The organism is Allobosea sp., assembly GCF_051860145.1.
Taxonomy (GTDB): Bacteria; Pseudomonadota; Alphaproteobacteria; order Rhizobiales; family Beijerinckiaceae; genus Allobosea.
This window is the reverse complement of the sequence record NZ_JBHYEM010000005.1, coordinates 1-55,883: the sequence shown is the minus strand read 5'-3', so window position 1 is coordinate 55,883 and position 55,883 is coordinate 1. Positions and strand designations below refer to the sequence as shown.

General features: G+C 66.9%; 53 protein-coding genes (1 of these 53 running past the window's edge). 30 read left to right on the top strand and 23 right to left on the bottom strand.

Annotated elements, in window-relative coordinates:
* Positions 1–326: the 5' portion of a superoxide dismutase gene (locus ACTIF2_RS10340; RefSeq protein WP_439496980.1), read on the bottom strand. The gene continues 274 nt to the left of window position 1, outside the view; only the first 326 of its 600 coding nucleotides appear in the window; its start codon is at positions 324–326; its stop codon lies beyond the left edge, outside the window.
* 330 nt (positions 327–656) lie between these two features.
* Between ACTIF2_RS10340 and ACTIF2_RS10335 the strand changes: the two genes are divergently transcribed.
* Positions 657–1,409 carry a prolipoprotein diacylglyceryl transferase gene (locus ACTIF2_RS10335; RefSeq protein WP_439496979.1) on the top strand — a complete coding sequence of 251 codons (753 nt, stop codon included), beginning with the start codon at positions 657–659 and terminating at the stop codon, positions 1,407–1,409.
* A gap of 366 nt (positions 1,410–1,775) precedes the next feature.
* Entirely contained in the window at positions 1,776–2,123 is a 348-nt protein-coding gene (locus tag ACTIF2_RS10330; protein ID WP_439496978.1) for a hypothetical protein, read from the top strand.
* On the opposite strand, the gene ACTIF2_RS10325 is transcribed toward ACTIF2_RS10330, so the two are convergent.
* Positions 2,124–4,265, bottom strand: a complete 2,142-nt coding sequence (locus ACTIF2_RS10325) for a S9 family peptidase (protein ID WP_439496977.1) — start codon at positions 4,263–4,265, stop codon at positions 2,124–2,126.
* 455 nt (positions 4,266–4,720) lie between these two features.
* Here ACTIF2_RS10325 and ACTIF2_RS10320 point away from each other — a divergent pair, with 455 nt between their 5' ends.
* From ACTIF2_RS10320 to ACTIF2_RS10310, 3 genes are all read left to right on the top strand, one after another.
* On the top strand, positions 4,721–5,137 hold the full coding sequence (locus ACTIF2_RS10320; protein ID WP_439496976.1) for a Ros/MucR family transcriptional regulator: 417 nt from the start codon (positions 4,721–4,723) through the stop codon (positions 5,135–5,137).
* A 203-nt stretch (positions 5,138–5,340) separates the two neighbouring features.
* Positions 5,341–5,700, top strand: coding sequence for a helix-turn-helix domain-containing protein (locus ACTIF2_RS10315; RefSeq protein WP_439496975.1), 360 nt, complete (start codon positions 5,341–5,343; stop codon positions 5,698–5,700).
* Positions 5,697–6,503 (top strand): DUF6456 domain-containing protein, encoded by an 807-nt coding sequence (locus tag ACTIF2_RS10310; protein ID WP_439496974.1) that lies wholly within the window; start codon positions 5,697–5,699, stop codon positions 6,501–6,503. Before ACTIF2_RS10315 ends, ACTIF2_RS10310 begins: the two co-directional genes overlap by 4 nt.
* 6 nt (positions 6,504–6,509) lie before the next feature.
* Here the strand turns inward: ACTIF2_RS10310 and ACTIF2_RS10305 are convergent, their stop codons facing one another.
* On the bottom strand, positions 6,510–6,935 hold the full coding sequence (locus tag ACTIF2_RS10305; RefSeq protein WP_439496973.1) for a SufE family protein: 426 nt from the start codon (positions 6,933–6,935) through the stop codon (positions 6,510–6,512).
* A 106-nt stretch (positions 6,936–7,041) separates the two neighbouring features.
* Entirely contained in the window at positions 7,042–7,320 is a 279-nt protein-coding gene (locus ACTIF2_RS10300) for a hypothetical protein (RefSeq protein WP_439496972.1), read from the bottom strand.
* Between the two features lie 328 nt (positions 7,321–7,648).
* Here ACTIF2_RS10300 and ACTIF2_RS10295 point away from each other — a divergent pair, with 328 nt between their 5' ends.
* Genes ACTIF2_RS10295 through ACTIF2_RS10285 form a run of 3 tightly spaced genes read left to right on the top strand, consistent with a single transcriptional unit; the run spans position 7,649 to position 10,413 of the window.
* Positions 7,649–9,466: a PAS domain-containing sensor histidine kinase gene (locus ACTIF2_RS10295; RefSeq protein WP_439496971.1), complete on the top strand. Its 1,818-nt coding sequence runs from the start codon at positions 7,649–7,651 to the stop codon at positions 9,464–9,466.
* Between the two features lie 13 nt (positions 9,467–9,479).
* Positions 9,480–10,055 (top strand): hypothetical protein, encoded by a 576-nt coding sequence (locus ACTIF2_RS10290; protein WP_439496970.1) that lies wholly within the window; start codon positions 9,480–9,482, stop codon positions 10,053–10,055.
* Positions 10,056–10,077: 22 nt separating this feature from the next.
* Positions 10,078–10,413, top strand: a complete 336-nt coding sequence (locus ACTIF2_RS10285; RefSeq protein ID WP_439496969.1) for a DUF1491 family protein — start codon at positions 10,078–10,080, stop codon at positions 10,411–10,413.
* Between the two features lie 7 nt (positions 10,414–10,420).
* On the opposite strand, the gene ACTIF2_RS10280 is transcribed toward ACTIF2_RS10285, so the two are convergent.
* The gene (locus tag ACTIF2_RS10280; protein WP_439496968.1) at positions 10,421–11,557 is read right to left on the bottom strand and encodes a DUF2336 domain-containing protein; all 1,137 of its coding nucleotides are present in this window, start codon (positions 11,555–11,557) and stop codon (positions 10,421–10,423) included.
* A gap of 183 nt (positions 11,558–11,740) precedes the next feature.
* Between ACTIF2_RS10280 and ACTIF2_RS10275 the strand changes: the two genes are divergently transcribed.
* Both ACTIF2_RS10275 and ACTIF2_RS10270 read left to right on the top strand, forming a co-directional pair.
* Positions 11,741–11,950 carry a hypothetical protein gene (locus ACTIF2_RS10275; RefSeq protein ID WP_439496967.1) on the top strand — a complete coding sequence of 70 codons (210 nt, stop codon included), beginning with the start codon at positions 11,741–11,743 and terminating at the stop codon, positions 11,948–11,950.
* Positions 11,947–12,753, top strand: coding sequence for a hypothetical protein (locus ACTIF2_RS10270; protein WP_439496966.1), 807 nt, complete (start codon positions 11,947–11,949; stop codon positions 12,751–12,753). The genes ACTIF2_RS10275 and ACTIF2_RS10270 overlap by 4 nt, the downstream gene beginning before the upstream one ends.
* Positions 12,754–12,769: 16 nt before the next feature.
* Here the strand turns inward: ACTIF2_RS10270 and ACTIF2_RS10265 are convergent, their stop codons facing one another.
* Positions 12,770–13,408: a DUF1254 domain-containing protein gene (locus tag ACTIF2_RS10265; protein ID WP_439496965.1), complete on the bottom strand. Its 639-nt coding sequence runs from the start codon at positions 13,406–13,408 to the stop codon at positions 12,770–12,772.
* Entirely contained in the window at positions 13,405–13,980 is a 576-nt protein-coding gene (locus ACTIF2_RS10260; protein WP_439496964.1) for a DUF1214 domain-containing protein, read from the bottom strand. The genes ACTIF2_RS10265 and ACTIF2_RS10260 overlap by 4 nt, the downstream gene beginning before the upstream one ends.
* 217 nt (positions 13,981–14,197) lie before the next feature.
* On the opposite strand from ACTIF2_RS10260, the gene ACTIF2_RS10255 reads away from it, so the two are divergent.
* Positions 14,198–15,277, top strand: a complete 1,080-nt coding sequence (locus ACTIF2_RS10255) for a TonB family protein (RefSeq protein WP_439496963.1) — start codon at positions 14,198–14,200, stop codon at positions 15,275–15,277.
* 19 nt (positions 15,278–15,296) lie between these two features.
* Here the strand turns inward: ACTIF2_RS10255 and ACTIF2_RS10250 are convergent, their stop codons facing one another.
* The 5 genes from ACTIF2_RS10250 to ACTIF2_RS10230 form a co-directional block, all read right to left on the bottom strand.
* Positions 15,297–17,525: a transglycosylase domain-containing protein gene (locus ACTIF2_RS10250; RefSeq protein WP_439496962.1), complete on the bottom strand. Its 2,229-nt coding sequence runs from the start codon at positions 17,523–17,525 to the stop codon at positions 15,297–15,299.
* A gap of 225 nt (positions 17,526–17,750) precedes the next feature.
* The gene (locus ACTIF2_RS10245) at positions 17,751–18,566 is read right to left on the bottom strand and encodes a class I SAM-dependent methyltransferase (RefSeq protein WP_439496961.1); all 816 of its coding nucleotides are present in this window, start codon (positions 18,564–18,566) and stop codon (positions 17,751–17,753) included.
* Positions 18,567–18,571: 5 nt separating this feature from the next.
* Positions 18,572–19,357, bottom strand: coding sequence for an ABC transporter ATP-binding protein (locus tag ACTIF2_RS10240; RefSeq protein ID WP_439497278.1), 786 nt, complete (start codon positions 19,355–19,357; stop codon positions 18,572–18,574).
* Positions 19,354–20,427, bottom strand: coding sequence for a FecCD family ABC transporter permease (locus tag ACTIF2_RS10235; RefSeq protein WP_439497277.1), 1,074 nt, complete (start codon positions 20,425–20,427; stop codon positions 19,354–19,356). Before ACTIF2_RS10235 ends, ACTIF2_RS10240 begins: the two co-directional genes overlap by 4 nt.
* Before the next feature lie 26 nt (positions 20,428–20,453).
* Positions 20,454–21,596, bottom strand: coding sequence for an ABC transporter substrate-binding protein (locus ACTIF2_RS10230; RefSeq protein WP_439496960.1), 1,143 nt, complete (start codon positions 21,594–21,596; stop codon positions 20,454–20,456).
* A gap of 190 nt (positions 21,597–21,786) precedes the next feature.
* On the opposite strand from ACTIF2_RS10230, the gene ACTIF2_RS10225 reads away from it, so the two are divergent.
* Together ACTIF2_RS10225 and ppdK are read left to right on the top strand one after the other, a co-directional pair.
* The gene (locus tag ACTIF2_RS10225; RefSeq protein WP_439496959.1) at positions 21,787–22,284 is read left to right on the top strand and encodes a YcgN family cysteine cluster protein; all 498 of its coding nucleotides are present in this window, start codon (positions 21,787–21,789) and stop codon (positions 22,282–22,284) included.
* Between the two features lie 176 nt (positions 22,285–22,460).
* Complete coding sequence (ppdK, locus tag ACTIF2_RS10220; RefSeq protein ID WP_439496958.1) at positions 22,461–25,145, top strand: pyruvate, phosphate dikinase; 2,685 nt, start codon at positions 22,461–22,463, stop codon at positions 25,143–25,145.
* A gap of 110 nt (positions 25,146–25,255) precedes the next feature.
* Here ppdK and ACTIF2_RS10215 read toward each other — a convergent pair whose 3' ends face one another.
* Positions 25,256–25,615, bottom strand: coding sequence for a GFA family protein (locus tag ACTIF2_RS10215; protein WP_439496957.1), 360 nt, complete (start codon positions 25,613–25,615; stop codon positions 25,256–25,258).
* 339 nt (positions 25,616–25,954) lie between these two features.
* Here ACTIF2_RS10215 and ACTIF2_RS10210 point away from each other — a divergent pair, with 339 nt between their 5' ends.
* The 7 genes from ACTIF2_RS10210 to nadC all read left to right on the top strand — a co-directional run bounded on the left by ACTIF2_RS10210 (position 25,955) and on the right by nadC (position 32,469).
* Positions 25,955–26,164, top strand: a complete 210-nt coding sequence (locus ACTIF2_RS10210) for a cold-shock protein (RefSeq protein WP_439496956.1) — start codon at positions 25,955–25,957, stop codon at positions 26,162–26,164.
* A 174-nt stretch (positions 26,165–26,338) separates the two neighbouring features.
* Complete coding sequence (locus ACTIF2_RS10205) at positions 26,339–27,805, top strand: DEAD/DEAH box helicase (RefSeq protein WP_439496955.1); 1,467 nt, start codon at positions 26,339–26,341, stop codon at positions 27,803–27,805.
* A gap of 199 nt (positions 27,806–28,004) precedes the next feature.
* Positions 28,005–28,274, top strand: a complete 270-nt coding sequence (gene infA, locus ACTIF2_RS10200) for a translation initiation factor IF-1 (RefSeq protein WP_439496954.1) — start codon at positions 28,005–28,007, stop codon at positions 28,272–28,274.
* 9 nt (positions 28,275–28,283) lie between these two features.
* Entirely contained in the window at positions 28,284–28,553 is a 270-nt protein-coding gene (locus ACTIF2_RS10195) for a hypothetical protein (protein ID WP_439496953.1), read from the top strand.
* 327 nt (positions 28,554–28,880) lie between these two features.
* Positions 28,881–29,987: a quinolinate synthase NadA gene (gene nadA, locus ACTIF2_RS10190; protein WP_439496952.1), complete on the top strand. Its 1,107-nt coding sequence runs from the start codon at positions 28,881–28,883 to the stop codon at positions 29,985–29,987.
* A gap of 57 nt (positions 29,988–30,044) precedes the next feature.
* Entirely contained in the window at positions 30,045–31,601 is a 1,557-nt protein-coding gene (locus ACTIF2_RS10185; RefSeq protein ID WP_439496951.1) for an L-aspartate oxidase, read from the top strand.
* 13 nt (positions 31,602–31,614) lie between these two features.
* Positions 31,615–32,469 (top strand): carboxylating nicotinate-nucleotide diphosphorylase, encoded by an 855-nt coding sequence (nadC, locus tag ACTIF2_RS10180; RefSeq protein WP_439496950.1) that lies wholly within the window; start codon positions 31,615–31,617, stop codon positions 32,467–32,469.
* Positions 32,470–32,732: 263 nt separating this feature from the next.
* Here the strand turns inward: nadC and ACTIF2_RS10175 are convergent, their stop codons facing one another.
* Both ACTIF2_RS10175 and ACTIF2_RS10170 read right to left on the bottom strand, forming a co-directional pair.
* On the bottom strand, positions 32,733–33,365 hold the full coding sequence (locus ACTIF2_RS10175) for a hypothetical protein (protein WP_439496949.1): 633 nt from the start codon (positions 33,363–33,365) through the stop codon (positions 32,733–32,735).
* A 281-nt stretch (positions 33,366–33,646) separates the two neighbouring features.
* A complete protein-coding gene (locus ACTIF2_RS10170; protein ID WP_439496948.1) occupies positions 33,647–34,168 on the bottom strand; it encodes a hypothetical protein in 522 nt (173 codons plus the stop codon).
* A 374-nt stretch (positions 34,169–34,542) separates the two neighbouring features.
* Between ACTIF2_RS10170 and ACTIF2_RS10165 the strand changes: the two genes are divergently transcribed.
* Positions 34,543–35,874 carry a DUF1214 domain-containing protein gene (locus tag ACTIF2_RS10165; protein WP_439496947.1) on the top strand — a complete coding sequence of 444 codons (1,332 nt, stop codon included), beginning with the start codon at positions 34,543–34,545 and terminating at the stop codon, positions 35,872–35,874.
* A 194-nt stretch (positions 35,875–36,068) separates the two neighbouring features.
* Here ACTIF2_RS10165 and ACTIF2_RS10160 read toward each other — a convergent pair whose 3' ends face one another.
* Positions 36,069–37,358, bottom strand: coding sequence for a cell wall hydrolase (locus tag ACTIF2_RS10160; protein ID WP_439496946.1), 1,290 nt, complete (start codon positions 37,356–37,358; stop codon positions 36,069–36,071).
* 257 nt (positions 37,359–37,615) lie between these two features.
* On the opposite strand from ACTIF2_RS10160, the gene ACTIF2_RS10155 reads away from it, so the two are divergent.
* The gene (locus ACTIF2_RS10155; RefSeq protein WP_439496945.1) at positions 37,616–38,851 is read left to right on the top strand and encodes an MFS transporter; all 1,236 of its coding nucleotides are present in this window, start codon (positions 37,616–37,618) and stop codon (positions 38,849–38,851) included.
* A gap of 97 nt (positions 38,852–38,948) precedes the next feature.
* Positions 38,949–39,935, top strand: a complete 987-nt coding sequence (acuI, locus tag ACTIF2_RS10150; RefSeq protein WP_439496944.1) for an acrylyl-CoA reductase (NADPH) — start codon at positions 38,949–38,951, stop codon at positions 39,933–39,935.
* A 102-nt stretch (positions 39,936–40,037) separates the two neighbouring features.
* Here the strand turns inward: acuI and ACTIF2_RS10145 are convergent, their stop codons facing one another.
* The gene (locus ACTIF2_RS10145) at positions 40,038–40,943 is read right to left on the bottom strand and encodes a LysR family transcriptional regulator (RefSeq protein ID WP_439496943.1); all 906 of its coding nucleotides are present in this window, start codon (positions 40,941–40,943) and stop codon (positions 40,038–40,040) included.
* 67 nt (positions 40,944–41,010) lie between these two features.
* Complete coding sequence (locus ACTIF2_RS10140; protein ID WP_439496942.1) at positions 41,011–42,009, bottom strand: L-threonylcarbamoyladenylate synthase; 999 nt, start codon at positions 42,007–42,009, stop codon at positions 41,011–41,013.
* A gap of 159 nt (positions 42,010–42,168) precedes the next feature.
* On the opposite strand from ACTIF2_RS10140, the gene ACTIF2_RS10135 reads away from it, so the two are divergent.
* On the top strand, positions 42,169–43,944 hold the full coding sequence (locus tag ACTIF2_RS10135) for an acyl-CoA dehydrogenase family protein (protein WP_439496941.1): 1,776 nt from the start codon (positions 42,169–42,171) through the stop codon (positions 43,942–43,944).
* Between the two features lie 17 nt (positions 43,945–43,961).
* Here the strand turns inward: ACTIF2_RS10135 and ACTIF2_RS10130 are convergent, their stop codons facing one another.
* The gene (locus ACTIF2_RS10130; RefSeq protein ID WP_439496940.1) at positions 43,962–44,750 is read right to left on the bottom strand and encodes a class I SAM-dependent methyltransferase; all 789 of its coding nucleotides are present in this window, start codon (positions 44,748–44,750) and stop codon (positions 43,962–43,964) included.
* 74 nt (positions 44,751–44,824) lie between these two features.
* Between ACTIF2_RS10130 and ACTIF2_RS10125 the strand changes: the two genes are divergently transcribed.
* From ACTIF2_RS10125 to ACTIF2_RS10115, 3 genes are all read left to right on the top strand, one after another.
* Positions 44,825–45,685 (top strand): SDR family NAD(P)-dependent oxidoreductase, encoded by an 861-nt coding sequence (locus tag ACTIF2_RS10125; protein WP_439496939.1) that lies wholly within the window; start codon positions 44,825–44,827, stop codon positions 45,683–45,685.
* A 12-nt stretch (positions 45,686–45,697) separates the two neighbouring features.
* Entirely contained in the window at positions 45,698–46,558 is an 861-nt protein-coding gene (locus ACTIF2_RS10120; protein ID WP_439496938.1) for an SDR family oxidoreductase, read from the top strand.
* A 192-nt stretch (positions 46,559–46,750) separates the two neighbouring features.
* A complete protein-coding gene (locus ACTIF2_RS10115; RefSeq protein ID WP_439496937.1) occupies positions 46,751–47,743 on the top strand; it encodes a magnesium transporter CorA family protein in 993 nt (330 codons plus the stop codon).
* A gap of 658 nt (positions 47,744–48,401) precedes the next feature.
* Here the strand turns inward: ACTIF2_RS10115 and ACTIF2_RS10110 are convergent.
* The 3 genes from ACTIF2_RS10110 to ACTIF2_RS10100 form a co-directional block, all read right to left on the bottom strand.
* Positions 48,402–49,082: a hypothetical protein gene (locus tag ACTIF2_RS10110; RefSeq protein WP_439496936.1), complete on the bottom strand. Its 681-nt coding sequence runs from the start codon at positions 49,080–49,082 to the stop codon at positions 48,402–48,404.
* Entirely contained in the window at positions 49,082–50,311 is a 1,230-nt protein-coding gene (locus ACTIF2_RS10105; RefSeq protein ID WP_439496935.1) for an AAA family ATPase, read from the bottom strand. The genes ACTIF2_RS10110 and ACTIF2_RS10105 overlap by 1 nt, the downstream gene beginning before the upstream one ends.
* Positions 50,312–50,575: 264 nt before the next feature.
* Positions 50,576–51,622, bottom strand: a complete 1,047-nt coding sequence (locus ACTIF2_RS10100) for a cysteine synthase A (protein ID WP_439496934.1) — start codon at positions 51,620–51,622, stop codon at positions 50,576–50,578.
* Positions 51,623–51,721: 99 nt separating this feature from the next.
* Between ACTIF2_RS10100 and ACTIF2_RS10095 the strand changes: the two genes are divergently transcribed.
* Positions 51,722–52,960 carry a class I SAM-dependent RNA methyltransferase gene (locus ACTIF2_RS10095; protein WP_439496933.1) on the top strand — a complete coding sequence of 413 codons (1,239 nt, stop codon included), beginning with the start codon at positions 51,722–51,724 and terminating at the stop codon, positions 52,958–52,960.
* Between the two features lie 29 nt (positions 52,961–52,989).
* On the top strand, positions 52,990–54,396 hold the full coding sequence (locus ACTIF2_RS10090; protein WP_439496932.1) for an FAD-binding oxidoreductase: 1,407 nt from the start codon (positions 52,990–52,992) through the stop codon (positions 54,394–54,396).
* 206 nt (positions 54,397–54,602) lie between these two features.
* Here the strand turns inward: ACTIF2_RS10090 and ACTIF2_RS10085 are convergent, their stop codons facing one another.
* The gene (locus ACTIF2_RS10085) at positions 54,603–55,346 is read right to left on the bottom strand and encodes an SOS response-associated peptidase (protein WP_439496931.1); all 744 of its coding nucleotides are present in this window, start codon (positions 55,344–55,346) and stop codon (positions 54,603–54,605) included.
* An 87-nt stretch (positions 55,347–55,433) separates the two neighbouring features.
* Here ACTIF2_RS10085 and ACTIF2_RS10080 point away from each other — a divergent pair.
* Positions 55,434–55,883 (top strand): hypothetical protein (locus ACTIF2_RS10080; protein WP_439496930.1); only part of this gene is annotated, 450 nt, incomplete at its 3' end.

The following is a 55,883-nucleotide window of genomic DNA, read 5'->3' as shown; positions in this document are numbered from 1 at the left end:
TTGTCGACCGAGCCGAACGAATCGACGATCGCCTTCTCCAGCTTGCCCGGCAGCTTGCCGCCGCCATTGGGCTTCATCCACTTCCAGAAATGCAGATGGTTGTAGTGCTGGCCGGCATTGTTGAAGACGGCCGGATTCTTGCCATGCGAACCCTTGACGATCTCCTCGAGCGATTTGCCCTCGAATTCCGTGCCCTTGATCGCGTTGTTGCCGTTGGTCACGTAAGCCTGATGGTGCTTGTCGTGGTGGAATTCGAGCGTCTCTTTCGACATGAACGGCTGGAGCGCGTCATGAGCATAGGGCAGATCGGGAAGGGTAAAGGACATTTGGCCTCTCCTTGGGCTGTCAAATCGCATTGCTGAGAATGGCTTCGTCATGAACGGCTTGAGCCTTGCCGGCCCGGCGGAACGTGCCGCCATTCCACCCGTTAGTTAAGCCTCCGGCGGCTGGTCGGCAACCGCTGCCGGAGCCTCATCAGCATGCTGTTGCAGCGGAGAGATCCACCCGGGGCAGACGAGGTTCGGAGCTTGTGAACCGTCTTTTTGCGCGACGGTTTCGTCGCGAATTGTGAAACTGTCCCTTATTCAATAAGTTAGAGGATGATCGGACAGGGCGGAGATACTGCCCGCGTTCCGGTGAATGCTGAGGATGCTGCGTTGATCACGATCTTCATTCTATTGGGGCTGGCCCTTTTTGGTGGCGGTATCGCGGCCATTGTCGATGGTTGGCCCTATCTCGTGCTGGAGCGTGGCTTCACGCAGGTCATCATTGGCACGGTCGCGGCGACCGGTGGCATCATCCTGCTGGCGCTTTCGCGCGTGCTGGTGGAGCTGCGGCGGGTGAAAGCCTCGCTCGCGGATTTCGCGGTGGTGCGTCCGGCAGCGCCTCCGGCGGATGAGGCCGTGGCTCTCGCCGGGAAGCCCGACAGCGAGGATGTGCCGGCTCACGTCGAGGCTCAGGCGACCCTTCCGGGCTTCGCCCCGGTCGTGGCGGGGGCTGGCCTGGTCGCGGCCGGAGGAGCGCTTGCGGCCTTGCACGAGGGCGCTGCCGATTCGAAGGACGGCGAGAAGACGCCGGCTTCGGAGGAGGATGATGCGCCGGAGCCGGTGGTCAGCGATCTCTTCGAGGATATCGAGGTCGAGTCCGAAGCGGAAGGCGAGAAGCGCAGCGGATCGGCCGATGCAGGTACGGAGCCTTCCTCGGAGCAGGCAGGCGAGCCTGCGGTGACCGAAGCCGCTGATCCGACGGTCGCCGACGTTCCCTCCGATGCCATCACCTCCGCGATCACTGCGGCCTTCGAGCCGAAGGTTCCGCCGACCGAGGCCATCTCGGCCGAAGAGGACGCGGGTCCGCAAGATGCCGAAAGCCAGGGTGCTGAAAGCCAGGACGCTGAACCCCACGAGACTTAACCCCAAGAGACCTAAATTAGGGCCGGCGACGAGGGCAAGCCGCGCGAGCCGTCGATCTGGTGGCCCCAGATCGACACGCCGCGCCGGCCCGAGACGGAAACCGGGCGGGCACCGCCGGATTCCGATGATTTCGGCTCGCTGCGGCAGCATCTGAGCCTTGGCCCGCAACTGCCGGGGAAGGACAGCGAGACCGAGGCCGAGCCGGCGAATCCATCTCCCGAGACGCGTGACGCCGAGCTCGATGACGCTGCGGCATGGATGCCTCCCGTATTCGGGCGGCGCGATCCGCCATTGGGAGAGCCTGTCCAGGATCCGGACGAGCCGTCGGCGCCGCGCTGGCCGCCGCTGACCGCCGAAAGGGCCCGCTTGGAGCCCGAAGCCGAGGAGCGGGCGCCGACAAAGGCTGACGAGCTCACTGGGGAGGAGACGTCGCCGGGCGAGCCCGCGCCGGAGGCGGCACAACCGGCCTCCGCGAAGGACATGCCGGAGGACGAGGCTGCGCCAGATCAGGAACCGGAGGAGCCGGCCAAGCAGTCCGGACCCGCCTCGTCCGAGGAGGGCGTCGTCGGCGCCTATCAGGTCGGCGACACCCATTTCACCATGTATGCCGACGGCTCGATCCAGGCCCGCACCCCGGATGGCGAATACAGCTTCGCCTCGATGGATGAGCTCAAGGTCTATCTCGCCAGCGAGAAGAGCAGGCTCGGCGTCTGATCAGGCGGAGGCGATACGCGCCTCCGGCCAGCCTTCGCCGACCGCATGGATGGCGAAGGCATAGGCCAGCGCCACCTCTTTCAGCGAATCGAAGCGGCCGGCCGCGCCGCCATGACCCGCTTCCATATTGGTGTGCAGCATGATCGGGCCGCCGGCGGTCATCGTGGCGCGCAGCCGGGCGACCCATTTCGCCGGCTCCCAATAGGTGACCCGCGGATCGGTCAGGCCGCCCATGGCCAGGATCGGCGGGTAGGCCTGCGCCTTCACGTTGTCATAGGGCGAATAGCCCCTGATCGTGTGGAACGCCGCCTCGTCGCGGATCGGGTCGCCCCATTCGGGCCATTCGGGCGGGGTCAGCGGCAGGCTGTCGTCGAGGATCGTGTTCAGCACGTCGACGAAGGGGACCTCCGCGATGATGCCGGCGAACAGCTCCGGCGCCATGTTGGCGATCGCGCCCATCAGCATGCCGCCCGCGCTGCCGCCCTGCGCGACGATCCGCCCGCGCGCCGTGAAACCGGCATCGGCGAGCATCTCGGCCGCCGCGATGAAATCGGTGAAGGTGTTGGTCTTCTTGCCGCGCTTGCCGTCCAGATACCAGCGCCAGCCCTTGTCGGTGCCGCCACGGACATGGGCGATGGCATAGACGAAGCCGCGATCGACCAGGCCGAGCGGATTGGTCCGGAACGATGCCGACATGGCCGAGCCGTAGGAGCCATAGCCATAGAGCAGGCAGGGCGCCGAGCCGTCGAGAGCCGTATCGGCGCGATGCAGCAGGGAGATCGGCACCTTGGCCCCGTCCTTCGCCGTGGCGAAGACGCGCCGCACGCGATAATCGGCCGGCTCGTGGCCCGAGGGCACCTCCTGCCGCTTCAGCAGGGTCCGCTCGCCCGTCGCCATGTCGTAGTCGAAGGTCTCGGCCGGCCGCGCCATCGAGGCGTAGAGGAAGCGCAGGCAGTCGGTCTCGAATTCGTAGCCAGGGTCGAGGCCCAGTCCGTAAGCCTCCTCCTCGAAGGCGATGCTGCTTTCGGCGCCTGTGGCCAAGTCCCGGATCACGATGCGCGGCAGGCCCTCCTCGCGTTCGAGCCGGATCAGCCGGTCCTTCAGGCACAGATGGCTGAGGATCAGCCGGCCCGGCTTGTGCGGGACCAGATCGCGCCAGTTCTCGGGGGCGGGCTGCGCCACGGGGGCGCTGACGATCTTGAAGTCCTCGGCGCCGTCCGCATTGGTCAGGATCAGGAAATCGGCGCCGTGATGCTCGACGCTGTATTGGCGCCCGATCATGCGTGGCGCGATGACCGTCGGCTCCGTCTCCGGCTCGGCGAGATCGAGCACGCGCACTTCGGACGTCTCGTGGTCGCTGATCGAGATCAGCAGGAACCGCCCCGACTGGGTCTCGTCGATATCGACGAACATTCCCGGGTCCTGCTCTTCATGGAGCAATTCGTCGCTGCTGGCCGCCGTTCCGAGCCGGTGCCGGTAGACCCGTGACGGGCGATGGTCCTCATCCAGGCGAACATAGGCGAAGGAGCGCGCGTCGCGCGCCCAGATGATCTCGCCCGTGGTGTCGGCGATCCGGTCGTCGAGATCGGCGCCGGTCGCCAGGTCCCGGACCCTGATGCCGTGCAGTTCGGAGCCGGCCTCGTCGGCGCTCCAGGCGAGCAGGCGATGGTCAGGGCTGTGGGCCGCATCGCCGAGATCGAAGAAATCCTTGCCCTTCGCCAGGGCGTCGGCGTCGAGCATGATCTCCTCGCGTCCGGCCTTGCCTTTCGCGACCTCGCGCGGCTTGCGGCAGATCAGCGGATGTTCGCCGCCGCGCCGGTAGCGCGAATAGTAGAGGAAAGGGCCGTCGGGCTGCGGGACGCTCTCGTCATCCTCCTTGATCCGGCCACGCAATTCCTTGACCAGATCCTTCTGCAGGCTGCGCGTCGGCGCCAGGAGCGCCGCGCAATAGGCGTTCTCCGCCTCGAGATAGTCCCGGATATCCTGGGGCAGCGCGTCGGGATCGCGAAGCACGTCCTTCCAGTTCGGCGCCCGCAGCCAGGCGTATTCGTCGCTCAGCGTGACGCCATGGACGGAACGTGTTTCAGCGCGCGCCTCGGCACGCGGCGGCTGGGGAGGGCGCTTGCCCGCGATCCTGTTCATGCTGCTTCCGCACTGCCGGCCAAAGGAATGGCGATCTGGTATCGTTGCTTAGTCAACATTCTCGTGTGCGGCGCATCAACGCCATTGCCGTTCAGTTTCCGGCTTTCGCAAGACATGCCTTCCCTCCGGACCGGCAACAGACAGGTAGAGTCCGGCGCTCAAACTGGCAAGACAACCTGGCGGCGCATGATCGTGACTGGGTGCATAATTTGGTTACCATGTACACCATTGGTCGCTGCAATATTTTACGAGAACAAGCGTATTCAGCCAGCGCATTATTGGCTTGCGGGAGTGTTTTCTTTGTATTACACGATTACCCGACCGTCTCGCTTTTTGTGATTCTGTGTCCGGCTGTCCTTGACCTGCAGTCGGCCTTGAAGAGCGGGGGCCTAGGCATCGAGGGGGCAGGCGGTCTGACGAAATTTGTCCAAGAACACATAAGGAGTAATCTCACCATGGCCGACAATGACGGTTCGGATTTCATCGAGCTGACTGCTGACATCGTATCAGCTTATGTTTCCAACAATTCCGTTCCTGCATCCGAATTGCCCGCGCTGATCAGCGATGTGCACGCTGCCCTGAGTCGCGTTGTCGGTGGTGCTGCGCCGGTTGCGCCTGCCGAGGCACCGAAGCCCGCGATTCCTGTCAAGAAGTCGATCACGGCCGACTACCTGATCTGCCTGGAGGACGGCAAGAAGTTCAAGTCGCTGAAGCGTCATCTGCGCACGCAGTACAACATGTCGCCTGAGCAATATCGTGAAAAATGGGGCTTGCCCCCGGATTATCCGATGGTCGCTCCGAACTATGCCGAGGCGCGCTCGCAGCTGGCGAAGAAGATGGGCCTGGGACAGCAGCGTCGCAAGCGGCGCTGAATGCGCGACGATGGGCGGGGTAGGCCGCCCAGTGTCGCAACCGAAAGAGAAAAGGCCGCCGGGCTTACCGGCGGCCTTTTCTTTGTCCCAAGGTCGGGCGGGGATAAGCGGCAATGGCACTTGTCAAAAAGGGAATAAGAATATAATCCTATAACCCTGCCTTACGCCCAGGCGCATCAGCGGGGAGAGGATTAGAACAAATCATGAACACATGTCAGATTGAGTCACGAGACCCGCTGCGTCAGGCGGCGCTCGCGCGCCTCGTGGAGGCCGCGGCCGCAACAGCCACAGGTGTTCCCGCTCCGGCACTGCGGGATCGCTTTCGCGGCAACCGCGCCAACGCCCTGGCCCGGCAGACGGCGATGTATCTCACCCATGTCGCCTTCGGCATGCCCTTCACCCATGTCGGCATCTGCTTCGGCCGGGATCGCACGACGGTCAGGCATGCCTGCGCCCTGATCGAGGACCGGCGCGACGATCCGGGGATCGATCTGGCGCTGGAGGCCCTGGAGACCGGCCTGACGGCGATGAGCCGCAGCCTCGTGCCGGAGATGCGGTCATGACCGGCGCCGAACGGACGGATAATCATGGTCGCCTCCAACGCTTTCTGGCGGAGCCCGGCGCCTTCGGAGCCGTGTCGCCTTTCGGTTGCGGTCGCATCGCGCTCTATCGAAATGCCGACGGCGCCACGCTCGGCGCCGGTTATGCCTCCGCGGCCGAGGTGGATGCGCTGGTCGCCAATGGCACCGCCTGCTGGAGCGGCTCCGGCAGGGGGCGTCGGCTCTCGCTCGCAGCCGCCAACATGCCGGAACGGGCCTTGTCGATCCGCAAGGTCGTCGTCGATGGCGCGGAGCAGCCGGTCCTGACCGATGATCGCGAGAGCCCGCTGCTCTGGCTGCATCGGCGATCCGGGAAGGATGGCAAGCCGCAGATAAGCGCAGTCGAATTCGCGGCAGGCGAGCGTTTCCGCGCCGACCTGACGCTGGCCCGGATGCTGCCGCGCCTGACGATGAACTGGGATGCGGCTCTTGCCCCGGACGATCATCGCTCCGCGCGCGATCCTGCGAGTGCGTCCGATAGCGCGCTGGCGGCGCGCCAGCGCGTCAGACGAGCCTGCGACCGGCTCGGCCCGGAGCTGTCAGGCATCGCGATCGATGTCTGCGGCTTCCTGAAGGGGCTCGACCTGGTCGAGCGCGAGCGCCGCTGGCCGGCCCGTTCCGCCAAGGTCGTGCTGCGCCTCGCGCTCGCGGCGCTGGCATCGTATTACGGCGTCGATGCGCCAGCCCGCGATCCAGGCCGTTCCCGATCGGTTTGGCGCGCCGATGGTGCGCGGCCGGAGATCGCGCCGGCCGACATCCGCTCCTGAAGCGCCCTATGCGGCGGCCTGGCGGGCGTCGCTCTTGATCCGCTCGATCATCGCCCGCACGCCGTTCGAGCGCTGGGGTGTCAGATGCGCGGCGAGGCCGAGGGACTCGTAGATCGCGAAGGCGTCGGTCGCGAGGATTTCCTGCGCCGTGCGCCCGGAATAGATCGCGAGCGCCAGCGCCACGAGGCCGCGCACGATATGGGCGTCGCTGTCACCGGCGAAATGCAGGTGGGTGCCCGGCCCCGGCCCGCCCTCGCGCCGCGCTTCGAGCCAGACCTGGCTGGCGCAGCCGCGTACCTTGTTCGCGTCGGTATGGGCGTCCTCCGGCAGCGGAGAGAGGCTCCGGCCGAGTTCGATCAGGTAGCGGTAGCGATCGTCCCAATCCTCGAGCAGCTCGAAATTGGCGACGATCTCGTCGAGACTTGAATTCATGACCTGTCCGCTCGGAGCTTCCGCCCATTATGCGGAACCGCAAAGGCGAGCGTCTTCCGCGTCGCAGCGCCCCGCGTCAAGCATTGCCTTGTCGAAGATATGGGGTTCAGTTCGGCGAGCGGGTAGAGGGCTCGGCCTTTGCGGCGCCCAGCGCCAGCGCCAGGACGCGGGACCGTGTCTGCGGATCGAGGCCGGCCATGATCTGGGCCGCCTCGCGCGCGGCGGTCAAGCCGCTCGCAGCGGTCTTCGCGTCGATCTGGCTCGCGACCTTGGCAACGGTGCGCAATGTCTCGCCGGCGCCGTTATCTTCGGATTTCGTGCCATGGACGGGTGAATTGAGGGCGATCGCCCCGATCACCGCCAGGCTGCGAAGAAGATAAGCCATGGTCGATCCCCAATTTCAGCCGGGCCATCCCGGCCCGTCCCAGACCCGAGGCCATCCTAGACGGCAGCTCGAAAGATCACGTCATTCGAAATGATCGCTTTTGAATCAAAGGCGCGCTTTCATCTTCAGCTTCCGTTCACCCTGCTTCCAACATCGCCAAACATCGGAAAGCCCAGCCGATATCGTCCTAAGAGGCTGTGATGGTTGGATTATTGTCGATCGTCGATAAAAGTCTGCCTTGTCGCCGGACGATCGCCTTAAACCCCGCTTAAACCGCCGGCCGCAAGGATCGGGTCGATACAGGCGAGTCGGCCTGCCGAGGTGAGCGTTGCGTTTTCCCATCACGATGACGGCGATCAGGACACAGGTGGCGGCGATGGTGCATCCATCGGTGCTGCCGAATTCGCTTGAGCGCATGCGCCATGAGCGGTTCATGCTGACCCGGTTGGCGCTCGGCGCCGCCGCTCTCAGCCTTGCGCCTGCCTATCTGGCCTGGCGCGGAACGCTCGGCGCGCTGGAGACGCTGGTGCTGGTCGCGGTGACGCTGCCGCTCGTGGCGGTCTTCGTCCTGTCGCGCAGCGGCCGTCTCGATCTTGCCCATTGCATCTCGGCGGCGGCGCTGGCGCTGCTTGTCGTTGCCGTCTCGGGGATGACCGGCGGCGTTGCCTCGCCGCTCCTGCTCTGGCTTGCCGCCGTTCCGGCCGAAGCGATGTTCTTCGGCTCCAGACCCTATGTTGCGCGCGCCAGCGCCATCGCCGCGATCGCGCTCGGCTGCGTCGTGATCATGCATCAGATGGGCTTCAACGCCGCGCCCGCGCCCTGGATTGCCAGTGCCATGCCGGTCCTGGTGACGGCCGCCATCCTTCACGCCATGCTGATCGCCGTCGGCTTCCTCAGGCGGCGCGACGACGAGCTGCGCGAGCACCGCGCCTCCGACGCGCGCGCCCAGCTCCTGCTCGATCATGTCGGCGACCTGGTCACCTGGCACGACGCCACCGGCTCGGTGGTCTTCGCCAATGACGCCGCGCGCGCTCTGGCCGGCGCCGAACCGCGTGACTTGTTCGGCCGCGGCCTGCTCGACCGCGTCCATGTCGCCGACCGCCCGCTCTTCCTGAGGGCGCTCAGCGACGCAGCCCATGGCGCGGGCCAGGCCACCGCCTGCTTCCGCACGCTGTTCGTGCCGCGCGACGGGGCGAATGCCGGCGTGCCGGTCGCCCTCTGGCTCGAGATGCAGGCGCATCGCATCGCCAATGCCGGCCCGAAGGACGGCGCCGCGGTGGTTTGCGTGATGCGCGACGTGACGGCGCGCCGCGCCCTCGAGGAGGAGCGCGCCCGCGGCCATGCCGAGGCGGTCAAGGCAAGCGACGAGAAGGGCCAGTTCCTCGCCACGGTGAGCCACGAGCTGCGCACGCCGCTGAATGCCATCATCGGCTTCTCGGAGATGCTGGGAACGGATGCGCATGGCCTGCTCGACGCTGCCAAGCGGCTCGAATACGCCAATATCATCCACGCCTCGGGCCACCACCTGCTCGACGTGGTCAACACGCTGCTCGATGTCTCGAAGATCGAGAGCGGTTCCATGGCGATCGAGCAGGAGCCGCTCGATCTGGCGGAGCTGACGCTGGATTGCTGCAGGCTGATCGCGTTGCGCGCCGAGGCCGGGCAGGTCGCGCTCGAGCGCATTGTCGGTCCCGAGCTGCCGATGGCGCTCGGCGACAGGCGGGCGCTCAAGCAGATCCTGCTCAACCTGCTGTCGAACGCCGTGAAATTCACCCATGCCGGCGGTCGCGTCACGCTCGCGGTTGTGCGCGACGGCGACATGATCGATCTCTCCGTGTCCGACACCGGTATCGGCATCGCCGCGGCCGACCTGCCGCGCCTCGGCGACCCGTTCTTCCAGGCCAAGGGCTCCTATGACCGGGCCTATGAAGGCACGGGCCTTGGCCTGTCGGTAGTGCGCGGGCTGGTCGGCCTTCATGGTGGTCGCCTCACCGTCGAAAGCGCGCCGGGCCTCGGCACGCGGGTTTCCGTGAGGCTGCCGGTCGGAGGCGTCGAAGCCGCGTCGCACCCGACAAAGATCGTGACCTTCGCGCGTGCGCCGCGGCGCAGCCTCGAAACCAAAGAACCTTTTCGCCTGACCGCCTGACGAGAGCCTGAGCATGTCCGCTACCATTGCAGCCCGCGCCCATTCGCACGCGACGATATCCGGCCCCGCCCGGCGCGGTCAGTCAGCGCGCCGCAAGGCGTCCTGGTTCGCCCGTTTCTGGCGCCTGGTCTGGCGCCGTCCTGGCCGCAGCCTGATCCTGTTCATCTTCTCGGCCGTGGCCGCCGCCATCCTCCTGAATGCCCTGATGTTCCAGAAGGCGCGCCACCCCGCGCCGATCGTCGCCGCGCCGGCAGCCTCCGCACCTGCGCCGGTGCGCAATGTCGAGCGCCGTGTCGAGCAGGCGCCTGCCGCCGTCGTTCCCGAGTCGTCGCCGCCCGCGCTGCTCCCGCCTTCTCGCCCCGGTGACCTCTCGCAAGCCGCGCGCGGCACGCCGCCGCGCCCGCAGGCGAACGTCCCGGCGCCGTCTCGCCCGGCGCCGGCCGCCTCGGTCCAGCCCGCCGCGCAGCGCAATCCGGCCCCGCGTGATCCGATCGCCGACCTGATCAATGGCGTCGACATGCGTCCGCCGGGTGAGATTCGTGGCGGCGCGGCCCGTCCGGCGACACCGCGCCGCACAACGGACAACTGAGCCGCGGCTGGCGCGCAGGGGCATGGCGCGTCTCACCAGCGATTTCTGGGTTTCGGCCTATTTGCGCCAGGCGGCGCTTGACGGGCTCGTCGCGGTCCTGCGCCGCCGCGGCGCGCGCGAAGCGGGAGCGATCTTCGTCAAGCTCGACCGGCTCGACGGGACGGCCGCGCTCTATGGTCCGGCGCCGCAGGCGCTGGCCGATGATGACGGCGCCCGGCGTTTCCAGCTCATCCTCGATTCCGATCCTGCCAGCGTCGAGGAGCGGGTCGAGCGCGAGCGCCGGTTCGATTCCGACCTCTGGCTGGTCGAGATCGAGAACCGCCTGGGCGATCCGCGGCTCGAGCTCGTGGAAGGCTGAGCGCCGCTCAGGCCTGGTCGCGTCCGCGCGCGAGCGTGCGCCGGATTTCGTCGAGCAGCGAGTGGTGGCGGTCGGGCTTGGCCGCACCGGTGCGCGCCGGCGTGCCGCTTGGATCGAGCATCGGCTGATGCTGGCCCCTGCGGCCTGCGGGCTGGCTGGTTTCACCCGAGATCTGCATGACGAGCCGGTGGGCGATGGCAGGGCTGACGGCACGCATCAGCGCCACGAGAGCGAAGATCCGCGCCACTGAATGCGCCGTCTCGTCTCCGAGCCGGATCAGCATCCGGGTCGCGTCCTCGACGCTGACGCCGCCGGCGATCAGCGAAAGCGCCGTCAGGTCGCGCGAGCGGTCGCGCGCCATCGCCTCGGTGAGCTTCGATGTGGCGCCGAGTTGGCTCGCGATCGCGCCGAAGAGCCCCTCGCGATCCTGATCGGCAGTGGCGAGCCAGCCCGTGAAGGTCTCGGCAGCCAGGGCGGGCCGGCGTTCGGACGGGTCGACCGCCTCGAGCGCCGCGAGGGCCTCCAACATCGCAAAGCGCCGCTCGGGGGGCGCCGGGAGAAAGAGCGGGATTAGCTCGACATCGGCGAGATCGCTGCGCGCGAGCAGGCCGGGCGCATAGGCGTCGTCGTCACGCGAGCGTACGAGCAGCAGGTCGAGCGCGGCGCGGGGCAGGATCGCCGCCGGATTGGCGATGAGGGCGAGGTCGAGCTGCCGTTCACCGCGTCCGGCCAGGAGGAGGCTCGCCGTCGCCGGGATGTCGGCCCGCTCGGCGATGGCGGCTGCGGCCGCGACATCGCCATGGGCGGCGATCGCTTCCAGCTCCGGCGCCGGCATCGCCATGCCGTGGCGCAGCAAGGTGGTGAGGACGTCTCCGCCGCGCAGCTTCAGCGCCTGCAGCACGATCTCCGGTGCGTGGCGCCAGCCTGCGAGCTTGCGCGCCAGGATCGTGGCGGTGGCCTCGTCGATCGACGGGATCAGCGCCACCGCCATCTCGGCGAAGGCTGCCAGGTCCTCGGCCGCCGGCTGCGGCGTCGACATCAGCAGGTCGGCTTTCACCCGCAGCGAGACCTGGCTCAGATCGAGGCCGCCATCGCGCGCCAGACGGGCGAGTTGTGCGAGATCGGCGGAGATACGGGATGGCATGTGGCGGACTCGGCGGGAACTGGACGATTTCCGCCAAGTTATCCCCGAGGCTTTAAGATGGCGTTAACCATGTCCGGGCCTGATGCGGAGAAGGAGGGTCTCGGCTTGGCGGCGCAGGCCCGCGTCGCGCGAATCCGACCCTGCTTCGATCGCAATCCTGGCGCCAACCGAAGGAGGCGCATCATGACCGTCGTCATTCCTTTCGTGCCGCGCGCCCGCAAGACCGAGCGCCTGTCCGTGATCCCGCCGGAGACGGGGGTGATCCTGTTCTTCACCGGCATCCGCTACGAGCGCCATGCCGAGCCCTTGCCGGCCGTCAGGTTGGACCGCCCGGCGCCCCGGCCCGCGAGCCGGGCGAAGCGTGTTCGCAAGCGCGTCGGGCAGCCGGTGTGACGCAGCACCGATCCGGATGCGAGCGGCCCGGGCTGGCGCGACGCTCGGGTCTCGCCCTGGCGCTGGCCCTCTCGGCCGCGTCCTGCACCAGCAGCGGCGATCTCGGCCGGCCGCGCCCGGGCATCTGGAACGACGTGATCGCGCCCGGCGTCGGCTTCTGGTCCGCGACCGCGCGCGGCGAGGCGGCCTCGCCCTTCCATACCACCGACGACGAGGAACAACTTCGCGACCGGGCCTGGCGCTTCATCATGCCGGGGCACGAGCGCAGCCGCTTCGCCAGCAAGGTGTCCAACCTCGCCCATGCGCGCGTCCTGCCGGTCGAGGCCCAGTCGAGCGAGGTCTCCGACTATTTCCGCGCCCTGACCTCGGGCCAGTTCCGCTCGCAGGCCTCGCGCTACAACCGGCTGGCCGAGGACGCGAACGCCGACCGGCTGCTGATCGGGCCGTTCCGCGCCAATGCCGGCCGGGTCGTCGTCGCCGACAGGGTGCGGTTGCGCACCCTGGAATCCTCGCCCGACGTCCCGCCGGAGCAGCAGGACCCTGCGCTCGCCCGCGTGGTAGAGAACGAAGGCTTGATCCTCTGGGTCTGCGAGCGCGTCGGCTTCCGGCTGGAAAGCTATCGCTATGCGCTCGCCAATCTCGTCGTCGAGATGCCGTCGCGCGATGCTGTCCGGGCCGAGCGCGCCATCATGGCGTTGGAAGCCGAGGCGGGCCCGCTTTGCAAGCTGCCGCTGGTCGGGGTCTTCGGCGGTGGCAAGCCGGCGGATGGCGGCACCGGCAAGACCGTCGTCTACAAGGGTTGATCAATACAAAGGCTGATCAGTCGGCCAGGCCGCAGGCGACGCCGGTCGCCGTCGCCTCGGCCTCCGCCCGGTCCGATGGCAGCTTCGCCAGGACGCGCGCGACGATCAGACCCTGCATCGTGTCGGAGACCACACGCAGCTCACGTGTCGTCTCGCCATCCTCGTCACGGGCCAGCCTCTGGTCGAGCTGCTCCTCCGTCATCACCACGAATTCCAGCACGCCGCGGATTGCGGCGCGATCGGTGATCGCATAGACGACGCCTCCGCCGCGCCGGTGCAGGGAGAGCCCGAGCGGAAGCGTGCCCGCGCGAGCGACCACGCGCATCGGACCGGCGCTGAGATCGTAGCTGCAGACGGCGGTGACGGCGGCGGGGTCGGCGTCGCGCAGGGCGGGCAGGCCGACAGCCGCCGGCGTCACCAGTTCGGCCCGGCCTCCCGCTCCCAGCGCCATATAGGCGGTGCCGGCATCGCGCTCCGAAAGGGACGGGATCAGCAGGATCGCGACGATATGGACCATGCCGGCCAGCACCAGCCCGGCCAGTGTCGCCAGGACGAAGCGTCGGACGGCCGCGGCAAGGCGCTCGCGCCATGCCGCCCTTGCCGGCGCCCGGGCCGCGGGGGAGCGGTCGGCATGCGGTTGCTCGATCGTGGTCATCGGCAATCGACCCGGCCGATGCGCGGCAGGCCATCGGGCCGCAATTCGCCCGCATGGCCCGAGATCGGCGTATCGTAGAGCCTGAGCCGCAGCTGGAAGCGCCCGCCGGCCGGGAGGGGGAGCCAGTTGCCGGCTTCGGGCGCCGTCGCGGCGGCGATCCGCAGGCCCGGGCGCTCATCCCGGACGATCTCCGCATCGGTGAAGCCGCTCCGTTCGAGCGGCAGGCGAAAGGCCTGCCCGTCGGGGTCGGTGACGCTCAGCGTCCAGGCCCGCGTCGCCGGCGTCGTCCCGGTCACGAGATAGCGGCAGCGCCCGTCGAGCGCCTGGCCGCTGTCGTCGCGCTCCGCCACCAGCTCGAGCCCCTCGCCCGAACCCAGAGGCAGGTGGACGCCGCGTGCCAGATAGGCGCGCAGATAAGGATCGATGCTGCGCCCGCCGCTGCGCGGCCAGGCGGTCCAGGGCCCGACCTCCACCATTCCGAAAGGCGGCCGGCCGGCCACGGCATAATGCGCAGAGGCGAGGCCCAGACCGGCGCCCAGCACGATCACATAGGCGAGGGCGAGAATGCGCAAGGGTCCTCCGCTTCGGCCATGAATTGCGCTGCGCGAGCGTCATCGGGACGCGTTCTTCCGGCACCATTATGGCATGGGTACGCGCCTTGCGGATATCGGCGCGTGTGGTGGGTGCCTTCGCAGGCGGGCGCGGCAAGGGCAGGGCGGGTGGCCCCGTCCGCCCGGGCCGGGTAGTCTCCGACACGCGGACGGCTGGAGATCTGAAGGGAGATTGGCGATGAGAATGACCGCTGGCCGGGCCCTGCTGCTCGTTTTTTCGCTGAGCGCCAGCGTTCCCGCGCGTGCCGACGTGCCCCTGGCAGCGATTCGCGACGGGCTGGCGGCAAGCACCGAATTCGCCGCCTATGCGAAGGAGACCGAAGCGAGCCAGGCCTTGCCGCCGCTGTCCGATCCGCGCGCCGGGCCGATCCTGCGCCGCCTCTGGAATGTCGAGGCGGTTCTCGCCGGCAGACCCCAGGGCACGACGGATATGGACGCTTTCCTCACCTGGGGCAGCGCGGCGAACGCGATCCTCACCCGCTATACGAACGATGGCGATGCGGCCCGGAACAAGGAAAAGCTCCAGCGCAATTTCGTGCGCTATCAGGACGAAATGGCGCTTGGCTACACCTTCCTGATCCGATCGATGGCGAATGTCCGTGACGCCACCTTCGTGCGGGCCGGCCATATCCCCGACCCGGCGGAAAAGGAGCGGATTTTCAGATCGACCCGGGTGAAGCTCGCCGGCAGTTTCGTCGGCACGGCGTACTGGGTCTTCCGGATGGCGGGAACGCCGGAATTCGGCCTGGAGAATACGCGCAAGCTCGTTGCCGCGTTCGTCGACGAGTTGCCGCGCTTCCAGGAAGGCTTGAATGTCGGCCAGGTCATGCAGCTGGCGAAATTCGCCGGCGAGATCGCGTCCATGCGGCCTGACCCGGCCTTGCGCGGCGATCTCGACAGGCTGCTCCAGCTCCGGCGCGATGTCGTCGACGGCAAGGTGGCCGTGACGATCGCCGACATGGCCGAATGGCAGCGCCTGATCCAGGAGAAGCTTCGGCTGCGAACCCGCTATCCCGCCGCATTGAAGGACCAGGCCGACAAGAATGCGGCGCGGCCCAGCGGCACGAGCATCGTCGCGATGCGCCTCGACCGCCAGGGCAACCTGGTCGAGGCCCAGCTCGCCACGGGTTCCGGCATCGCGGCCTTCGATGAGGCCGCCCTTGCGGCCGTGCGCGGTGCCGCGCCGTTCCCTGCCGCACCTGACGACGTCAAGGGCGAGAGCATCGCCCTCAACGTGCCGATCATGTTCAGGCCATGAGGATGGCCTGAGTGGTGGGCTAGTTGAAGTAACCCGACCGCGTATCGGCGAAACGGCCCGCGCGCGCCTGTGTCGTGCCTGTGCCGGGCCGGCGCACGCCCACCTCCCTGAACATTTGCCCGACCGAGTTCAGCACCTCGAAGGAGCGCTGCGGCAGGTGCCCGGCGCCCGGCCCGGGCGCTGTGGCGGCGGGGGCCGTGGCGGAGGCGTTCGCCTTGGCGAGGGCGGCGACCTTGGGATCGGAGGTCGGCGTGACGCCCGGGATCGGCTTGAGCTCGATGCCCTGGTGGGCGAACTGCATGATCTCCTTCCAGGTCATCGCCGGCAGCGACCCGCCCGTCATGTTGGCGGTCTCGGAGGAATCGTCGTTGCCGAACCAGACCGCGCCGACGAGATTGCCGGAATAGCCGACATACCAGGCGTCCTTGTAGCCGTTCGTCGTGCCGGTCTTGCCGGCCGTGACGACGCCTTCGAGCGCCGCGCGCCGGCCGGTGCCCTCGGTCGGCACTTTCGAGAGCATGAAGTTCATGTCCTGCGCCACCTGGCTGCTCAGCACCTGCTTGGCGGGAGGCTCGTCGCGGTCATGCCTGTAGATGACGTCGCCCTGCGAGTTGTGAATCTCGGTCGCGACATAGGGCTTGGCCCGCTTGCCGCCATTGGCCAGCACCGAATAGCCGGCCGCCATGTCCATCACGGTCACCTCCGCCGCGCCGATCGGCAGCGAGACCGTGTCGGTCAGCGGCGTGGTCAGGCCCATGGCCCGCGCGGTCTCGATGATCTTCGTCCGGCCGATGCGGGCGGCGCGCGCCTCATGCGTCTCTCCGGTGGCGCGGCCGATCGCGATCGACATCTGCACCGGGATCGTGTTGATCGATTTGGCGAGCGCGACCGTGAGCGGTATCGAACCGGCATAGGAGCGCCCGTAATTATTGGGGCACCAATTGCCGATGCAGACCGGCCGGTCGGTGACGATGGTGCTGGGCTTGTAGAGCCCCGACGACAGCGCCGCCGCATAGACGAAGGGCTTGAAGGACGAACCGGGCTGGCGGTTCGCCGTCGCCCGGTTGAACTGGCTCGCGCCATAATCCCGCCCGCCGACGATGGCGCGCACCGCCCCGTCGGGGTCCATGATCACGGCGGCCGCCTGCTTGGCATGATAGGCCGGCCCGTGCTGGCGCAGGATCGCCTCTACCGCCTTGTCGGCCTGGCCCTGGATCGCCGGGTCGTGCGGCGTTTTGACCGTCAGCACGCGGTCGGGGCCGATCTTGCCGTCCTCGGACAGCTTGCGGACCTCGTCGAAGGCCCAGTCGAGATAGTAGTCCGGGCTCGAATCGCGTTTCCGGTCGATCGGCGTCGCCGGGTTGCGCCGGGCGCTGTCGATCTGCCCCGCGGTCATGAAGCCGGCATCGACCATCGCGTTGAGCACGTCGTTGGCGCGGGCGCGCGCCGCCGGCAGGTTGACATGCGGGGCGAACTTGGTCGGCGCCTTGAACAGGCCGGCGAGCATCGCCGCTTCGGCGACGCTGACATCCTTCACCGACTTGCCGAAATAGTATTCCGCCGCCGCTGCCACCCCGAAGGTGCCGCCGCCCATATAGGCGCGGTCGAGATAGAGCTTCAGGATCTCGTTCTTGGTCAGCCGGCATTCGAGCCAGAGCGCGAGGAACGCTTCCTTGATCTTGCGGTCGAGCGAGCGCTCGTTGTTGAGGAACAGGTTCTTGGCGAGCTGCTGCGTGATCGAGGAGCCGCCCTGCACCACGCCCGCCGCGCGCGCATTGACCGCCAGGGCGCGGAAGGTGCCGAAGATGTCGATGCCGAAATGATCGTAGAAGCGCCGGTCCTCGGTGGCGAGGACGGCCTTGAGCAGATGATCGGGCAATTCCTCGAGCTTCAGCGAATCGTCATGGCGCGCGCCGCGATGCCCGAGCTCCGAGCCGTAGCGGTCGAGGAAGGTCACGGCGAAAACCTGATGCTTCAGGGCTTCTTCGCGCCCCTCCCGGAAGGCCGGGATCGCCAGCATCAGCATCACCAGCGAGCCGACGATGCCGATATTCAGCCCCTCGCTGGCGAGTTCGGCAGCGACGCGCTTGCCGCCAGTGGCCGTAAAGCGGTCGGCGAAGCTGCGGATCCGTTCATAGCGCTCGCCGGCGCGTCTGCCGGCGCCCCAGAGCGTGTCGCCGATCCATGCATCGACGGCGAGCGCGAAGCGCTTGAGACGGGTCTTCCAGCGTGCTTTCCGGAACTCCATCACAGCGTTGGGCCATCCTGAGCCTGCCGCGGCCACGAGCCGACGGTATCCCGGATCGGCCGGCGAATGCGCGATCCGACATTCTGAAATAAGCCCTCGGCGCTCTCAGCGGAAGGGGCAAGCCGGCGGTATCCACCTCCGAGCAAGGATCCAAGACGCGGGCGCGCCGGGTTCGCGGGCGGGATACAGCCGTTTCCGGCGGCCGGATGCGTCGAAAGATGCGGCTCAGGCTTTCGTCGCGAGCAGCGCGAAGCGCGTCGAGGACGCAAGGCGCAGGGCATCGTGCAACGCGGCGTTGCGCTGCTGGGCCCTGACCACCTGCGCATAGTCGGCCGGCTCGATCATCGCGAAACCCGCCTGGTGCAGCATCGTGCCGAGACGCTGGAGGCTCAGCCCGTCCCGGAAGAAGAAACGGTTGCTGATCGAGACGAAGGCGTCGCGTTCGGTGCCATGCGGGGCGGCGCCCGGGCGCAGCAAGGTCGCGGCGCGGTTGAGCAGCCCTTGAAACCAGGAGCGGTTGATCCAGTCGCCGTCGATGACGAGGAGCTTGCCGCCGGGCTTCAGCACCCGGAACCATTCGGCGAAGGCGGCTTCCGGATCGGTCAGCGTCCAGACCAGATGCCGCGTCACCAGCGCATCATAGCTGGCATCGTCGTCGAGCAGGCGCTCGGCGTCTCCGGCCAGGATGCGGGCCCGGTCGCCATGCTTGCCGCGGGCGCGGGCGAGCATGTCTTCGGAGAAGTCGATCGCTGTCACGGTGTGGCCCAGCGACAGCAAGGCGCGGGTGATCTCGCCGGTGCCGCAGGCGAGGTCGAGCACCTCGCGCGGCTCCGCTCCGAAGGATTGACGCAGCAAGGCTTGGAAGGCGGCAAGCTCGGCATCGGACTTGATCGCGTGGCCGACCTGCTGGTCGAACGTGGCGGCGCGGCCCGACCAATAGGCGCGGATCTCCTCCTTCAGCGAATAGTTGCCGCCGGGATGGGATGTGCCGCTGTCGGTCATCGTCGTCGGATTGCCCTGCCAATCGCCTTGATCAAGCACGCCGCTCAGGCGTCGACAAGGTGCGCACCGTCGCGGGCGGGTCGGCGCGCCGAGCCCTGCACGACGACGAAGGGCGCCTCGCCCTGTCCGGTCTCGACCCGGGCGACGACGCCATAGACCTCTTCGAGCAGCGCCGGCGTGATGATCTCCCGCGGCGGCCCGAAGGCGACGAGCCGCCCCTTGGCCAGCACGACGACACGGTCGGCGATGCGCAGGGCCTGGTTGAGGTCGTGGATCGCGATCAGCACGCAGACGGCCTTCTCGCGCGCCAGCCGCGCGACCAGGCTCAGCACCTCGAACTGGCGGTGCAGGTCGAGCGCGCTGGTCGGCTCGTCGAGCAGCATGATCTCCGGCTGGCGCACCAGGGTCTGCGCGATCGAGACGAGCTGGCGCTGGCCGCCGCTGAGCTCGCCGAGCCCACGGAAAGCGAGATCGGCGATGTCGAGCGCGTGTAGGGCCTCGTCGATGGCGGCGAGCTCGGCATCGCCGACACCCCAGGATCCGCCCTGCTTGCGCGCCAGCAGGATCGATTCGTAGACGGTCAGGACTGCGTTCACGGCCGTGTCCTGCGGCAGATAGCAGGGCGACTTGCCGGACGGGCTCACCACCTCGACACTGCCCGGCCCGGCGATCAGCCCGGCGATCCGGCGGAACAGGCTCGACTTGCCGGCGGCATTCGGGCCGATGACGGCGATGACCTCGCCGCCATTGAGGTCCGGCGTCGTGATCCCCGACAGGATCTGGCGCTTGCCATAGGCGACGCCGACATCCCTCAAAGTCAGGCGTTTCACCATGAGCGCCTCCTGCTGGTCAGGATCAGGCTGAAGAAGAACGGCACGCCGACGAGCGCGGTGACGATGCTGATCGGGAAGATCAGGCCGGGGATCAGGGATTTGCTCACCACCGAGGAGGCCGAGAGGATCGCCGCGCCCGCCAGCGCCGAGGCCGGCAGGAAGAAGCGCTGGTCCTCGCCGATCACCATGCGCGCGATATGCGGGCCGACCAGGCCAATGAAGCCGATCGTGCCGACGAAGGCGACCGGAACCGCCGCGAGCAGGGCGACGAGCAGCATGGTTTCCAGCCGCAACCGCCTGACGTTGATCCCGAAGCTCGCCGCCTTCTCGTCGCCGAGGCGCAGCGTCGTCAGCGCCCAGGCCCGGCGCGCGAACAGCGGGATGCAGAGGACGAGCACCGTGGAGGTGATCGCCAGCTTGTGCCAGTTCGCCTTGGTGAGCGAGCCCATCATCCAGAAGACGACGGCGCCGAGCGCCTGCTCCGAGGCGAAGAACTGCAGCAGCGAGAGCAGGGCGTTGAAGGTGAAGACCAGCGCGATGCCGAGCAGCACCACCGTCTCGGTCGTCACGTCGCGGCGCTGGCTCAGCAGATGGATCAGCAGTGAAGCGCCCATCGCCATGATGAAGGCGTTGAGCGGCACGACATAGTCGATGGCGAGAGGCACGATGGCGACGCCGAAGACCAGCGCCAGCGCCGCGCCGAAACTGGCCGCGGCCGAGATGCCGAGCGTGAACGGGCTGGCGAGCGGGTTGTTCAGCACGGTCTGCATCTGCGCGCCGGCGATCGAGAGCGCCGCACCGGTGACGACCGCCATCAACGCGACCGGCAGGCGGATATCCCAGATCACCACCCGGACCGCGGTGGGCGCGCTCGAGGGCGAGATCAGCGCGTTGACCACTTCGCCCATGCCGTAGCGCGCCGGGCCGAGCATCAGATCGACCACCAGGCAGAGCAGCAGCACGACGGCGAAGCCGGCGAGGATCAGCTTGCGGCGCAGCGACAGCGCCCGGTAGGCCTCGCGCCCCTGTGCCGCGGTCCGGGCAATCTCGGCCGGCTTGGTCGCGATCTCGTCGGCGCTCGCGGGAGCAAGGCTCACTTGCCGGCCCCGAGCGAGACCCACAGGCCGGGCTCGTAGGGCAGGGGCAGGAAGCGCTCGTGCAGCACTCTCATGGTGGCGTCGGGATCGACGTCCCTGAACAGCTCCGGATGCAGCCATTTGGCGATCTGCTGGATCGCCACGAACTGGTAGGGGCTGTTGTAGAACTGATGCCAGATCCCGTGGACATTCCCGTTCTTCACGGCAGCGGTCTGCGTGAAGGCCGGGCGCTTCATCAGGTTGGCGAGCTTGCGGCGAGCCTCGGTCATGTCGGCGCCGTAGCCGAGGCCGACCCAGGCGCCGCCGGGCACATAGGCGTCCCAGTTATTGCCGGTGACGATCACGACGTCGGGATTGTCGGCGACGATGCGCTCGGCATTGATCGTGCCGAAGGTGCCTGGGATCAGCGGCGTCGCGAGGTTCCGGCCGCCGGCGAAGTCGACCATCTTGCCGAAATTCTCGTTGCCGAAGGACATGCAGCAATCGTCGGAAAAGCCGCCGGCGCGCTCGACCATGACCAGCGGCCTCTTGAGATCCTTGGTATTGGCGAGGCGGTCGGTGACGACCTTGATCTGATCGGCGCGGTACTTGATGAAGTCCTCGGCGATCTGCTCCTTGCCGAAGAGCTTGCCGATCAGCCGCATCGAGGGCTCGGTATGCTCGAACGGCTTCTCGCGGAAATCGACATAGACGACCGGAATGCCGACCGCCGCGAGCTTTTCGACCAGCTTGGCCTCGTCGCTGGCGACCTTGGCCTCGATATTGAGGAAGAGCACGTCGGGCTTGAGCGAGATCGCCTGCTCGATGTCGAAGGCGCCCTCCTTCATGCCGCCGAAGACGGGCAGCTTGGCGATCTGGGGATAGCGCGTCTCATAGGCCCGGAAGGTCTCGGGATCGGCCTTGCCGAGATCGTCGCGCCAGCCGACGACACGCTTGAACGGCTCTTCCTTGTCGAGCGCGCCGACGAAATAGATCTGGCGGCCCTCGCCAAGGATGATCTTGCTCACCGGCGCCTCGACCTCGACCTTGCGGCCGATGATATCGGTCACCGTCACCCGCTCGGCCGCGGCCGGCAGCGTCGCGGCGACCAGCCCGGCGAAGGCGGCGAGGCCGCGCAGGAACAGCTGTCTCGTCGGCATCGGAAGCTCTTTCTGAAGAAAAATCTGGCTCCTGATAGAAGCGCTACTGTATTCGGTCAATTTTCATAGATTTTAATTCCTCTAAACAAAGATCAGATTCATTGTCGTCGCGCGGCGGGGGAGGGCGTATGATCGCAGGCGACGCAACCCCTGCTTTCCTTTCGCCCTCTTGCCGGGGCATAAGCGGCCGATGACCGGGACACCGACGCGAACCGAGCCCTTCTGGCGCAGCAAGACGCTCGACGAGATGAGCCCCCAGGAATGGGAATCGCTCTGCGACGGCTGCGGACGCTGCTGCCTCGTCAAGCTCGAGGACGAGGATACCGGCCGCATCCACGCCACCGACATCGGCTGCCGCCTCTTCGATGCGGGCGCCTGCCGCTGCAAGGATTACTCTGCGCGGTCGACGAAGGTGCCCGATTGCGTGACGCTGACGCCGGAGGCGGTGCGGACGCTGCCATGGCTGCCGCCGACCTGCGCCTATCGCCTCATCGGGGAAGGGCGCGATCTGCCCTGGTGGCATCCGCTGGTCTCGGGCGATCCCGAGACCGTCGTCGCCGCGGGAATCTCGGTCCGTGGGCGGGTCTTTGCCAGCGAGGAGGAGATCGACGAGGATGATCTTCCCGAGCGCATCGTCGCCTGGCCGCTGCGCTGGCCGCGCGCCGCGCGTGCCGAACGGCGCAGGTGAGGGGCCACCGGGCGATGTCACGGTGTTGTCGCGGTCGCGCTCATTGATTGTTCATGCGCTTTTCGGCATGACCGCGCGGTCCCCGCTGCCCGGCTGCTGATGTCCGGCGGCACTTCGCAGGAAACTTTTGGAGAGTCGGGCGTTGCTGAGTCCGGCTGAATGAAGAGGTATTCGTGATGGCAGGCGGGAAGTGGGTCTACACCTTCGGCGACGGCAAGGCCGAAGGCGAGGCGGGGATGAAGAATCTCCTCGGCGGCAAGGGGGCGAATCTCGCCGAGATGAGCAATCTCGGGCTGCCCGTGCCCCCCGGTTTCACCATCACCACCGAGGTCTGCACCCACTATTACGACAACGGCAAGAAGTTTCCGTCCGATCTCGACGGCCAGGTCAAGGCGGCGCTCGCCGAGATGGCGCGCCTGACCGGCAAGACCTTCGGCGATCAGGCCAATCCGCTGCTCGTCTCGGTCCGCTCGGGCGCCCGCGCCTCGATGCCGGGCATGATGGACACCGTCCTCAATCTCGGCCTCAACGACGTCACCGTCGAGGCGGTGGCGAAGGCCTCGGGCGACGCCCGCTTCGCCTGGGACAGCTATCGCCGCTTCATCACGATGTATTCCAACGTGGTGCTCGACGTCGATCACGGCCATTTCGAGGAGGCGCTCGAGGACTACAAGGAACGCAAGGGCTTCAATCTCGACACCGATCTCGGCGCCGATGACTGGAAGATCCTCGTCGGCCGCTACAAGGAGATCGTCAGGAAGGCGCTTGGCTCCGACTTCCCGCAGGAGCCGGAAAAGCAGCTCTGGGGCGCGGTCGGCGCGGTGTTCTCGTCATGGATGAACGCGCGCGCGATCAAGTATCGCGAGCTCAACAGCATCCCGGCGGCCTGGGGCACCGCCGTCAACGTCCAGTCGATGGTCTTCGGCAATATGGGCGAGACCTCCGCGACCGGCGTCGCCTTCACCCGCAATCCCTCGACCGGCGAGAACGCGCTCTATGGCGAGTTCCTGATCAACGCGCAGGGTGAGGACGTCGTCGCCGGCATCCGCACGCCGCAGGACATCACCGAGGCGGCCAGGCAGACCGCGGGCTCCGACAAGCCTTCGATGGAGAAGGCGATGCCGGAGGCCTATGCGGAGCTCGTCCGCATCTACGGCATCCTGGAAAAGCACTACCGCGACATGCAGGACATGGAATTCACCATCCAGGAGGGCAAGCTCTGGATGCTGCAGACCCGCTCCGGCAAGCGCACCGCCAAGGCGGCGCTGCGGATCGCGGTCGATCTGGCGCAGGAAGGGCTGATCGGCGAGGAGGAGGCGGTCGGCCGCGTCGAGCCCGGCGCGCTCGAGCAGCTCCTGCATCCGGCGATCGATCCCAAGGCCGAGCGCCGCGTGCTGACCACCGGCCTGCCGGCTTCGCCCGGCGCGGCTGCCGGCGAGATCGTCTTCAATTCCGACGAGGCCGAAGCCGCCAGGAAGGCCGGTCGCAAGGTCATCCTGGTGCGCGTCGAGACCTCGCCCGAGGACATCCATGGCATGCACGCGGCCGAAGGCATCCTGACCACGCGCGGCGGCATGACCTCGCACGCGGCGGTCGTGGCGCGCGGCATGGGCAAGCCCTGCGTCTCCGGCGCCGGCCAGATCCGCGTCGACTACGCCAAGGGCACGATGACGGTCGGGCCGACCACGCTGAAGGCCGGCGATTTCATCACCATCGACGGCGCCGCGGGCCAGGTCCTGCTCGGCGAGGTCAAGATGCAGCAGCCCGAGCTCTCGGGCGAGTTCGGCACGCTGATGGGCTGGGCCGACAAGGTCCGCCGCCTCAAGGTCCGGGCCAATGCCGAGACACCGCGCGACGCGCGCGCAGCCCGCGATTTCGGGGCCGAGGGCATCGGGCTCTGCCGTACCGAGCATATGTTCTTCGACGAAGACCGCATCCTGCCGATGCGCGAGATGATCCTCGCCTCCGACGACAAGGGCCGGCGCGACGCGCTCGCCAAGCTCCTGCCGATGCAGCGTCAGGATTTCGTCGAGCTCTTCACCATCATGCAGGGTCTGCCGGTGACGATCCGCCTGCTCGATCCGCCGCTGCACGAGTTCCTGCCGCATACTGACGAGGAGATCGCCGAGGTCGCCAGGGCGATGTCGGTGACGCCCGACGTGCTAAGGCGTCGCGCGGCCGAGCTGCACGAATTCAACCCGATGCTCGGCTTCCGCGGCTGCCGTCTGGCGGTCGCCTATCCCGAGATCGCCGAGATGCAGGCCCGCGCCATTTTCGAGGCGGCGGTGATCGCCGCCAAGGAGACCGGCAAGCCCGTCATCCCCGAGGTGATGGTGCCGCTGGTCATGGGCGTTGCCGAGTTTGATCTGGTCAAGGCGCGCATCGATGCCATGGCTAAGGCGGTGATCGGCGAGAGCAAGGCCGAGCTGAGCTATCAGGTCGGCACCATGATCGAGCTGCCGCGCGCTGCCTTGCGTGCCGAGGAGATCGCGCGCAGCGCCGAGTTCTTCTCCTTCGGCACCAATGACCTGACCCAGACGACGCTGGGCATCAGCCGCGACGACGCCGGCTCCTTCCTCGGCTCCTATACCGCCAAGGGCATCCTGGAATCCGACCCCTTCGTCACGATCGACCAGGACGGCGTCGGCGAACTGGTCAAGCTCGCGGTCGAGCGCGGCCGCCGCAGCCGGCCGCGGATCAAGCTCGGCATCTGCGGCGAGCATGGCGGCGATCCCGCCTCGATCGGCTTCTGCGAGAGCGTCGGGCTCGACTATGTCTCCTGCTCGCCCTTCCGCGTGCCGATCGCGCGGCTGGCGGCGGCGCAGGCGGCACTCGGCGCGATCAAGGCGAAGGACGCCTGAGCCGCCGCAGCACACTGTCGTCGGATTGAAACGCTCGTCATCCCGGAGCTGCGCCGCTCCGCGGCTTGTCCGGGATGACAGGGCTCTGAGGCGATGCCGGTTCGCGCCGCTCAGTCGTCGATATAGTCTTCCGTGACGGCGCCATCGAGGCGACGAACACGCGCCTGCGCCAGGACCTCGAGCGGCATCAGCCGGGCATTCACGCCCATACGGTCGCGTGCCGGGTCCACCGCGGCCCAATGGGTGACGCAGCCGCAGGTCCGGCAGCGATGGAAAGCGATCGACCTGTCATCCCACATATAGCTGTCGGTGGCCGGTTCCAGCGGCACGAAGCGCACCTGCTTCGGCGAGTAATAGGCCCAAAGCACGCCATAGCGCCGGCAGATCGAGCAATTGCAATCGGTCACCGTCTCCGGGGCAGCGTCGATGGCGAGGCGGACGGCTCCGCAATGACAGGACGCTTCGATCATGGAGCGTTGCTCCCTTGTTGCCCGAGGCGGCGGCTGCGCCGGCATTCCCGCTAGTCTCCTCGCGCAGCATCCTAATTTCTCTCGCGGCATCGGGCGAGCCCTTGGCCGGATCGGCGTCCGGGCCAGCCTCGCTGGACCCGCATTGCAATTTATGCTAGTGCCACCCATGTAAGACGAGATGCGGCCGGGTTCTGGCCAATCCTCCGCGCGGGATATCCCGGTCGGCGGGCACGATTCAGATCCACCACACATCGTTATCAAGGCCACGGCGAGGCGTCCGCGCGTCGACCCGTGTCTTCCACGACCAAACGCGGATCTGAAACGTAAGGACTACCTTCTATGGAAAAGGGCACCGTCAAGTGGTTCAACACCACCAAGGGCTACGGTTTCATCACGCCTGAGAACGGCGGACAGGACATCTTCGTCCATATCAGCGCCGTCGAGCGCGCCGGCCTGCGCGAGCTGCGCGATGGCCAGGCCGTCTCCTATGAGCTGATCGCCGATCGCAAGACCGGCAAGTCCTCGGCCGGCAACCTCGTCGTCAGCTGAGACCGATATCGACCCGGGAGGGTGCCAGCACTCTCCCGGCCTCGCAAAGAATCCCTTCGGCGCAGTGGCTAGCGGTTCGCCGGACGGAAAGAGCTAATTCAATGCCGGACCCATTCGGCGGCACAGCCGGTATCCACGTGTGCCCCTTGCGTCACGGCTTCAGAAAGACTTGTTTTGACACAATTTACCGACCTCGGCCTTGCCGAGCAGCTTCTCAAGGCGCTCGCAGCCGAAGGTTATACCAAGCCGACGCCCATCCAGGCGCAGGCCATTCCCCCCATTCTCGAAGGCAAGGATCTGTTCGGAGCGGCTCAGACCGGCACCGGCAAGACGGCCGCCTTCTCGCTCCCGATGCTGCACCGGCTGCTGAACCAGCCCCGGCGCATGCAGCCGCGCTCGGTGCGCGCCCTCATCCTGAGCCCGACGCGTGAGCTCGCGGCGCAGATCGAGGCCAGCATCCGCACCTACGCCCAGTTCACCACGATCAAGTCGACGGTGATCTTCGGCGGCGTGCCCGTCGGCAAGCAGATCCGCGCGCTCGGCCAGCATGTCGACATCCTCGTCGCCACGCCCGGCCGCCTGCTCGATCTCGTCGACCAGCGCGCCGTCTCGCTGCGCGAGATCGAGTTCCTGGTGCTCGACGAAGCCGACCAGATGCTCGATCTCGGCTTCATCCATGCGCTGCGCCGGATCGCCACGCTGATCCCGGCCAAGCGCCAGACCCTGCTGTTCTCGGCCACCATGCCGAAGCAGATCCGCGAGATCGCCTCGGCCTATCTGACCAATCCGGTCGAGGTCGCGGTGACGCCGGTGGCGACCACCGCCGAGAAGGTCGACCAGCGCGTGATCTTCACCCAGCCCGGCGACAAGCCGGCCTTGCTGGCGAAGACGCTCGGCGTGCCCGAGATGGAGCGCGCCATCGTCTTCACCCGCACCAAGCACGGCGCCGACAAGGTCGTGCGCCAGCTCGACCAGGCCGGCATCAAGTCGGCCGCGATCCACGGCAACAAGAGCCAGGGTCAGCGCGAGCGGGCGCTCGGCGCCTTCCGCGACGGTGAGCTGCGCATCCTGGTCGCGACCGACATCGCGGCGCGCGGCATCGATGTCGACGGCATCAGCCATGTCGTCAATTTCGATCTGCCCAACGTGGCGGAAACCTATGTCCACCGCATCGGCCGCACCGCGCGCGCCGGCGCCTCGGGCGTCGCCATCGCCTTCTGCACGCCCGAGGAGCGCGGCGATCTCGCGGCGATCGAGAAGCTGACGCGCGTCTCGCTGACGCCGATCGGCGAGGTGCCGCACTGGGATGGCCGCACGCCGAAGAAGCCTCCGCAGAACCAGGGCCGCGGCCGCAATGGCGGCCAGGGCGCCGGTGGGGGCCGCGATCACGGCCGGCCGCAGGGCCAGCGTCATGGCGCCAATCCTAACCACGCCGGCAAGCCTAATCACGCCGGCAAGCCGCAGCAGGGCGGCGGCCAGCGCGCCGACGCGCAGCGCAACGAGCGCCCGGTCCATCGCAACGAGGCGTCCGCCCCGCGAAAAGACGCGGTTTCCGGCAAGGAAGGGCTTGGCGGCGTCGCGTTCTTGCAGCAAAGAACAGAGCAACGCCGCAATGGCGGCGCCCGGCGGCGCGCGAACTGACGTAGCGCTTCGCTAGAGCACGCGCCGATCAGATTGCGTAGCAATCCGATCGGATCACGCGTTCTCTATCTGGAGTTTAGAGGCGGATTCATCGATCAGGTTGATCCAACCTGATCGGATCCGGCTCTAGGCGACGATCGGAGACGCTGGATCAGCCTGATCCGGTCGTCCGCCCAAGGCGCAGAAGAAGGACCAAGGAATGGCGAAAGAAGAACTTCTCGAGTTCGACGGCACGGTGGTCGAAGTGCTGCCGGACGGCAACTATCGCGTGAAGCTCGACAATGAGCACGTGATCCTGGCCTACGCGGCCGGCAAGATGAAGAAGAACCGCATCCGCACCATCGCCGGCGACAGGGTTGTCGTCGAGATGTCGCCTTACGATCTCGACCGCGGCCGCATCAATTTCCGCCAGAAGACGGCGGGTCCGGGCCCCGCATCGCCGCCGCGCCAGAACTTCCGCCGGCGCTGAGCGGCCTTCGTGCAGTTTAGCCGGGCCGATATCCTGTTCATCGCCGCCGGCGCCGCGCTTGGCGCGGCCGTCGGCTGGGCGGTCAAGGCCGGCCTGCTCGCGACCTATGCCGCCTTTCCGCACTATCTCTTCGTCCTGATCGGCATGGGATTGATCGAGGTCGTCGCCGGCTTCGTGCTCGGCCGCTCGCCCGGCACGCTGGTCGGCATGCCGGCCCGGCTCGCGGCGTTCGTCGTTGGCGTCGGCGCCTTGATGCTGGTCGCCGGCGGAATCTCCTGATCGATCGTCGTACGATATCCTGAGCCCTCATCCTGAGGAGCAGGCTTGGCCTGCGTCTCGAAAGGATGCTCCAGAGGGTTCCGGAGCCTCCTGAGCCATCCTTCGAGACGCCGCTATGCGGCTCCTCAGGATGAGGGCCGTGGTTCTCCGCGGCGACTTAGTCATAACCTGAGCACATGTTCGACCCGGCGTCCGTGCGATAGGCCGGACGCTAGCCAGCCCATGGCAGTCATGGTAATATCCTTATGCTCAAAACGAGCATAGCCGGCTAGAACGAGCCGGCGGCAACGCGGAAGCGGTCCGGCGTTGTGAGGATAGGAGGACGCCATGTCGCTGGGTTTGGAAAAGACACGGGGCTTCGAAGGCTCCGAACCCGCCATCCGCTCGGCCGGCCTCCCGCGCCGCAAGGACGATCCGCGCTTCCGGCCCCTGCCGATGCCGGACCTGACCTGGACGCCCGAGGTCGAGGCCGCGACCGCCCATCTCTATGAGAAGGTCAAAACCGTCATTCCGGCGGTCGAGTGGCCGTTCTTCGCGCCGACCATCAAGGCGATCAACGAGCTCAAGCAGGTCCGCAACGCGGTCATCCTCGGCCATAACTACATGACGCCGGAGATCTTTCACTGCGTCTCCGACATCGTCGGCGACTCCCTGCAGCTCGCCAAGGTCGCCGCCAAGACCAGGGCCGAAATCATCGTGCAGGGCGGCGTGCACTTCATGGCGGAGACCTCGAAGCTGCTCTCGCCTGAGAAGATCGTGCTGATGCCGGACATGCAGGCCGGCTGCTCGCTCGCGTCCTCGATCACCGGCGCCGATATCCGCCTGCTGCGCGAGCGCTATCCCGGCCGCCCGGTCGTCGCCTATGTCAACACCTCGGCCGATGTGAAGGCGGAAGTCGACATCTGCTGCACCTCCTCCAACGCCGTGCAGGTGGTCGAGAGCCTCGGCGTGCCCGAGGTCATCTTCGTGCCGGACCAGTATCTCGCCAAGAACGTCGCGGCGCAGACCAAGGTCAAGATCATCTCCTGGGCCGGCGCCTGCGAGGTGCATGAGCGCTTCACGGCCGAGGAATTGATCCGCTATCGCGAGGCCGACCCGAGCATCAAGATCATCGCCCATCCCGAATGCCCGCCCGAAGTCGTGGCCGTCGCCGACTATACCGGCTCGACCAAGGGCATGATCGACTGGGTCAGGGACGAGCTGCCGGGCCGGGTCCTGCTCGTGACCGAGTGCTCGATGGCCGATAATGTCGCGGCCGAGACCAGGGGCGTCGAGTTCGTGCGCCCCTGCAATCTCTGCCCGCACATGAAGCGCATCACCCTGCCGAAGATCCTCGAGACATTGGTCTACATGCAGCATGAAGTGGTCATCGATCCGGCCATGGCCGAGAGGGCCCGCCGCTCGGTCGAGCGCATGATCAACCTGACGATGTGACGACGGCGACAGGCCGCGAGGCCCTCCTCATGGAATGAGGAGGGAGAAGGACGTCCCATGCCCGGACCTCAATCGATCCTCATCGTCGGCGGTGGGCTTGCGGGGCTCTTCACGGCCCTCAAGCTCGCGCCGCTGCCCTGCATCGTGCTGAGCCCGCGTCCGCTCGGGGAGGGGGCATCCTCGGGCTGGGCGCAGGGCGGCATCGCCGCTGCGATGTCCGAGGGCGATACGCCTGAGAACCACGCGACTGATACCATCGCGGCCGGCGCGGGCACCGTCGACGAAGCGATCGCGCGCATGGTCGCCGGCGAGGCGGCCGAGCGCGTCCATGATCTGCTCTCTTATGGCGTGCCCTTCGACCGCGACCTCGCCGGCAAGCTGGTGCAGTCGCGGGAGGCGGCGCATTCGGCCCGCCGCATCGTGCGCGTCGGCGGCGATGGCGCGGGCGCCGCGATCATGCAGGCGCTGATCGCCGCGGTGCGCCGGACGCCGTCGATCACCGTGCTGGAAGGCGTCATCGCCGAGGATCTGCTTCTGGCTGACGGTGCCTGCGCCGGCGTGCTGGCGCGGGGCGAGTTCGGCAAGGCCCGCGAGGCGACGCGGTTTCCCGCCGCCGCGACGGTGCTCGCGACCGGCGGCATCGGCTATCTCTATGCGCTCACCACAAATCCCGTCGAGGCGCGCGGCGAGGGCCTCGCCATGGCGGCGCGCGCCGGCGCGACGATCGCCGATGCCGAGTTCGTGCAGTTCCACCCGACGGCGCTGGCGCTCGGGCTCGATCCCGCGCCGCTCGCGACCGAGGCGATCCGTGGCGACGGCGCCATTCTCGTCAACGGAGCCGGCGAGCGCTTCATGCCGGCCTTGCACAAGGATGCCGAGCTCGCGCCGCGCGACATCGTGGCGCGCGGCGTCTTCGCCGAGATCGCAGCCGGGCGGGGCGCCTTCCTCGATGCGCGGGTCGCCATCGGATCGGACTTCGCCACCCGCTTTCCCGCCGTCGCCGCAGCCTGCGCCAAAGCCGGCATCGACCCGGCGACCGAACTCATGCCGGTCGCCCCGGCCGAGCACTACCACATGGGCGGCATCGCCACGGACGCGCAGGGGCGCTCGACCTTGCCCGGGCTCTACGCTGCGGGCGAGGTCGCCAGCACAGGCCTGCACGGCGCCAACCGGCTCGCCTCCAACTCGTTGCTCGAGGCGGTCGTTTTCGGCGCCCGCGTCGCGGAGGATCTGAAGGCTCGGTCGCGTCCCGACGCGATGAAGGGCCGGCCTGCGAAACTGGCCGGGACGACGGCCTGCCTGCCGACGCCGGCCGACCGCGACGCCATTTCGCGCCTGCGCGCCGTCATGTCCGGCAAGGTCGGCGTGCTGCGCGACGGCGCCGGGCTGCTGGCGGCCTCGCGCCAGCTCCAGGCCATCGCCTCCTCGGCGGAAAGCTCGACGCTCGTGAACATGGCGAGCGCCGCGCTCGTCGTCACGGCCGCGGCGCTGGCGCGCCGGGAGAGCCGCGGCGGCCATTGGCGCAGCGACTTTCCGCGCACCGACCCCGCCCTCGCGCAACGCAGCAAACTGACGCTCTCGCCGCCGCCCGGCGCGCGCGGCGTCCTTTCGTGATCCGGAGACTGCCATGAGCCAACCCGTCCTCAATCCCCTGCTCATCACGGAGGCGGTGCGCGCCGCGCTGATCGAGGATCTCGGCCGCGCCGGCGACATCACCACGCTCGCGACCATTCCGGCCGGGCGGCGGGCGAGGGCGGTCATTGCCGCCCGCAAGCGCGGTGTCGTCGCCGGCCTGCCCTTCGCGCGCGAGGCCTTCCGGCAGTTCGACCCGTCGGTGCGCTTCGAGGCGCTGGTGTCCGACGGCGACCGCCTCGAGCCCGGCACCGTCGTCGCCCGCATCGAAGGCGAGGCCCGTTCCGTCCTCTCGGCCGAGCGCGTGGCCTTGAACTTCATGGGCCGGCTCTCGGGCATCGCCTCGCTGGCGGCGACCTATGTCGAGAAGGTCGCGGGCACGAAGGCGATGATCGTCGATACGCGCAAGACGACGCCCGGCCTGCGTGCCTTCGAGAAATACGCCGTGCGCTGCGGCGGCGCCCAGAACCATCGCTACGGCCTCGACGACGCGATCCTGATCAAGGACAACCATGTCGCCGTCGCCGGCGGCATCGGCCCGGCTCTGCAGGCGGCGAAGCGCCAGGCCGGCAATTTCGTCAAGATCGAGATCGAGGTCGACACCCTGGCCCAGCTTGAGGAGGTGATCTCCGAGGGCGCCGATATCGTCATGCTCGACAACATGTCGGTCGCCGACATGACGCGCGGCGTCGCCATGGTCGGCGGCCGGATGAAGGTCGAGGCCTCCGGCGGCATCAATCTCGACACCGTCGCGGCGATCGCCGCCACCGGCGTCGACATGATCTCGGTCGGCGCGCTCACCCATTCCGTCAGCGTGCTCGATCTCGGGCTCGACATTGAGATGGTCTGACCGGAGTTTTTGCGGACCTAATCGTCAAACATGGGCTATCCCGTCATTGCGAGGAGCGAGGCGACGAAGCAATCTAGGAGGTCTCGCGCAGTCCCCCTGGATTGCTTCGCTGCGCTCGCAATGACGAGGCGCAGCGCCCCGGAATGACGCCGCGATCGCCCAAGAAAAAAGCCCCGGCCGAAGCCGGGGCAGAAGGTCATTTCCGTGGATAAAAGGGTCTGCGTAGAAACTCTTGCCTGCGTAGAAACTTGGTCGTCGAAAACTCAGTAGCGGCCGCGCGCCCAGTATTGCGAGCCGGGGCTGACCAGCACCTTGCGCTGGCGCGTCTCGTAGACCGCCGGGATGGTCTCGTGCACCACCTGGGTCTGGCGCACCATCACCTTGCGCTGGCGCTGGGCGTACACGGCGGGAATGGTCTCGTAATCGACGCTGGCCGGGGCGACCTCGACGCTGCGCTGGCGCCAGCCATATTGCGCCGGCACATGCACCCAGCATCCCGTGGTGTTGCCATAGGCGTCGCGGCTGACTTCCCAGCGCTTGCTGGCGGGCGAGATCAGCACCTTCTCGCTGACGGTCTCATACTGCGCCGGGCGATGATGCGGGATGATGCGCTTGGGATGCACCATCACCTGCTCGGTGGTGTATTCGTATTCGGCCGGGATCACCCGGGACTGCGTCTGCGCCGGGCGGGCGACATAGGTCTCGTCGACCGTGCCGTAGACCGGCGGCGTCTGCTGCAGCGTGTAGCAGGACGAACCGGAGCAGCTGGACCGAGCCGGCGTGTAGCAGGAGGAGCCAGCGCATCCGCCAGCCTGCGCCGCCTGGGCGCCGAATACCAGAGCCGCGGCGGCTGCCGTAGCGGCGAAAGCGGAAACCGAAAGCACCTTGCGCACCATGTCTGGCCCCAACCCTGTCCGTCGGCGTCATCGCGCCGCGTTGTTGGGTTCAGAAAGCCAGCGCGAGGTGATGAACGCAAGGTAAACGCAAAAACAAGGTAAAATTAACCACGCCTCGCAGCGCGCCTGCGTTCATGCCTGTTGAGGTATGGTGAGGAAAATGCCTCGCATTCGATGGACTTGCGCGCGGCGGGGCATAACGCGGCGGCCCTGAGAGGGCCCGCTGACCGCTCTGCGCGAGCCCCGGCGCACCATCGCGACCGGGCGCGAAACCCCGCTGCTCAGATCTCGTTCAGGACCAGGTCGAGGGTCTGCCCCTGTCCCGGCTTGCTTCCGCGCAAGCTCAGCGCCACGCTCTCGCGCTGCCGGCTGATCGTCAGCGTCGCCGGCGGGTTCGGACGGACGCTTTCCGCCGTCTCGACGAAGGAGAGCGAGAGCCGCTGGCCCTGGCGGGCTCCGGCGAGGTCGGCGACCGTGCCCTTGCCCTCCCTGAACGCCCCGCCATAGCGGCGCGTCTTCGGGTCGTAGCGGAGCTCGATCCGGACCGTGGTGCTGAAAAAGACCTTGGTGGAGCAGTTGCCGTTCAGGGTGACGCGGGAGCCCTCATGGTCGCCGTCGAACTTGCAGGACAGCGAATGGCTGGCGCCGCCCGCATTCTCCAGCTTGCCGGTGCCGCTGAATTTTCCTTCGAACGAGCGCAGGAAGGGCGCCTCTTCATCGCTGCCCTGCTGCGCCGTGCCCGGCACTGCCGCTGTCAGCAGCAGCAATGCGCCGAGCGCCTTGGGTACGAGATCGCGTCTCATGATCGGTCCTCCTGCCGGCTAAACGCCTGAGAAGCCGATTGGATCGGTCGAAGGGCAAATAATTGGAAATGAGCGGGCGGCGGTGGTGCCGTTACCCGCGATACGGGGGTAGTTCAATTTCAGCTTGCGATCCAAGTCGGACGTTGTGTCGAGCTGCTCCTGGGTCCATCTTAGTCATGACGATGCGTGGCCTGGCGGGAAGGCCAATATGTGCCGTCTGAAACCCGCCCCCTGGATGAAGAGTAACGGGGATGCTTCCCCCTTGCCGGTAATGGATGAAATTGTTCCTTTTGGCGAAGACAATAAAACCCGTCAGTGACGCCGATTGCTTCTAGATTCGGCTACGGAGAATGTCGCGACGCAGGGAGGGCTCGATGTCCACCAGCAGACTCGTCAGAAAAATACTGCTTTCGGCAATGATCTACATGGTCCAAGCGGCGAGCGCGAACGCACAGCAGCCCGCCAGCATTTCAGATCAAGACATCGGCGACGCGTATATCTACCTGCTTGGCCGCCTGCTCGTTATGCGGCAGCAGCAGCTCGATTTCCAGGAAGGGTTCAAGTGGAACGAGCTGGTGCATCGCAAGCCCGGTGCGGTGGACTGGCCCAATCCCAATCTCGACGTGGCCTATTCCGAAGCGTGGGTGGCGGTCGACGAGAGCAGTTGCACGATCGTCACCGTGCCGACGGTCGAGGGCCGCTACTACACGGTCCACTTCCTCAATGGCTGGGGCGAGACGATCGCCAACATCAACGAGCGCCTCTTTCCAAAGCGGCCGTTCGGGGAGTTCGCCATGTGCCTCAGGGGCGCGAATGTCGCGATTCCTGCGGGAGCGACGCGCATCGATCTCCCGGTGAAATATTCTCGCGTGCTGGCCCACGTCGAACTCGGCTCCGACCCGGACGGGGCGATCGCCCTGCAACACCAGTTCAGGTTTCGGGCGACAGGCACACCGAAGCTACCGGAGATTCCCAAGACACCGATATTCGAGCTCGAGGCGTTGCCGGGTGCCGAAGCCTTCGAGGCCGCCGACATCGCGCTCGACAGCGAGCCGGACCTCAGCGTCGGGCTCGAGGCGATGCAGGAGAAAGCCCGCGCCATCGCCAAGGCCATCAAGGACCCAGCCGAGCGCACGCGCGTCGATCAGGTGATCCGTACCCGCGCCTTCGCTGATTTCGGCAAAGCGGGGGCAATCATCGGCCATGGCACGACGCAGAATGGCTGGGCTCGTCCCGGCGTCGTCGGAGAATACGGCCTGGATTACGTGGCGCGCGCCCTGGTCAACAATGGCGGCATCTGGGCCAACATCAAGCCGGAAGTACTTTATTACCGGGGGAGCAAGGATCAGGCCGGGGACGATCTCAGCGGCGAGAATACCTACACGCTGACCTTCCCCAAAGATCAGTTGCCCGCCCAATATGCCACGTTCTTCTGGTCGGTGATCGCCGTGGACGGCCACCGCTTCCGCGTTCTGCCCAATCCGCTCAACCGGTTTCTGATCAACAACCAGTCGAAGCTGCAATATGGAGCGGACGGTGCGCTGACGCTTTATTTTGCCGATCAGAAGCCTGCCGACGCGCCCGACGGCAACTGGCTGCCAACGCCGAAAAGCGCGAAATATCGTCTCACGTTCCGGTTCTACCGGCCGACGGAAGGGGTAGCGAACGGCACCTATTTCCCGCCTCCGCTGGTGAAACGGCATTGAGCGCTCGACGGCGGCGGAGCGCTTGAGGAGCGACACAATGGGCTGGCAAGACATCCGCGCGATGGCTAGGCCGATGGTCGGCCGAAATCGTCCAATTCGTCGCGCCTGCTTGAGGAGGATTCGAGCAGTTGGGCCGAGCCGCCGAATAGCTCAGCCCATCCTTGCCGTGTGATCCTTCGTTTCGCTACACGCTTCTACGTCTGCCCCGGCCTGAGCTTGTAGAAGACGTGCCGGCCGATCACGTCCATCTTCTTCAGCTTCCTCGCCCAGTATGGCTTGACGTAGTCGGCATGGTAATGGGTCGAGGCGCCGACCTCGGCGAGATAGGTCGTGCCGTCATAGACCTCGCGGGCGATGCGCACGGCGGCGCGCCAGGGCTCCGGCTCGGTGATGCGCAGCGACTTGCCCTCGCAGGCGAAGGTGAACTGGCAGGCGAGGTAGCGGTTGCGGTTCTGGTAGACCGTGCCGCAGACGCTGTCGGGATAGAGCCCGCTCTTGACCCGGTTGAGCACGACCTGCGCCACGGCGGCGCGGCCCTCATCCGATTCCGAGCGCGCCTCGAAATAGATCGCTTCGGCCAGGCAGCGCTGCTCGCGCGCCATGTTCGCGGGCGCGATCAGCTCCGTATAGATCTCGCGCGCGCCCGGGTCGCTCTTGCGCGCGATGCTGGTCGCGGAGGCCGACGCTTTGGTGGCGGCGCCCGCCCGTGCCGAGGCGATGGCGGCGGCCGACGGCGGCATGGCGATGGTCGCGATGGTGTAGCTCACCGGCGGGGTCGATGACGACAGCGAGGCGGCCTGCGGCACCGAAGGGGTCGAGCCGTCGATGCTTTCGAGATGCAGCTCGGCCTGGCGCGGCGAGGTGATGATCGGCCTGAGCGAGCTCGGCGAGGAATCCGACAGGGCCGGGTCGGTCAGGCCCTCGTCGGGCCTGAACGGCTCGAAGCCGACCGGCGGGCCGTCGATGCCCTCGGCCTCGCGCGCCGCATCGAGCGCGAATCCGCCCGAGATCAGCCCCGGCTGGTTGTCGCCGAAGACGACGCGTTCGAGCTCGCGCGGCGGCGGGTTCAGCGTCAGGCTGGGGCGCAGGCCCGGAAGCGGGTCGCCCTTGGCGCTGCGATCGACCTCCGGAAAGGCGCTGGCGCTGCGCTTCATGTCCTCGCGCGGCCGGCGCGGATCGATCGTGACGCGCCGCTCGGGGTCGTCGAAGGAGAGGTGGGCCTGCTGGACGGCCGATGAGAGCGAGAGCCCTGGCAGCCGGAAGGCGCTGGCCGCGATCAGCATCGAGGGGCCTTCCTCGAGCACCGAGGCGGCGCCTGGCATGCTGCGCTGGACCATCGAATAGGGCAGGCTGTCGGTATCGTGGTTCTGGCCGGCCGACGCGGTGAAGGAGACCAGGAGCCCGACGGACAGCGCCCAGGGCGCGACCGTCGCCACGGCCCATTTCAGCCCGAGCGATCCGATCCGCCTCGTACGTCGCCGCAACCGCAACTGACTCAACGCTTTTCCCGCCTCGCCACCATCCGCTGTCGCCCGCGCGGCCGATGGCGCGCTTTTCGACGTTTCCGTTATCCGTCCGGTAGGGTTGAGGGCCGGTTAATGGCGCGCCGGCAATCGCATCCCGGCGCCTCTTTCCATGCGCGGCCGTGATGCGGGATTTCACGAAAAGGCGTTGTTGCGGCGCGGTATTGAGCGGTATCGTGCAGCCACACGATCGTCATTTCGCCGCGCCGGAGATCTCCATGAACGCGACTACCCGGCGCAGCTACGCGCCCGAAATCATCGTCGCGGCAGGCTGCCTGATCGCGCTGATCACCTTCGGCCCCCGCGCCAGCGCCGGCCTGTTCCAGATCCCGATGACGCTCGAATTCGGCTGGGGCCGCGACACGTTCAGCATCGCCATCGCCATCCAGAACCTGCTCTGGGGCGTGGGTGCGCCTTTCGCCGGCGCGATCGCGGACCGGTTCGGCACCGTGCGCGTGCTCTGTGTCGGCGCGCTGCTCTATGCGGCGGGGCTTGTGGTGATGGCGGTGGCCACCACGCCGCTGACGCTGCATTTCGGCGCGGGCGTGCTGATCGGCTTCGGCCTCTCGGCCGCTTCGTTCAACCTCGTCCTCGCTGCCTTCGGCAAGCTCCTGCCGGAGGCATGGCGGCCGATGGCCTTCGGCGCCGGCACCGCCGCCGGCTCCTTCGGCCAGTTCCTGTTCCCGCCGATCGGCAACATCATGATCGAGCAGATCGGCTGGCATCAGGCGCTCGTCGTCTTCGCCGGCTCGGTGCTGCTGGTGATGCCGCTCGCCATCGCGCTCGGCACGCGCAAGGGCACTGGGCCGGCGCCCGTCGCCTCGGCCGTCAACCTGCCGAACCAGAGCATCAAGCAGGCGCTGACCGAGGCCTTCAAGCATCGCAGCTACGTGCTGCTGGTGCTCGGCTTCTTCACCTGCGGCTTCCAGCTCGCCTTCATCACCGCCCATATGCCGGCCTATCTCAAGGATGCCGGCATGCCGGCCTGGGTCGGCGGCTGGACGCTCGCGGTGATCGGCCTCGCCAATGCCGCGGGCTCCCTCGGTTCGGGCTGGCTGTCCTCGCGCATGCCGAAGCGCCATTTGCTGGCCTGGATCTATTTCGGCCGCGCGGTCGCCATCGCCGCCTTCATCCTCATCCCGGCGAGCCCGGCGACGGCGCTCGCCTTCGGCGTGGTGATCGGCCTGTTCTGGCTCTCGACCGTGCCGCCGACCTCCTCGCTCGTGATGCTGATGTTCGGCACGAAATACATGGCGATGCTCTACGGCTTCGCCTTCTTCTCGCATCAGGTCGGCGGCTTCCTCGGCGTGCTGCTCGGCGGCATCCTCTATGAGCAGTTCGGCTCCTACCAGATCGTCTGGTGGCTCTCGGTCGCGCTCGGCGTCGCCTCGGCGCTGATCAACCTGCCGATCGTCGAGAAGCCGGTCGAGCGCGCGCTGCCGCAGCCCGCCTGAGCGGGGCGACGCAAAGGCGCACCGGCTTGCGCCTTGCGGATCGCGCGCTCCCGTTCCACTCCTGTCGTGATCCGGATGGCACGACAGGAGTGATCGCATGTCCACCTTCAAGGCGCTGGTCGCGACCAAGGGCGAGACCGGCCCGAACCTCGCCTTCACCGATTTCGCCGAGGCGGATCTGATGGAGGGCGACGTCACCGTCCGCGTCACGCATTCGACGGTGAACTACAAGGACGGGCTCGCGCTCACCGGCAAGGCGCCGGTGGTGCGGCGCTGGCCGATGATACCCGGCATCGATTTCGCCGGCCGCGTCGAGACCTCCGAGCATCCAGACTTCAAGCCGGGCGATCTCGTCATCCTCAACGGCTGGGGCACGGGCGAGACCCATCTTGGCGCCTATGCCCAGAAGAGTCGGGTCAAGGGCGACTGGCTGGTGCCGCTGCCGGCCGGGATGAACCCGGACGAGGCCATGGCGATCGGCACCGCCGGCTATACCGCGATGCTCTGCGTGCTGGCGCTCGAGCGGCACGGGCTGAAGCCCGCTGACGGCCCGGTCGTCGTCACCGGCGCCGCCGGCGGCGTCGGCTCGGTCGCGATCGCGCTCTTGGCCAAGGCGGGCTGGCATGTCGTCGCCTCGACCGGCCGGGCCGAGGAGACCGATTACCTGAAGGGGCTGGGTGCGGCCGAGATCATCGACCGTGCCGAGCTCTCGGCTCCCGGTCGCCCGCTCGGCAAGGAGCGCTGGATTGCCGGTGTCGACGCGGTCGGCTCGCACACGCTCGCGAACCTTCTCGCGATGACGAAATATGGCGGCGCCGTCGCCGCTTGCGGCCTGGCTCAGGGCATGGACCTGCCGGCCTCGGTCGCGCCCTTCATCCTGCGCAGCGTCGCCCTGCTCGGCGTCGATTCGGTGATGTGTCCCAAGCCGCGCCGGCTTGAAGCCTGGGCCCGCCTCGCCAGCGATCTCGACCGCGCCAAGCTCGCGACCATGACCACGACGATCCCGCTGGAAAGCGTGATCGAGACCGGCAAGGCGATCGTCGAAGGCAAGGTGCGGGGCAGGGTCGTGGTCGAGGTGGGGTGAGCGCTGCTCGTCATTGCGAGGAGCGTCAGCGACGAAGCAATCCAGGGGCCACTTAGCGAGACCTTCTGGATTGCTTCGCTGCGCTCGCAATGACGGTGAACCTCACCCGGCCCCCTCGAACAGCCCGCGCTTTTTCGCCAGCTCGTTGCCGCAAAAATCCATGAAGGCGCGCACGCGCGGCGCGTGGCGGATGTCGGGATGGGTCAGGATCCACAGCCCCGTCGAGAAATCGGGATTGGGCGGCGTCAGGCGCTTCAGGCAGGGCCGCTGGTCGGCGATGAAGCAGGGCAGGGGGCCGATGCCGAGCCCCTGCTCGACCGCCTCGGTCAGCCCGATCACCGCCGAGCTCCTCAGCGCGATCTGCTCCGGCGCGACATGGTCGCGGACATAGCGCGCCGCCTTCACATAGCCGAGCTGGTCGCCGAGCGTGACCCAGTTGCGGTCGAACAGCGTCGTGAGGTCGGTCGTGCCCTCTTGCTCCAGGACGTCGTCATGCCTGGCATAGATCGCCCAGGTCAGGGTCGCGAGACGCCGCCCGACCAGCGTCTCGCCCGGGGAATCGCTGGCGCGGATCGCGACATCGGCGTCGCGCTTCGACAGGTTCAGCGTCTGGTTGCCGATCGCGACATCGAGCCGGATCGCCGGATGGGCCCGGCGGAAGGCCGCGAAGATCGGCAGCAGCATGTTGAGATAGAGCGTGTCGGTGGTCGTCACGCGGACCTCGCCGGAGGGCGCCACGTCGCGGCCGGCCAGCCGGCGGTCGAAGGCGGTGACGTCCTCGTCCATGCGGGTGGCGAGCGTTGCCATCTCCTCGCCGGCCACGGTCGCGACATAGCCGGTCTTGCGGCGCTCGAAGAGCGGCAGCCCGAGCTGCTCCTCGATCTGTCCGAGGCGGCGGAAAACCGTGGAATGGTTGACGCTGAGCGCCGTGGCGGCGCCGGTCAGGCCGCCGTGGTCGGCAATGGCCTTGACCAGCCTGAAATCATCCCAGGCGAGATTGGACTTCATTGGCGGCGGCTCCCTTCCGGCGGGAGCATCGCGATATCTTGCGTGATTGCAAGATGTGTTTGCAAACTCAACGCGGGGCGGCGGCCCGGCGCAGCCTGTCATTGATCGCTTCGCCGAGCCCGTGATCCGGGATCGGGGCGACGGCGATCGCGCGGGGCCCGTGCGCATCGAGCTGACGCAAATAGCCGAAGAGATTGGCCGCGGCTTCCCGGAGATCGCCGGCCGGGCTGAGATTGAGCGAGATCGCGGGCGCAATCAGGCCGCCGCGCTCGGGCCCGAAGCCGAGCCAGGCTTCGTCGGCACGCGGCGCCTCGGCCGCGAGCCGGACCCCCGCAGCCGGCGCATAATGCGAGGCCAGCAAGCCGGGCGAGATCGGCGCGGCGCCGCTTTCGCCGGCATCGACGAGTGATCGCCCGATCACGCCTTCGATCGCCGCGCGCGAGACGCCGCCGGGCCGGAGCAGGCGCGGCGCGCCGTCGAGGCAGGCGACGATCGTCGATTCGACGCCGACCTCGGTCGGGCCGGCATCGATCACGGCATCGATGCGGCCGTCGAGATCGGCCAGCACATGCGCCGCGCTCGTCGCGCTGATCCGGCCGGAGCGGTTGGCGGACGGGGCCGCGACCGGCAGGCCGACGGCCTCCAGCACAGCATGCGCGAGCGGGTGCGACGGCACGCGCAGCGCCACCGAACCGAGACCGGCGCGGGCCAGTTCGCTGACCTGGCAGGCGGGCGCTGCTGGCACCACCAGCGTCAGCGGCCCGGGCCAGAAAGCTCGCGCCAGCGCCAGCGCATTGGCGTCGAAAATCCCCTCGCGCCTTGCGGCCTCGACGCTCGGGAGATGCGAGATCAGCGGATTGAAGCTCGGCCGCTCCTTGGCCGCGTAGATGCCGGCGACAGCCTGGCCGGAGGTCGCATCCGCAGCGAGCCCGTAGACGGTTTCCGTCGGCAGCGCGACGAGACCGCCGGCCCTGAGCAGGCGCGCCGCCTCAGTGATCCCCTCCGGATCGGCCTTCAGGATGCGGGTCGGGCGCGTCTCTTGGCCCGTTGACCTTGAATGGTTCATATATAAACTGTACCGCGTGCCGGCGCTTGGCGGAAAGTCGAGAGGCTTGCGCGTGGCGAAGGGGATAGTTCGCCGCTAACATCGCCGTCAACGCATAATGCCGGCATCAGACCTTCCAGGGGCGTCCGCCCGGCAGCGAAGGCGTTCAGGGAGAAGGTCATGAGCTATCGCGCTCCGGTCGAGGATATGGTCGCCACCTTGCGGCATGTCGCAGGCCTCGACCGGCTGATGTCCGACGGTCTCGCGCCCGAGCTCGATGGCGGCATGACGGAGGCGATTCTCGACGAGGCCGGCAAATTCGCCGCCGACGTGATCGCGCCGCTCAACACCATCGGCGACAAGGTCGGCTCGAAGCTCAAGGACGGCATCGTCACCACGCCGCCGGGCTGGAAGGAAGCCTACAAGGCCTGGGCCGAGGCCGGCTGGAACGCGCTGCCGGCGCCGGAAGCCTATGGCGGGCAGGGCCTGCCGGCTCTGGTGCAGTCGGCCTGTATCGAGATGTGGAACTCGGCCGCCTTCGCCTTCGCGCTCGGCCCGCTGCTGACTGTCGGCGCGATCGAGGCGCTGCACGCCCATGGCTCGGAGGAGCTGAAGCAGACCTATCTCGCCAAGCTCGTCTCGGGCGAATGGATGGGCACGATGAACCTGACCGAGCCGCAGGCCGGCTCGGACCTCAACGCCCTGCGCTCCAGGGCCGAACGCGCCGGCGACGGGACCTACCGGATCACCGGGCAGAAGATCTTCATCACCTATGGCGAGCACGACCTGACCGAGAACATCGTGCATCTCGTCCTCGCCCGCTTGCCCGACGCGCCTCCCGGCACGCGCGGCATCTCGCTGTTCCTGGTGCCCAAATATCTCGTCAACGCCGACGGCACGCTCGGCGCCCATAACGACCTGCGCTGCTCCGGCATCGAGCACAAGCTCGGCATCCACGCCTCGCCGACCTGCTCGATGGCCTATGGCGACGAGGACGGCGCGATCGGCTGGCTGATCGGCGAGGAGAATCGCGGCCTCGCCTGCATGTTCACGATGATGAACAATGCCCGCTTGAACGTGGCGCTGCAGGGCGTCGCCATCGCCGAGCGGGCCTATCAGCAGGCGTTCGCCTTTGCGCATGAGCGCAAGCAGGGCGTGGCGCTGGACGCGCCCAAGGGCGCGCCGATGAGCCCGATCATCGTCCACCCCGACATCCGCCGCATGCTGATGGACATGCGCGCCAAGACGCAAGGCGCACGCGCGATCTCCTATATGGTGGCGGAGGCGCTCGATCGTTCGCACCGTGAGACGGATGAGGGCAAGCGCAAGGCGGCCGCCGAGCGCGCCGCGATCCTGACGCCGGTCGCAAAGGCCTATTCCACCGATATCGGCGTCGAGGTCGCCTCGACCGGCGTCCAGGTCCATGGCGGCATGGGCTATATCGAGGAGACCGGCGCGGCCCAGCACCTGCGCGACGCCCGCATCGCCACGATCTACGAGGGTACCAACGGCATCCAGGCCATCGACCTCGTGCTGCGCAAGCTGCCTCTGTCGGGCGGCGAGGCGGTCAAGGCGCTGATTGCCGAGATGCGCGGTGTTGTCGCGCAGGTCGCAGAAACGAACGCGCCTGGCTTCGGCCACAGCGCCGCGCGGCTGGGCGCGGCGGTCGATGCGCTCGATCGCGCGACCCAGTGGATGCTCGCCACGATGGGAACCAGGCAGGGCGACGCGCTCGCCGGTGCGACGCCCTATCTCAAGCTTTTCGCGCTCGCCCAGGGCGGCACCGGCCTGGCGAAGAAGGCGCTCGCCATGGCGGCCGAGGAGGGCGGAGCGCCAGCCCTCGCGACCGCCCGCTTCTTCGCCGAGCATCTCGCGACCGAGGCCCCGGCGCTCGAACTGGCAGTGACGGAGGGCGCCGGCGCGCTCGAGGATGCCGACGCGGTCTTCGCGGCGTGAACCAGGCGCAGGGCGCCTCAACCGGCCTTCCTCACCCGCATGTGCAGGAACAGCGGCGCGACGCGCGTATCCGCGAGATAGGGCTCGCGGGCCGCGGTCTCCGCATCGATCATGGGCTCGTGCATATGCTCGATCGTGAAGCCCGCGGCGATGACGAGATTGACCCAGTCGCTCAGCGTCAGGTGAAAGCGCGGCACCTTGAACGGCTCGACCTTGGCCTTCTCATGCGCGGGCGCGGCGCCGAAGCGCCAGGTCTCGATCTCGCCGTTGGTGGCGCGGAAATAGTCGCGCACCTCGATCCCGAGCACGGTCCCGTCTTCGTCGCGCAGCACCCGCCGGAAGGGCGTCGCGAAGCAGGGATGCAGGATCGAGAATTGCAGGAAGCCGCCCGGCCGCAGCACGCGCTCGGCCTCGGCCAGGACGCGATCCTGCTCCGGCATGTCCATCAGGGACATGAAGGCGGTCGCGAAATCGAATGTCCGGTCGGCAAAGGGCAGGTCCATGCCGTCGCCGAGACGGTAGGTAATGCCGAGCGGAGCGGCCGCCTCGGCCTCCCGCGCATGGCGGATGAAGGTCGGCGCGATGTCGATGCCGGTCATCGCCGCGCCCGCCTCGGCGAGCTCTCGCGTGTTGGCGCCTTCGCCGCAGCCGATATCGAGCCCGGTCAGCCCCGCCACTCCCGGCAGGTTCGCCATGAAGTGGGGCGTGTTCAGGGCATCCCTGTAGAGGTCGTAGCCGGCGCGGGCATGGCGCGTCCAGGTTTCGGCATTGGCCTCCCAGCAGGCTGCGACGTCGCTCGCATCCATGATCGCTGTCCTTCGCTCGGGGAGCGCTCGTCTAAAGGATCGGGCCGCGCGACGCCACCGGAATCGGGGCGCCCATGACGGATAATCCCGCCAGCTCGGGCCGACGGCTTTCGGGTCATGTCTGCCTCGTCGCCGGCGCCTCGCGCGGGCTCGGTCGCGGCATCGCGCGGGCACTCGGCGAGGCCGGGGCGACGGTCGTCGTCACCGGCCGCTCCAGCGAGGCCGGCCCGCGCACCGACCAGCGCCAGGAGACTTTTGAGGACGCCGCGCGCGAGGTCGAACTGGCCGGCGGCAAGGGATACCCCTATCGCTGCGACCATATCCAGGAGCGCGAGGTCGACCAGCTCGTCTCCTGGGCCCTGCGGCGCTTCGGTCGGCTGGATTGCGTCGTCGATGCCGTCTGGGGCGGCAATGAGGGCTATGATGGCGAGCGCTATCCGGACGGTTCGGCCTTCGGCACGCCGTTCTGGCGCCGCCCGGTGGCGCGGCTGGGGCAAAGTTTCGAGAGCGGCGTCTATGCGCAATTGCTCCTGGCGCGGGCCGTCGCTCCCGCGATGGTGCAGATGCGCAAGGGGCTGATCGTCACCGTCAGCTTCGATACGGCTACCTATCTCGGCGATGCCTTCTACGATCTCGCCAAGGCGGCGATGAACCGGCTGACGCTGGCGATGGGCCAGGAGCTCAGGCCCTTCGGCGTCACCGCGCTGGCCTTGTCGCCCGGCCATGTCCTGACCGAGAGGGTCAGGGATGCCGGTATGGCGGAGGAGACCACCGAGACGCCGCTCTATGCCGGCCGTGCCGTCGTCGCGCTCGCCGGCGATCCTGATGTCGCGCGTCACGCCGGCACTGTGTTGCATGTCGCCGATCTGGCGCGCGCCTATGGCTTCACCGACCAGGACGGCACGCAGCCGGCCCGGTTCACCATTCCAGGCTGATTGGAGGCATCCATGTCGCTCAAGAACAAGACGCTCTTCATCACCGGCGGCTCGCGCGGCATCGGGCTCGCGATCGCGCTCAGGGCAGCGCGCGACGGCGCCAATGTCACGATCGCCGCCAAGACGGCCGAGCCGCATCCCAAGCTTCAGGGCACGATCTACACCGCCGCGGCCGAGATCGAGGCGGCCGGCGGCAAATGCCTGCCGCTCATGGTCGACGTCCGCGACGAGGCCAGCGTGGCGGGCGCGATCGCCAGGACGGCCGAGACCTTCGGCGGCATCGACATCGTCGTGAACAATGCCAGCGCCATCAGCCTGACCAACACGACCATGACCGACATGAAGCGTTTCGACCTGATGCAGCAGATCAACACGCGCGGCACCTTCATGGTCTCGAAATACGCGATTCCCTTTCTGGAGAAGGCGCAGAACCCGCATATCCTGATGCTGTCGCCGCCGCTCGACATGAAGACGCATTGGTTCGCGCCGCATCTGGCCTATTCCATCGCCAAATACGGCATGAGCCTTTGCGTGCTCGGCCTTGCCGGCGAGCTCGCGTCCAAGGGCATCGCGGTCAACGCGCTCTGGCCGCGCACGACGATCGCCACCGCCGCCGTCCAGAACCTGCTCGGCGGGGACAAGATGGTCCAGGCCAGCCGCACGCCCGAGATCCTGGCCGATGCCGCTCACATGATCTTCCTGAAGCCGTCGCGCGAGTTTTCCGGGAATTTCCTGATCGACGACAGCTTCATGGCCGGCGAGGGCGTCACCGACTTCTCCGGCTATCGCGTCGACCCTTCCGTGCCGCTGATGCCGGATTTCTTCGTGCCCGCCGAGAGCAAGCCGCCGGCCGGCGTGAAAGGCGGCGTCTGAGAGCAGTCGCGACAGGTTGCAGCCCTCATCCTTCGAGACGCAGGCTGTCGCCTGCTCCTCAGGATGAGGGCTGGCGACGCAACCGCCTCGCGGCAATCGCTAGCGGGCGTCATTGGTTTGACATGAGCGCAGCGTTGGAGTTCCTGCCCTTCCCGAGACGGTCGTGTCTCCGCCGTAATCGAGTCGCCTGCCATGCTCCTCGTCCATAGCATCTGCCCGCAGCACGGCGACCGGCTGATCCATCAGACGCTGTCGACGGAGGACGCGATTCCGGCCGGCGCCCTGTGGATCGACCTGCTCAATCCCGAGCCCGCGGAGGACAAGAAGGTCGAGGCCCATCTCGGCGTCTCGATCCCGACCCGCGAGGAGATGCACGACCTCGAGCCGTCCGAGATCATCTACACCGAGAACGGTGCGCATTACATGACGGCGCGGGTCATCTGCCAGTCGGACACCAACGTTCCCAAGCTCGCCGACGTCACCTTCATCCTGACCGAGGCGGCGCTGGTCACGGTGCGCTACGACGAGCCCGGCGCCTTCTCGATCTTCCACAACCGCGCCACCAAGCCGGGCGGCTGCGGCATGCAGCCCGAAGCGGTGATGGAAGGGCTGATCGAGGCGGTCGTCGATCGCGCCGCCGAGGTGCTGCGCGGCGTCGGCGACAAGATCGACGGCGCCTCTCGCCGGATCTTCGACGGCAGGTCGGCGGAGGTCGAGCAGGGCGGCGCCTATCAGTCGGTGATCCGCAGGATCGGCCAGTACGAGCACATCATCTCGAACGTGCGCGAGAGCATGGTGGCGATCGAGCGCGTGCTGCTCTTCCTCTCGGCCAATTACAAGAAACGGCCCAGGAAGGCGGCGAGCGGCTTTGCCCCGGAATGGCGCACCTCGATCCGCGACGTCCAGGCGATCGAGGAACACGCGACCTTCCTCTCCAACAAGCTGCAATTCATGCTCAACGCGACGCTCGGCCTCGTCAGCATCGAGCAGAACAAGATCATCAAGCTGTTCTCGGTCGTCGCCGTGGTCCTGATGCCGCCGACGCTGGTCGCCTCGGTCTACGGCATGAATTTCGAGGCCATGCCCGAGCTGAAATGGGCCTATGGCTATCCGATGTCGCTCGTCATGATGGTCGTGTTCGCCATCCTGCCCTACCTGTTCTTCCGCTGGAAAAAATGGCTGTGAGGGCGCGCTTCCTTCTCCCTCGGTGGAGAAGGTCCGGCAGGGGATGAGGGCGGCGTGACTGGGTGAGCCGTCCTTCCCTCATCCGTCAGCGCTTCGCCGAGCCACCTTCTCCCCCGAGGGGAGAAGGGTTCGCGCCCACGCGTCTTCCCCGCCCGCGTGCCTGCACGCGGGCGCTTCGATGTGAGGGGCAGCGGAGCGCCGCGAGGCGCGTGGGTATCGGTCCGCATCCATTGAGCCAGGATGCGGCGCGGATGGATTGAGCCACCATCCGCACGCCCCGTGGCGCTCCGCCAGACGGCGATTTGAAAACTCCGGGCCGCGCTTCTCTCGCGCCAGTGTGAGCCGGCGCATCTAGCGAGCTCCTCGCGCAGGGGCCGTAGTACCCCCAGGTCGGTTCCCGAAGCCTCCCGGGAGCGAGGCGCAACCCTCGCCCGCAGGCGCCGCACCCACCCCGCCAAACGACATGCCTCCGGTTGGCCGCCCCTCGGGGATGGGATGCGGTGGATCATAGGGGAGGTGCGGCGCGCGGGGATAAGCTGGAGCTCGCATCGATGTCGCACCAAAGTCCGGTTGCGAGCCGTAGCTAAGTTCAAGACCGTCGGCCCGGTTTCCCAAGCGGGCATCAACAAGCTCCGGCTGCGGCATCGCTGGCTTTTCGCTACGAGACGGTCTTGCCTTCAGCTCTCACTTCAGCGCGCACCTCTGAAATCGCCTCCAATTGATTAAGAAATAAGCCGAAGCTGCTGCCCGTTGTCGCAAGTTCTTTTAATTGGGTCTGTTTAATAAGTTTACAAAATTTCTGATACTTCTTTCCTTCCTTGGACAATATTGCGAGGTCATTTTTTGCTAGATGCTTGTTTAGCCGCCCTAAACTATTTTTAGGTTCATCCCGGCCGCATAAGTACAAAAGCAGCCAACTCTCCATTGTGTGAACGCAAATCGCAAACAATAACCGATCTTTATGCTCCTTGTATAATTCCTCACCTAGGCGGCTCTTCACAACCCCAATCGCATCTACCACCAATGCATCATAGCCTCGATCCCTGCCGCCTTCGGTAAGCGCAACGCCAAAATTGGGGTGATCTCCCTGATCCGTATCGAGGTGAATTACAAGATAATCGTTAGCTTCTAAGGCGTCGGTTGCAGAGCGCTCGCAGTACTCAAGCACCTTTTCCCATCCACCGTGCGGAGCAGTTCTACTATCAGTTGCGTCCCTCAGTGGCTGCAATGGATTGACGTCGATCCCTTCATCAAAAAAGCCAGCACAAACAACCTCAATTATGCGCTCCAAGACGATCTGGTCGGTAATTCCTTCGGAAACCAGCGCGAACGTGGCCATCAGAACCCCTTCGGAATACCGCCTAATGCACCACTCAGGAAGAGGGTAGAAAGTCGTTGCGGTGCACCACTGGAAGACTTTCGACTGAAGCGCCTTACCCGCGTTTGCCCTGCCGTGTTGCGCGAAACGATGAAAAGACGGTTCTCAGGGTCGCTGATGTCTAACCCATCCAAAATCGCAGGATTATGTGTGGTTAGCAGAACTTGCTTCCCATATACACCCGTTAGTTCAACCAACCGCTTCATTAGCGCCTCGCAAAGTTTGGGATTAAGCGAGGTATCTACATTGTCAACAGCAAAAAATTTAGGCGTTAAGTCGCTAACAAACAACGCTAGATAAAACGCGAGGAATAAAAATCCTTCATTAGCGCTACGCTGGTCAAAACTTGGCGTTTTCTGATCCAGAAACTGATCGAAGATTTCAAGCCGACCGCGGATTCGCTTCTGGGATGTTTTAAAATCGTCGAACCAATTGAATAGTCTAAGCGAATCCTTTACGGCGTTGATGGGGTTTTTATTTTTCTCGCTCGCCATCACGGCCAAGAGCTTTAGCAGCCCCTCGCCGTTAATCCCTAGCGGCTCAATTTGCCCTTCGCGCTCGAACATACGGAGGGCCGAGTTCTCTGGCGAATAAATGACGAACTGCTCCAAGTTTCCGGTTTTCATCACCGGCGGCGCGGCATCAGCTTGAACGGAAATCTGAACAGTAAAAGTTTTACTTTCGGTTTCGTTTGGGGAATCTAGTTTCTCATTTTCAAATTCACCCATGACTGACGTCAGTTGTGCGCGTAAGTCATTGAAGAATTTGGTGCGGTCTTCAGTATTCAAGCTTTTCGAATGTTGATTTATCCAGTCACTGAACATTTCGTAAGAAATATGTGACTGGCCTGACGCTTTAATTTTCCACGTAGAATAGGGTTTTTCATCGTTTGTCAGTTCGAGTGACGTCGAATTATTTTCATCTACCGCGGCAGTAACACGAATTGGGTCTTTGGATTTTTTCGCATTAAAGGCGGATCGCATTAGGTGGGGTTTGCTCACTCTTATGCCGCGCGACGCTAAGAACTCATTGTCTAGCTTGCCGGCCTGGGCGGCCCCAGCGAGCGCAATCGCCTCAAGTATATTGCTCTTTCCCGCGCCGTTCTCGCCAATAAATACGTTTACAAGCCCGAGATCTATCGATACCCGCTCAATGGATTTAAAGTTTTCGATTTGAATATTTTTGAGCACCGCACGCGCCTATGTCAGCTTGAGGTGAGGCGTCCTATCATCGAGTAGCACGTTTTTACAAGTCTCGCCCGATTTGAGCACATTGCTTCTCTCCTAGATGTGGCTGTCTCAGTCGGAGGAGCTAGAGCACTATGGGATCCGGCGAGCGCATCGGCGACGACCGGCATCCAGAGACGCCAGCCTCGCGCGGCGTCTGCAATCCACCCATTGCCGACATCCACCAGCGCCCACTGACATGCGCGGACCGGCGACGCCACCGCCCCCTCACGCCATCACGCGCGCCATCACATCCTTCAGCCCCGCGCCGTCCCGGGTCAGCCAGTCCGGCACGGGCAAGCCCTTCGAGCGCAGGAAGTCCGGATTGAACAGTTTCGACTGATAGCGCGTGCCGTAATCGGCCAGGATGGTCACGATGGTGTGGCCCTGCCCCATCTCCTTGGCGAGCCTGATCGCGCCGGCGACATTGATGCCCGACGAGCCGCCGAGGCAAAGGCCTTCATGCTCCAGCAGCTCGAAGACGAGCGGGATCGCCTCCTCGTCCGGGATCTGGAACGAGGTGTCGATCGGCGCGCCTTCCACATTCTTGGTGATGCGACCCTGGCCGATGCCCTCGGTGATCGAGGAGCCCTCGGCCTTGAGCTCGCCGGTGGTGAACCAGGAATGCAGCGCCGCGCCCATCGGGTCGGCGAGGCCGATGCGGACATTCGGATTGAAACTCTTGAGCGCGATCGCGGCACCGGCCAGCGTCCCGCCGGTGCCGACCGCGCAAATGAAGCCGTCGACCTTGCCGTCGGTCTGGCGCCAGATTTCCGGCCCCGTCGTCTCGATATGGCCCTGGCGGTTGGCGACATTGTCGAACTGGTTGGCCCAGACCGCGCCGTTGGGCTCAGCTTTCGCCAGTTCCTCGGCCAGCCGGCCCGAGACCTTCACGTAGTTGTTCGGATTGGCGTAGCCGACGGCCGGCACCTCGACCAGGGTCGCCCCGGCGAGCCGCAGCATGTCCTTCTTTTCCTGGCTCTGCGTCTCCGGGATCACGATCACGCTGCGATAGCCGAGCGCATTGCCGACGAGCGCGAGCCCGATGCCGGTATTGCCGGCCGTGCCCTCGACGATGACGCCGCCGGGCCGGAGCTGCCCGCGCTTCTCGGCGTCGCGGATGATCGCCAGCGCCGCGCGATCCTTGACCGACTGGCCCGGATTCATGAACTCGGCCTTGCCGAGGATGGTGCAGCCGGTCGCCTCGGAGGCGCGCTTGAGCTTGATCAGGGGCGTGTTGCCGATGGCCTCGACGACGCCGTTGCGGATAGCCATGTCGAAATTTCCCTGTTTCGCCCCAACCTGATAGGCGAAAGGCGAAACAAGGTCACGAGCCACTCACGCATGCCGCTCCACGCAGAACATCCTCTTGCGATGAACGAGACGCTCACCATCGCGCGTCTCGGCCAGCGCGGCGACGGCATCGCGGAGACGCCGCAAGGCCAGGTCTTCGTGCCCTATGCCCTGCCCGGCGAGACCGTGCGGGCGGTGCGCGATGGCGATCGCGCCCAGGCCGTCGAGATCCTGGCCCCGGCCGAATCGCGGGTGGCCGCGATCTGCCCGCTCTTCACCCGTTGCGGCGGCTGCGCGGCGCAGCACATGGCGCCCGCCCTCTATCAGGACTGGAAGCGCGATCAGGTCGTCACCGCGCTCCGGCGCGCCGGGCTCGACGCGCCGGTCGCCGGGATGGTCGATGCCCATGGCATTGGGCGCCGGCGCGTCACCTTCCATGCCAGGCGCGAGGGCGCGGGCATGGCTGTGGGCTTTATGGCGGCGCGCAGCCATGATCTCGTCGAGGTCGAGGCCTGCCCGGTGCTGGCGCCGGGGCTGGCGCGGGCGCCATCCGTGGCCCAGGCGCTCGCCAACCGGCTCGGCGGCTCCAACAAGCCGCTCGACATCCAGGTCACGGCCTCCGAGGCCGGGCTCGATGTCGATATCCGTGGCCACGGCCCGGCCGGCGACAAGCTCAGGCTCGCCCTGACGCAGGCCGCCGAGCGGCTCGATCTCGCCCGGCTCGCCATGCATGGCGATGTCATCGTCGAGCGGCGGCCGCCCTTGCAGCGCATGGGCAAGGCCTATGTCGCGCCGGGCCCCGGCGGCTTCCTCCAGGCGACAGCAGAGGGCGAGGAGCGCCTTGCAGCGCTGGTCGACGCGGCCTTGCCGAAGGCCAAGCGCGTCGCCGACCTTTTCGCCGGCTGCGGACCTTTCACCTTCCGGCTCGCCGAGCGCATGCAGGTCCATGCGGTGGAGAGCGACAAGCCGGCCGTGCAGGCCCTGCTCAGGGCCGCGGGCGCGACGCAGGGGCTGAAGCGCATCACGGCCGAAGAGCGCGACCTGTTCCGCCGGCCGCTGCTGGAGCACGAGCTCAACGCCTTCGACGCCGTGGTGCTCGACCCGCCGCGCGCCGGCGCGGAGGCGCAGGCGAAGCGGCTCGCCGCGTCAAAAGTTCCCGCGATCGTCTATGTCTCCTGCGATGCCGGCAGCTTCGCCCGCGATGCGGCGCTTCTGGTTGCGGGCGGATATGCGCTGGAGGGCGTCACGCCCGTCGACCAGTTCCGCTATTCCGCTCATATAGAACTCGTCGCCCGCTTCCGGCGGGCGGCCAGGAGATGAGCGGGAGACACGATGAGCCCGGAGACACGATGAGCGCCCAAATTCTCGACCGGATCGCCGGCCTCGTCGGGTCCAGGAACGTCATCACCGATGCCGAGACCATGGCGCCCTATCTCCTCGAGGGGCGTGACCTCTATCGCGGCAAGGCGAGCGCCATCGTGCGGCCGGGCTCGACCGCGGAGGTCGCGGCAATCGTCAAGCTCGCGGCGGAAACCGGCACGCCGCTGGTGCCCCAGGGTGGCAATACCGGGCTCGTGGGCGGGCAGACCCCCATCGCGGAAGGACGCGAGATCATCCTGTCGCTACAGCGGCTCGACAAGGTCCGCACCGTCGATCCGGAAGGCGACACGATGATCGTCGAGGCCGGCGTCACGCTGCTGCGGGCCCAGGAGGCGGCCGAGGCGGCCGGGCGGCTGTTCCCGCTCTCGCTCGCCTCGGAAGGCAGCTGCACGATCGGCGGCAATCTCTCGACCAATGCCGGCGGCACTGCCGTGATCGCCTATGGCAATGCCCGCGAGCTCTGCATGGGGCTCGAGGTCGTCCTCGCTGATGGCCGCGTCTGGAACGGTCTCAGGCAGCTCCGCAAGGACAATACCGGCTACGACCTGAAGAACCTCTTCATCGGCGCGGAAGGCACGCTCGGCGTCATCACTGCCGCGGTGCTGAAGCTGTTCCCGCTGCCGGCGGCGCGCACCACCGCCTTCCTTGCCGTGCCGGGGCCGGCGGAGGCGCTGGCGCTGCTCAACGCCGCCAAGGCCGGCGCCGGCGGCACGCTGACGACCTTCGAGCTGATGCCGCGCATCGGGGTCGATTTCGTGCTGCGGCACGCGCCGGGCACCCGCGACCCGCTCTCCGAGTCCTCGCCCTGGTATGTGCTGATGGAGGTCGCGGCCCAGAGTGCGGCGGGGCTCGACGAGGCGGTCGAGACCTTCCTCGGCCAGGCGCTCGAGGACGGGCTGATCACCGATGCCGCGCTTGCCGGCTCGCTCGAACAGCGCAAGGATTTCTGGAAGCTGCGCGAGGCGCTTTCCGAGGTGCAGCGCCAGGAGGGCGGCTCGATCAAGCACGACGTCTCGGTGCCGCTACACGCGGTGCCGGAGTTCCTGGCGCAGGCGATCGCGACGGTCGAGGCGATGATCCCGGGCTGCCGGCCCGTGCCCTTCGGCCATCTCGGCGACGGCAACATCCATTTCAACATCAGCCAGCCGCTCGGCGCCGACAAGGACGCCTTCGTCGCGCGCTGGGATGAGGTCAACCACGCCGTCCACGCCATCGTCACGCAGATGCACGGCTCGATCTCGGCCGAGCACGGCATCGGCCGGCTGAAGCGCTATCTGCTGCCCGGGGTCAAGGATCCGGTCGAGCTCGCCTTGATGAAGACGCTGAAGGCGACGCTCGACCCGCAGCGCATCCTGAACCCCGGCGCGGTGCTGTAAGCGAAGTTCCAACAGTACGGTGGGAAAACCGGCCGTCCTGTTGGAACGCAATTGCGCTCGATCATTCCGCCTTGGAACTGCTTTCGCCGTTGCCGAGGCGTCATCGCGAGCGCAGCGAAGCGATCCAGGAGGGCTCGCACGCGGTCCCTGGATTGCTTCGTCGCTGACGCTCCTCGCAATGACGCTTCAGTGCGATCGGATTCCTTCTAGAACAGCGAGCCCTGGGCCGGCGGCAGCTCCGGCTTGGCTTCGGCAGCTTCCTCCGCGGCCCCGTCGAACGGTTCCTGGACCTCCGGCCCGTCATTGGCGACGTGGTTCACCGCCGGGCTGACCCTGACCATGTCGAGCAGATTTTCCGGCGGCGGCTTCAGCAGCGCTGCGGCCTCGTTGCCGCCAGTTGCCTCGTCGAGCCAGGCGTCGTGGTCGCGCGGCTCGACGATGACCGGGCAGCGATGGTGGATCGCCGACATCAGGCCGTTGGCCGGGCCGGTCACCATGGCGACCGTGTCGATCTCCGAGCCGTCCTGTGAATGCCAGGTTTCCCACAGCGCGGCGAAGGCGAACAGGCCGCGGTCCGGCCTGCGGAAGAGATAGGGCCGGTTCTCCTTGCCGAGCCTGTGCCATTCATAGAAGCCGTCGACCGGCATCAGGCAGCGCCTGCGCGTGAAGGCGGCGCGGAAGGACGGCTTCTCGCGCGCGCTCTCGCTGCGGATATTGATGACGAGCGGAAAATCCTTGGCGTCCTTGACCCAGCCGGGGATGAAGCCCCAGCGCATCAGGATGAACTGCCGCGCGCCCTCATGCATCCGCACCACGGGGACGGGCTGCGTCGGCGCGATATTGTAGCGCGGCGGGAAATTCGGCTGCTCGGGATAGGCGAAGGCTTCGCGCATCGCCTGCGGCGGGAGGGTGATGGCGTAGCGACCGCACATGGCTCGCAGATGTGCCAAGGCTTACCCTGCCGATCAACACTTTATTGGGGTTTGATCACGCATATTCGCGCCGATTCACAAGGCCTCACGATGACCGTCCCCGCGATGAGAGCGCCGGCCGTTGCCGCGGATGAACGGCCGGGCCCGACCGGGACGCCGCTGCTCTCGACCGACTATCTCAATCGATATGGCGAGGCGCTGATGCTGATCGAGATGGCGCCGACGGACGGCGGCATCGTCGAGGAACTCCGGGCCTGGCGGGCTGTCGGCTATCGCGAACATTTCCTGGCGTCCCGCCTGCGCTGCTCGACTGATGCGCTCGCCGCCTATGACCGCCTCGACGCAGGCCAGCTCAAGGCGTTCGAGGATCTCTGCAAGGCGATGAACCGGCTGATCGCGACCGTCACGGCGCTGCTCGGCGACAAGGACGGAAGCGTCGATCTCGATGCGCTGGTCGAGGTCGCGAGCGGCTCGCTGCGCAGCCTGATCAGCCGCGGCACCCAGTTCATCAATGCCAATGGGGCGGTCGATCTCGACGACTTCCACACGCGCTCG

Excerpts from the sequence above, each read along its gene's own strand:
- ACTIF2_RS10325 (WP_439496977.1), bottom strand. The coding sequence starts at position 4,265 with ATGAACAGGATCGCGGGCAAGCGCCCTCCCCAGCCGCCGCGTGCCGAG.
- ACTIF2_RS10320 (WP_439496976.1), top strand. The coding sequence starts at position 4,721 with ATGGCCGACAATGACGGTTCGGATTTCATCGAGCTGACTGCTGACATC.
- ACTIF2_RS10315 (WP_439496975.1), top strand. The coding sequence starts at position 5,341 with ATGAACACATGTCAGATTGAGTCACGAGACCCGCTGCGTCAGGCGGCG.
- ACTIF2_RS10310 (WP_439496974.1), top strand. The coding sequence starts at position 5,697 with ATGACCGGCGCCGAACGGACGGATAATCATGGTCGCCTCCAACGCTTT.
- ACTIF2_RS10305 (WP_439496973.1), bottom strand. The coding sequence starts at position 6,935 with ATGAATTCAAGTCTCGACGAGATCGTCGCCAATTTCGAGCTGCTCGAG.
- ACTIF2_RS10300 (WP_439496972.1), bottom strand. The coding sequence starts at position 7,320 with ATGGCTTATCTTCTTCGCAGCCTGGCGGTGATCGGGGCGATCGCCCTC.
- ACTIF2_RS10290 (WP_439496970.1), top strand. The coding sequence starts at position 9,480 with ATGTCCGCTACCATTGCAGCCCGCGCCCATTCGCACGCGACGATATCC.
- ACTIF2_RS10285 (WP_439496969.1), top strand. The coding sequence starts at position 10,078 with ATGGCGCGTCTCACCAGCGATTTCTGGGTTTCGGCCTATTTGCGCCAG.
- ACTIF2_RS10280 (WP_439496968.1), bottom strand. The coding sequence starts at position 11,557 with ATGCCATCCCGTATCTCCGCCGATCTCGCACAACTCGCCCGTCTGGCG.
- ACTIF2_RS10275 (WP_439496967.1), top strand. The coding sequence starts at position 11,741 with ATGACCGTCGTCATTCCTTTCGTGCCGCGCGCCCGCAAGACCGAGCGC.
- ACTIF2_RS10265 (WP_439496965.1), bottom strand. The coding sequence starts at position 13,408 with ATGACCACGATCGAGCAACCGCATGCCGACCGCTCCCCCGCGGCCCGG.
- ACTIF2_RS10255 (WP_439496963.1), top strand. The coding sequence starts at position 14,198 with ATGAGAATGACCGCTGGCCGGGCCCTGCTGCTCGTTTTTTCGCTGAGC.
- ACTIF2_RS10250 (WP_439496962.1), bottom strand. The coding sequence starts at position 17,525 with ATGGAGTTCCGGAAAGCACGCTGGAAGACCCGTCTCAAGCGCTTCGCG.
- ACTIF2_RS10230 (WP_439496960.1), bottom strand. The coding sequence starts at position 21,596 with ATGCCGACGAGACAGCTGTTCCTGCGCGGCCTCGCCGCCTTCGCCGGG.
- ACTIF2_RS10225 (WP_439496959.1), top strand. The coding sequence starts at position 21,787 with ATGACCGGGACACCGACGCGAACCGAGCCCTTCTGGCGCAGCAAGACG.
- ppdK (WP_439496958.1), top strand. The coding sequence starts at position 22,461 with ATGGCAGGCGGGAAGTGGGTCTACACCTTCGGCGACGGCAAGGCCGAA.
- ACTIF2_RS10215 (WP_439496957.1), bottom strand. The coding sequence starts at position 25,615 with ATGATCGAAGCGTCCTGTCATTGCGGAGCCGTCCGCCTCGCCATCGAC.
- ACTIF2_RS10210 (WP_439496956.1), top strand. The coding sequence starts at position 25,955 with ATGGAAAAGGGCACCGTCAAGTGGTTCAACACCACCAAGGGCTACGGT.
- infA (WP_439496954.1), top strand. The coding sequence starts at position 28,005 with ATGGCGAAAGAAGAACTTCTCGAGTTCGACGGCACGGTGGTCGAAGTG.
- nadA (WP_439496952.1), top strand. The coding sequence starts at position 28,881 with ATGTCGCTGGGTTTGGAAAAGACACGGGGCTTCGAAGGCTCCGAACCC.
- ACTIF2_RS10185 (WP_439496951.1), top strand. The coding sequence starts at position 30,045 with ATGCCCGGACCTCAATCGATCCTCATCGTCGGCGGTGGGCTTGCGGGG.
- nadC (WP_439496950.1), top strand. The coding sequence starts at position 31,615 with ATGAGCCAACCCGTCCTCAATCCCCTGCTCATCACGGAGGCGGTGCGC.
- ACTIF2_RS10175 (WP_439496949.1), bottom strand. The coding sequence starts at position 33,365 with ATGGTGCGCAAGGTGCTTTCGGTTTCCGCTTTCGCCGCTACGGCAGCC.
- ACTIF2_RS10170 (WP_439496948.1), bottom strand. The coding sequence starts at position 34,168 with ATGAGACGCGATCTCGTACCCAAGGCGCTCGGCGCATTGCTGCTGCTG.
- ACTIF2_RS10165 (WP_439496947.1), top strand. The coding sequence starts at position 34,543 with ATGTCCACCAGCAGACTCGTCAGAAAAATACTGCTTTCGGCAATGATC.
- ACTIF2_RS10155 (WP_439496945.1), top strand. The coding sequence starts at position 37,616 with ATGAACGCGACTACCCGGCGCAGCTACGCGCCCGAAATCATCGTCGCG.
- acuI (WP_439496944.1), top strand. The coding sequence starts at position 38,949 with ATGTCCACCTTCAAGGCGCTGGTCGCGACCAAGGGCGAGACCGGCCCG.
- ACTIF2_RS10145 (WP_439496943.1), bottom strand. The coding sequence starts at position 40,943 with ATGAAGTCCAATCTCGCCTGGGATGATTTCAGGCTGGTCAAGGCCATT.
- ACTIF2_RS10140 (WP_439496942.1), bottom strand. The coding sequence starts at position 42,009 with ATGAACCATTCAAGGTCAACGGGCCAAGAGACGCGCCCGACCCGCATC.
- ACTIF2_RS10135 (WP_439496941.1), top strand. The coding sequence starts at position 42,169 with ATGAGCTATCGCGCTCCGGTCGAGGATATGGTCGCCACCTTGCGGCAT.
- ACTIF2_RS10130 (WP_439496940.1), bottom strand. The coding sequence starts at position 44,750 with ATGGATGCGAGCGACGTCGCAGCCTGCTGGGAGGCCAATGCCGAAACC.
- ACTIF2_RS10125 (WP_439496939.1), top strand. The coding sequence starts at position 44,825 with ATGACGGATAATCCCGCCAGCTCGGGCCGACGGCTTTCGGGTCATGTC.
- ACTIF2_RS10120 (WP_439496938.1), top strand. The coding sequence starts at position 45,698 with ATGTCGCTCAAGAACAAGACGCTCTTCATCACCGGCGGCTCGCGCGGC.
- ACTIF2_RS10115 (WP_439496937.1), top strand. The coding sequence starts at position 46,751 with ATGCTCCTCGTCCATAGCATCTGCCCGCAGCACGGCGACCGGCTGATC.
- ACTIF2_RS10110 (WP_439496936.1), bottom strand. The coding sequence starts at position 49,082 with ATGGCCACGTTCGCGCTGGTTTCCGAAGGAATTACCGACCAGATCGTC.
- ACTIF2_RS10100 (WP_439496934.1), bottom strand. The coding sequence starts at position 51,622 with ATGGCTATCCGCAACGGCGTCGTCGAGGCCATCGGCAACACGCCCCTG.
- ACTIF2_RS10095 (WP_439496933.1), top strand. The coding sequence starts at position 51,722 with ATGAACGAGACGCTCACCATCGCGCGTCTCGGCCAGCGCGGCGACGGC.
- ACTIF2_RS10090 (WP_439496932.1), top strand. The coding sequence starts at position 52,990 with ATGAGCGCCCAAATTCTCGACCGGATCGCCGGCCTCGTCGGGTCCAGG.